The 56,870-nt window shown below is 68.4% G+C and carries 52 protein-coding genes (2 of these 52 running past the window's edge); 37 read left to right on the top strand and 15 right to left on the bottom strand.

Features of this window, described 5'->3' with window-relative positions; all coding sequences use genetic code 11:
• The 4 genes from NVU01S_RS20840 to NVU01S_RS20825 form a co-directional block, all read left to right on the top strand.
• Positions 1-478: the 3' portion of an aminoglycoside phosphotransferase family protein gene (locus tag NVU01S_RS20840; protein WP_043669050.1), read on the top strand. Its footprint begins 407 nt before the window's first position; 478 of the gene's 885 nt are visible here — the last part of the coding sequence; its start codon lies off the left edge, out of view; the stop codon is at positions 476-478.
• Between the two features lie 245 nt (positions 479-723).
• A complete protein-coding gene (locus NVU01S_RS20835) occupies positions 724-2,265 on the top strand; it encodes a M28 family metallopeptidase (protein WP_043668776.1) in 1,542 nt (513 codons plus the stop codon).
• Positions 2,266-2,384: 119 nt separating this feature from the next.
• Positions 2,385-2,816 (top strand): helix-turn-helix domain-containing protein, encoded by a 432-nt coding sequence (locus NVU01S_RS20830; protein ID WP_043668779.1) that lies wholly within the window; start codon positions 2,385-2,387, stop codon positions 2,814-2,816.
• A 28-nt stretch (positions 2,817-2,844) separates the two neighbouring features.
• Positions 2,845-3,684 carry an alpha/beta fold hydrolase gene (locus tag NVU01S_RS20825; protein WP_043668782.1) on the top strand — a complete coding sequence of 280 codons (840 nt, stop codon included), beginning with the start codon at positions 2,845-2,847 and terminating at the stop codon, positions 3,682-3,684.
• A 262-nt stretch (positions 3,685-3,946) separates the two neighbouring features.
• On the opposite strand, the gene NVU01S_RS20820 is transcribed toward NVU01S_RS20825, so the two are convergent.
• The 3 genes from NVU01S_RS20820 to NVU01S_RS20810 all read right to left on the bottom strand — a co-directional run bounded on the left by NVU01S_RS20820 (position 3,947) and on the right by NVU01S_RS20810 (position 6,607).
• A complete protein-coding gene (locus NVU01S_RS20820; RefSeq protein ID WP_043668785.1) occupies positions 3,947-5,482 on the bottom strand; it encodes an FAD-dependent monooxygenase in 1,536 nt (511 codons plus the stop codon).
• A gap of 48 nt (positions 5,483-5,530) precedes the next feature.
• Positions 5,531-6,142: a TetR/AcrR family transcriptional regulator gene (locus NVU01S_RS20815; RefSeq protein ID WP_043668788.1), complete on the bottom strand. Its 612-nt coding sequence runs from the start codon at positions 6,140-6,142 to the stop codon at positions 5,531-5,533.
• Positions 6,143-6,265: 123 nt separating this feature from the next.
• A complete protein-coding gene (locus NVU01S_RS20810) occupies positions 6,266-6,607 on the bottom strand; it encodes a DUF1844 domain-containing protein (protein ID WP_042255946.1) in 342 nt (113 codons plus the stop codon).
• Positions 6,608-6,985: 378 nt separating this feature from the next.
• Between NVU01S_RS20810 and infC the strand changes: the two genes are divergently transcribed.
• The 4 genes from infC to NVU01S_RS20790 all read left to right on the top strand — a co-directional run bounded on the left by infC (position 6,986) and on the right by NVU01S_RS20790 (position 9,260).
• A complete protein-coding gene (gene infC / locus NVU01S_RS20805) occupies positions 6,986-7,684 on the top strand; it encodes a translation initiation factor IF-3 (protein WP_082031989.1) in 699 nt (232 codons plus the stop codon).
• Between the two features lie 59 nt (positions 7,685-7,743).
• Positions 7,744-7,938 carry a 50S ribosomal protein L35 gene (rpmI, locus tag NVU01S_RS20800; protein WP_014983431.1) on the top strand — a complete coding sequence of 65 codons (195 nt, stop codon included), beginning with the start codon at positions 7,744-7,746 and terminating at the stop codon, positions 7,936-7,938.
• 106 nt (positions 7,939-8,044) lie between these two features.
• Positions 8,045-8,425 carry a 50S ribosomal protein L20 gene (rplT, locus tag NVU01S_RS20795; RefSeq protein WP_014983432.1) on the top strand — a complete coding sequence of 127 codons (381 nt, stop codon included), beginning with the start codon at positions 8,045-8,047 and terminating at the stop codon, positions 8,423-8,425.
• A 37-nt stretch (positions 8,426-8,462) separates the two neighbouring features.
• Positions 8,463-9,260, top strand: a complete 798-nt coding sequence (locus NVU01S_RS20790; RefSeq protein WP_043668792.1) for a TrmH family RNA methyltransferase — start codon at positions 8,463-8,465, stop codon at positions 9,258-9,260.
• 5 nt (positions 9,261-9,265) lie between these two features.
• Here the strand turns inward: NVU01S_RS20790 and NVU01S_RS20785 are convergent, their stop codons facing one another.
• Positions 9,266-10,624, bottom strand: a complete 1,359-nt coding sequence (locus NVU01S_RS20785; protein ID WP_052280482.1) for a hypothetical protein — start codon at positions 10,622-10,624, stop codon at positions 9,266-9,268.
• 41 nt (positions 10,625-10,665) lie between these two features.
• Here NVU01S_RS20785 and NVU01S_RS43465 point away from each other — a divergent pair, with 41 nt between their 5' ends.
• The 3 genes from NVU01S_RS43465 to NVU01S_RS20775 all read left to right on the top strand — a co-directional run bounded on the left by NVU01S_RS43465 (position 10,666) and on the right by NVU01S_RS20775 (position 12,926).
• Entirely contained in the window at positions 10,666-10,824 is a 159-nt protein-coding gene (locus NVU01S_RS43465) for a hypothetical protein (protein ID WP_156161528.1), read from the top strand.
• Positions 10,825-11,293: 469 nt separating this feature from the next.
• Entirely contained in the window at positions 11,294-11,788 is a 495-nt protein-coding gene (locus NVU01S_RS20780) for a hypothetical protein (RefSeq protein ID WP_043668800.1), read from the top strand.
• Positions 11,775-12,926, top strand: a complete 1,152-nt coding sequence (locus NVU01S_RS20775; protein ID WP_052280483.1) for a hypothetical protein — start codon at positions 11,775-11,777, stop codon at positions 12,924-12,926. Before NVU01S_RS20780 ends, NVU01S_RS20775 begins: the two co-directional genes overlap by 14 nt.
• 6 nt (positions 12,927-12,932) lie before the next feature.
• Here the strand turns inward: NVU01S_RS20775 and NVU01S_RS20770 are convergent, their stop codons facing one another.
• Positions 12,933-13,511 (bottom strand): TetR/AcrR family transcriptional regulator, encoded by a 579-nt coding sequence (locus NVU01S_RS20770; protein WP_043668803.1) that lies wholly within the window; start codon positions 13,509-13,511, stop codon positions 12,933-12,935.
• 102 nt (positions 13,512-13,613) lie between these two features.
• Here NVU01S_RS20770 and NVU01S_RS20765 point away from each other — a divergent pair, with 102 nt between their 5' ends.
• The 3 genes from NVU01S_RS20765 to pheT all read left to right on the top strand — a co-directional run bounded on the left by NVU01S_RS20765 (position 13,614) and on the right by pheT (position 18,918).
• On the top strand, positions 13,614-15,065 hold the full coding sequence (locus tag NVU01S_RS20765) for an MFS transporter (RefSeq protein WP_043668805.1): 1,452 nt from the start codon (positions 13,614-13,616) through the stop codon (positions 15,063-15,065).
• Positions 15,066-15,302: 237 nt separating this feature from the next.
• Positions 15,303-16,364: a phenylalanine--tRNA ligase subunit alpha gene (pheS, locus tag NVU01S_RS20760; RefSeq protein WP_043668808.1), complete on the top strand. Its 1,062-nt coding sequence runs from the start codon at positions 15,303-15,305 to the stop codon at positions 16,362-16,364.
• 49 nt (positions 16,365-16,413) lie between these two features.
• The gene (pheT, locus tag NVU01S_RS20755; protein WP_043668811.1) at positions 16,414-18,918 is read left to right on the top strand and encodes a phenylalanine--tRNA ligase subunit beta; all 2,505 of its coding nucleotides are present in this window, start codon (positions 16,414-16,416) and stop codon (positions 18,916-18,918) included.
• Positions 18,919-18,975: 57 nt separating this feature from the next.
• On the opposite strand, the gene NVU01S_RS20750 is transcribed toward pheT, so the two are convergent.
• Positions 18,976-19,365, bottom strand: coding sequence for a hypothetical protein (locus tag NVU01S_RS20750; protein ID WP_156161529.1), 390 nt, complete (start codon positions 19,363-19,365; stop codon positions 18,976-18,978).
• A gap of 155 nt (positions 19,366-19,520) precedes the next feature.
• On the opposite strand from NVU01S_RS20750, the gene NVU01S_RS20745 reads away from it, so the two are divergent.
• From NVU01S_RS20745 to ppc, 11 genes are all read left to right on the top strand, one after another.
• Positions 19,521-20,288 carry an alpha/beta hydrolase gene (locus tag NVU01S_RS20745; protein ID WP_043668817.1) on the top strand — a complete coding sequence of 256 codons (768 nt, stop codon included), beginning with the start codon at positions 19,521-19,523 and terminating at the stop codon, positions 20,286-20,288.
• Between the two features lie 52 nt (positions 20,289-20,340).
• Positions 20,341-20,850: a hypothetical protein gene (locus NVU01S_RS44470; RefSeq protein WP_082031990.1), complete on the top strand. Its 510-nt coding sequence runs from the start codon at positions 20,341-20,343 to the stop codon at positions 20,848-20,850.
• 54 nt (positions 20,851-20,904) lie between these two features.
• Positions 20,905-21,927, top strand: a complete 1,023-nt coding sequence (locus tag NVU01S_RS20735; protein WP_043668820.1) for a hypothetical protein — start codon at positions 20,905-20,907, stop codon at positions 21,925-21,927.
• Between the two features lie 516 nt (positions 21,928-22,443).
• The gene (locus NVU01S_RS20730; RefSeq protein WP_052280484.1) at positions 22,444-25,134 is read left to right on the top strand and encodes a sensor histidine kinase; all 2,691 of its coding nucleotides are present in this window, start codon (positions 22,444-22,446) and stop codon (positions 25,132-25,134) included.
• Entirely contained in the window at positions 25,131-25,559 is a 429-nt protein-coding gene (locus NVU01S_RS20725) for a roadblock/LC7 domain-containing protein (RefSeq protein WP_014983446.1), read from the top strand. The genes NVU01S_RS20730 and NVU01S_RS20725 overlap by 4 nt, the downstream gene beginning before the upstream one ends.
• A 35-nt stretch (positions 25,560-25,594) precedes the next feature.
• Entirely contained in the window at positions 25,595-25,999 is a 405-nt protein-coding gene (locus NVU01S_RS20720) for a DUF742 domain-containing protein (RefSeq protein WP_014983447.1), read from the top strand.
• Between the two features lie 108 nt (positions 26,000-26,107).
• The gene (locus NVU01S_RS20715) at positions 26,108-26,671 is read left to right on the top strand and encodes a GTP-binding protein (protein ID WP_014983448.1); all 564 of its coding nucleotides are present in this window, start codon (positions 26,108-26,110) and stop codon (positions 26,669-26,671) included.
• A gap of 270 nt (positions 26,672-26,941) precedes the next feature.
• On the top strand, positions 26,942-27,478 hold the full coding sequence (locus NVU01S_RS20710; RefSeq protein WP_209444786.1) for a sugar O-acetyltransferase: 537 nt from the start codon (positions 26,942-26,944) through the stop codon (positions 27,476-27,478).
• A 37-nt stretch (positions 27,479-27,515) separates the two neighbouring features.
• Positions 27,516-28,649, top strand: coding sequence for an AAA family ATPase (locus NVU01S_RS20705; protein ID WP_043668826.1), 1,134 nt, complete (start codon positions 27,516-27,518; stop codon positions 28,647-28,649).
• Between the two features lie 255 nt (positions 28,650-28,904).
• The gene (locus NVU01S_RS20700; protein WP_043668830.1) at positions 28,905-29,327 is read left to right on the top strand and encodes a VOC family protein; all 423 of its coding nucleotides are present in this window, start codon (positions 28,905-28,907) and stop codon (positions 29,325-29,327) included.
• Between the two features lie 134 nt (positions 29,328-29,461).
• Positions 29,462-32,233 carry a phosphoenolpyruvate carboxylase gene (gene ppc, locus NVU01S_RS20695; RefSeq protein ID WP_052280486.1) on the top strand — a complete coding sequence of 924 codons (2,772 nt, stop codon included), beginning with the start codon at positions 29,462-29,464 and terminating at the stop codon, positions 32,231-32,233.
• 114 nt (positions 32,234-32,347) lie between these two features.
• Here the strand turns inward: ppc and NVU01S_RS20690 are convergent, their stop codons facing one another.
• Positions 32,348-33,247 (bottom strand): LysR family transcriptional regulator, encoded by a 900-nt coding sequence (locus NVU01S_RS20690; protein ID WP_043668833.1) that lies wholly within the window; start codon positions 33,245-33,247, stop codon positions 32,348-32,350.
• Between the two features lie 71 nt (positions 33,248-33,318).
• Between NVU01S_RS20690 and NVU01S_RS20685 the strand changes: the two genes are divergently transcribed.
• The 6 genes from NVU01S_RS20685 (at position 33,319) to NVU01S_RS45245 (ending at position 43,966) form a co-directional block, all read left to right on the top strand.
• Entirely contained in the window at positions 33,319-35,100 is a 1,782-nt protein-coding gene (locus tag NVU01S_RS20685; protein WP_043668836.1) for a gamma-glutamyltransferase family protein, read from the top strand.
• A gap of 160 nt (positions 35,101-35,260) precedes the next feature.
• Entirely contained in the window at positions 35,261-36,895 is a 1,635-nt protein-coding gene (locus tag NVU01S_RS20680) for an ABC transporter substrate-binding protein (RefSeq protein WP_043668839.1), read from the top strand.
• Positions 36,896-37,082: 187 nt separating this feature from the next.
• The gene (locus NVU01S_RS20675; protein WP_043668842.1) at positions 37,083-38,714 is read left to right on the top strand and encodes an ABC transporter substrate-binding protein; all 1,632 of its coding nucleotides are present in this window, start codon (positions 37,083-37,085) and stop codon (positions 38,712-38,714) included.
• A gap of 6 nt (positions 38,715-38,720) precedes the next feature.
• Positions 38,721-39,677 carry an ABC transporter permease gene (locus NVU01S_RS20670; RefSeq protein ID WP_043668845.1) on the top strand — a complete coding sequence of 319 codons (957 nt, stop codon included), beginning with the start codon at positions 38,721-38,723 and terminating at the stop codon, positions 39,675-39,677.
• Positions 39,674-40,585, top strand: a complete 912-nt coding sequence (locus NVU01S_RS20665) for an ABC transporter permease (protein WP_043668848.1) — start codon at positions 39,674-39,676, stop codon at positions 40,583-40,585. The genes NVU01S_RS20670 and NVU01S_RS20665 overlap by 4 nt, the downstream gene beginning before the upstream one ends.
• Before the next feature lie 12 nt (positions 40,586-40,597).
• Positions 40,598-43,966 (top strand): dipeptide ABC transporter ATP-binding protein, encoded by a 3,369-nt coding sequence (locus NVU01S_RS45245; RefSeq protein ID WP_156161530.1) that lies wholly within the window; start codon positions 40,598-40,600, stop codon positions 43,964-43,966.
• A 154-nt stretch (positions 43,967-44,120) separates the two neighbouring features.
• Here NVU01S_RS45245 and NVU01S_RS20655 read toward each other — a convergent pair whose 3' ends face one another.
• The 3 genes from NVU01S_RS20655 to NVU01S_RS20645 are packed head-to-tail and all read right to left on the bottom strand — an operon-like array spanning position 44,121 to position 46,378.
• Complete coding sequence (locus tag NVU01S_RS20655) at positions 44,121-44,528, bottom strand: RidA family protein (protein ID WP_043668851.1); 408 nt, start codon at positions 44,526-44,528, stop codon at positions 44,121-44,123.
• A 7-nt stretch (positions 44,529-44,535) separates the two neighbouring features.
• Entirely contained in the window at positions 44,536-45,306 is a 771-nt protein-coding gene (locus NVU01S_RS20650) for an IclR family transcriptional regulator (protein WP_043668853.1), read from the bottom strand.
• Between the two features lie 28 nt (positions 45,307-45,334).
• Positions 45,335-46,378, bottom strand: coding sequence for a sugar kinase (locus NVU01S_RS20645; protein WP_244467209.1), 1,044 nt, complete (start codon positions 46,376-46,378; stop codon positions 45,335-45,337).
• Between the two features lie 115 nt (positions 46,379-46,493).
• Between NVU01S_RS20645 and NVU01S_RS20640 the strand changes: the two genes are divergently transcribed.
• The 4 genes from NVU01S_RS20640 to NVU01S_RS20625 are packed head-to-tail and all read left to right on the top strand — an operon-like array spanning position 46,494 to position 51,553.
• Positions 46,494-47,819, top strand: a complete 1,326-nt coding sequence (locus NVU01S_RS20640; protein WP_043668860.1) for a type III PLP-dependent enzyme domain-containing protein — start codon at positions 46,494-46,496, stop codon at positions 47,817-47,819.
• Positions 47,820-47,832: 13 nt separating this feature from the next.
• Entirely contained in the window at positions 47,833-49,446 is a 1,614-nt protein-coding gene (locus NVU01S_RS20635) for an N-acyl-D-amino-acid deacylase family protein (protein ID WP_043668863.1), read from the top strand.
• Positions 49,446-50,075, top strand: coding sequence for a bifunctional 4-hydroxy-2-oxoglutarate aldolase/2-dehydro-3-deoxy-phosphogluconate aldolase (locus NVU01S_RS20630; RefSeq protein WP_043668866.1), 630 nt, complete (start codon positions 49,446-49,448; stop codon positions 50,073-50,075). The genes NVU01S_RS20635 and NVU01S_RS20630 overlap by 1 nt, the downstream gene beginning before the upstream one ends.
• Positions 50,076-50,086: 11 nt before the next feature.
• Complete coding sequence (locus NVU01S_RS20625; RefSeq protein ID WP_043668869.1) at positions 50,087-51,553, top strand: GntP family permease; 1,467 nt, start codon at positions 50,087-50,089, stop codon at positions 51,551-51,553.
• On the opposite strand, the gene NVU01S_RS20620 is transcribed toward NVU01S_RS20625, so the two are convergent.
• Positions 51,546-52,097, bottom strand: a complete 552-nt coding sequence (locus NVU01S_RS20620) for a TetR/AcrR family transcriptional regulator (RefSeq protein WP_043668872.1) — start codon at positions 52,095-52,097, stop codon at positions 51,546-51,548. The genes NVU01S_RS20625 and NVU01S_RS20620 overlap by 8 nt on opposite strands.
• Positions 52,098-52,197: 100 nt before the next feature.
• Here NVU01S_RS20620 and NVU01S_RS20615 point away from each other — a divergent pair, with 100 nt between their 5' ends.
• The gene (locus tag NVU01S_RS20615) at positions 52,198-53,298 is read left to right on the top strand and encodes an FAD-dependent monooxygenase (RefSeq protein ID WP_043668875.1); all 1,101 of its coding nucleotides are present in this window, start codon (positions 52,198-52,200) and stop codon (positions 53,296-53,298) included.
• 5 nt (positions 53,299-53,303) lie between these two features.
• On the opposite strand, the gene NVU01S_RS20610 is transcribed toward NVU01S_RS20615, so the two are convergent.
• A complete protein-coding gene (locus NVU01S_RS20610; protein WP_043668878.1) occupies positions 53,304-54,269 on the bottom strand; it encodes a helix-turn-helix transcriptional regulator in 966 nt (321 codons plus the stop codon).
• Between the two features lie 37 nt (positions 54,270-54,306).
• Positions 54,307-55,278 (bottom strand): helix-turn-helix transcriptional regulator, encoded by a 972-nt coding sequence (locus NVU01S_RS20605; protein ID WP_043668881.1) that lies wholly within the window; start codon positions 55,276-55,278, stop codon positions 54,307-54,309.
• 63 nt (positions 55,279-55,341) lie between these two features.
• Here NVU01S_RS20605 and NVU01S_RS20600 point away from each other — a divergent pair, with 63 nt between their 5' ends.
• Complete coding sequence (locus NVU01S_RS20600) at positions 55,342-55,833, top strand: pyridoxamine 5'-phosphate oxidase family protein (RefSeq protein ID WP_043668884.1); 492 nt, start codon at positions 55,342-55,344, stop codon at positions 55,831-55,833.
• Between the two features lie 7 nt (positions 55,834-55,840).
• On the opposite strand, the gene NVU01S_RS20595 is transcribed toward NVU01S_RS20600, so the two are convergent.
• Positions 55,841-56,527, bottom strand: coding sequence for a Clp protease N-terminal domain-containing protein (locus tag NVU01S_RS20595; RefSeq protein WP_063048149.1), 687 nt, complete (start codon positions 56,525-56,527; stop codon positions 55,841-55,843).
• A 239-nt stretch (positions 56,528-56,766) separates the two neighbouring features.
• A protein-coding gene (locus NVU01S_RS20590; protein WP_043668887.1) for an isocitrate lyase/PEP mutase family protein crosses the window boundary here: on the bottom strand, positions 56,767-56,870 show its 3' portion. It continues 670 nt past the right edge of the window; 104 of the gene's 774 nt are visible here — the last part of the coding sequence; its start codon lies beyond the right edge, outside the window; the stop codon is at positions 56,767-56,769.

Here is a 56,870-nt window from a genome sequence, read left to right as displayed (position 1 = left end):
CATCGACACCCGCGGCCGTACCTTCACCGGGCGCGGTCGCGGCGGCGAGCTGCACACACACGACGCCTGGATGCAGACCTGTTTCGAGCGCAGCACCCACCTGCTCGACGTGCCCGCCCTGCGCCGCCTCTGGGCGCAGATGCGCGAATTACCGCGCGGCACAACACCAGACGTGATGAACCACTGCGACCTCATCCCGGGCAACGTGCTCGTCGCCGACGGCCGCCTCACCGGCGTCATCGACGTCGGCGGCCTCGCTCCCGCCGACCCGGCCCTCGACCTGGTCAGCGCCTGGCACCTGCTCGAACCCACCCCCCGTCGAATCCTGCACGCCCACCTCGAATCCGACGACCTCGAATGGCACCGCGGCCGCGCCTGGGCCTTCCAGCAAGCCATGGGCCTCGTCTGGTACTACGCCACCACCAACCCCACCATGAGCCACCTCGGCCGCCGCACCCTCAGCCGCATCCTCGCCTGAACGGCGAGAACGAAATCCGCACCCGCTCTCGGGATCCGCACCCGAATCGGGGCGGTAGAACGAGTGCAAATCCCTGAAACGAGTGCGGATTTCGGGGCGTCGTGCGCAGCGGGCGAGGTAGGTATTTCTAACACAGCACAGCTGGGGAAAAGGGTTCCCCAGTTCGCAACTGGGGTTTCCGGTAGCGCGACATATCGCCCTAACCTCCGACCACCGGGATTCATCCGTCCCTTGGAGGAACCGACATGCCCCGTATCTTCAACCGCGCCAATACCGGTCGAGTTCTCGCGACCGCTACCGCGCTGCCGCTCGCTCTGTCACTGGTGTTGATGGGATCGGCGAACGCCGATCCCGCGCCGCCCGAACGACAACTGGCCAATTCGGTCCAGGCGCCCAACATCAAACGCCACTTGACGGAGTTCCAGAAGATCGCCGATGCCAACGGCGGTACCCGCGCCGCGGGCACTCCCGGCTTCGACGCTTCCCGCGATTATGTCGTCAAGAAACTGCGCGGTGCGGGCTACCAGGTGACGGTGCAGAAGTTCGACTTCCCGTTCTTCCAAGAGAAATCGACCGCGGTGCTGAACCAGGTCTCCCCGGATGCCAAGACCTACAAACCGACTCCGCCCGGCGGCAGTGCGCTCGGCGATTTCGTCACGCTGACCTATTCGGGTTCGGGTGACGTGAACGCGAAGGTGCAAGCCGTCGACCTGACGCTGCCGCCGACGCCGGAACCGAGCTCGACCTCCGGGTGTGAGGCCGCGGACTTCGCGAACTTCACCGCGGGCAATGTCGCGCTGCTGCAACGCGGCACCTGCCCGTTCGCCGACAAGGCCCGTAACGCGCAGACCGCGGGCGCGGCCGGTGTGATCATCTTCAACGAGGGCCAGCCCGGCCGCACCGACGCCTTCGCGGGCACCCTGGGCGGGCCCGGCTTCACCATCCCGGTGGTCGGCGCGAGCTTCGCCGTCGGCGAGGATCTCGCCTCGCCCGCCGACACGGTGGTGCGGCTCAAGACCGACACCGAGAGCAAGGTCCGTTCGACCTCGAACGTGCTGGCCGAGAGCAAGCAGGGCAAGGCGGACAAGGTCGTAATGGCTGGGGCGCACCTGGATTCGGTGCTGGCCGGCCCGGGCATCAACGACAACGGTTCCGGCAGTGCGGGCATCCTCGAGGTCGCGTTGCAGATGGCCAAGTTCCCGCCGAAGAACAAGGTCCGCTTCGCCTGGTGGGGCGCGGAGGAACTCGGGCTGCTCGGCTCGGAGCACTATGTCGCGAACCTGTCGGAGGCCGATCGCGCCAAGATCGCGCTCTACCTCAACTTCGACATGATCGGCTCGCCGAACTTCGCCTACAAGATCTACGACGGTAGCGAGGGCACGCCGGGCTCGGCCGAGATCGAGAAGACCTTCGAGCGTTACTTCGACATGCTGCGATTGCCGCACGTGCCGACCCCGTTCGACGGCCGCTCCGATTACGGCCCGTTCATCGCGGTCGGGATCGCGGCGGGTGGCCTGTTCACCGGTGCGGAGGGCGTCAAGACGCCGGAAGAGCAGAAGATGTTCGGCGGCGAAGCGGGCAAGCCCTATGACGCCTGCTACCACGGTGCCTGCGACACCACGAAGAACATCAACGACAAGGCGCTGGCCGTGAACACCGGCGGCATCGCCTACTCGATCGCCACCTACGCGTTCAGTGACAACCCGCTCGGCGGCGGCACCGCCACGAAGGCGGGCACGCAGCAGCGCGGGAAGGACAACGCCTACCACGGCGGACTCATCAAGTAGCGGCTCGCTGACCAGGCCCCGGTGGTTCCCTACCACCGGGGCCTGTTGCTGTCCCGGCTCCCTATCACTCCCTAAACTTCCCTATTGCGCACAAATGAAGGGTTGTTTAGGGTAGTTCTGTGTCCGATACCTTCTATTCCGTCGAACAGGTCGCCGAGCGCCTGGGCCTGCATGTGCGCACCATCCGCAACTATGTGCGCGACGGGCGGCTCACCGCGGTCCGGATCGGTAAGCAATACCGGATCTCGGCGGCGGACCTGGAGGCGTTCACCGGCCGTCCGGTGCCCGCGCCGTTGCGGGAAACCGTTGGGCGGCAACGACACAGCGAGGTGTCGAGCATCGTCGAGGTGGACGCGGTCGATCCCGCGACGGCCGATCGGCTCACCTCGCTCGTCATGGGTGCGGCCGCGAATCGCGGGCCGGGCGACCAGCGGTTACGGGTCGAGACGGTCTACGACGCGGAACGGGCGCGGATGAAGGTCATCGTCCTCGGCGGGCTGGCCGATACAGCACGACTGCTCGACTACATGGCAGCGGTGCTCGACGCATGACGACGCATCGCACGACAGAGGTGGGGAAATGACCACGATCTACAAGACCGAGCGCGGCGCGGCCGCGATCCAGCAGCGTTATCGGGAAGCGTTGACGGCCTGGCCGGTTCCGGCCGAACAACTGCGGATTCCGACCCGCGAGGGGGAGACCTTCGTCGTGGTGTCCGGTCCGCCGGACGCGCCGCCGCTGGTACTGCTGCACGGTTCGGGCGCGAACGCGACCATGTGGCTCGGTGATATCGCCACGTGGGCAACGGATTTCCGGGTCTATGCGGTCGACATCATCGGCGAGCCCGGCGGTAGTGCGCCGGCGCGGCCGCCGCTCGGCTCCGAGGCGTACGCGCTGTGGCTCGATGATGTGCTCGAAGCCGTTGGCGTCGAACAGTTCTCGCTGGTGGCGTCGTCACTCGGCGGGTGGTTCGCGCTGGATTACGTGACCCGCAGGCCGGGGCGGGTGACCAAGCTGGCGCTGTTGTGCCCCAGCGGGATCGGCAAGCAGACGATGGGCTGGTTGCCGAAAGCGTTGTTCCTGCGCATGTTCGGCAGCTGGGGTGTACGCCGGACGGCACGCCTCGTGACAGGGTTGCACACGCCGGAGACCGACGCCGCCCTCGACCACGTGGTGTTCACCTTCGCCACCTTCAACCCGCGCACCGAACGGCTGCCGATCTTCTCCGACGACCAACTACGCACCCTCACCATGCCCCTCCTGGTGCTCGTCGGCGCCCGCGACGTGATGCTCGACTCCACGGCCACCGCCGACCGTATCCGCCGCTGCGCCCCCCACGCCACCGTCCACATCCTCCCCGAAACCGGCCACGCCATCCTCGACCAAACCACCACCGTCGCCGACTTCCTGACCGCCTGACCCCGAGCCCCGCGCACGTTTCGTCACCGCGCGCGCGGATTCGTCAACGAATCCGCGCGCGCCGCGCGAACTGGTGCGCGTCGCGCGAACTGGTGCGCGTCGCGCGAACTGGTGCGCGTCGCGCGAACTGGTGCGCGCCGCGTCGACTTCCCGCGCGTTCGACGGATGGGTGGCGGGGCTGCGGCATGGAGCGGTTGCCATGTGCGCGAGCGCGACCGGTGTGCGGCGGGTCGGTGGAGTGTGCCGCACACCGCGTGCGTTCTCAGGGGTTCGGGGTGCCGAACCAGCGGGTCAGCGCGGTGTGGAGGTGGGCCGCATCGGAGTGCGTCGCCGTGTCCGTGGCCCAGGCGACGTACCCGTCCGGGCGGATCAGGAGTGCGGCGGCGGAAACGTCGGGACCGGCGGCGGGGACGAGGTCGACGCGGTCGCGCCACGGCGCCGCTACCTCGTCGAAGAATCCATGCCCGCCGAGAGTGAGCAGGATCGGTCGGGCTTTGCGTAGTAACTCGGCTACTCGGACTGTGCCCGTTGCGGTTTCGACGGCGAACTCCGGGACAAGATATCCGGCGAGTGGATGGTCGTCGCCGGTGTCGTAACGGATGTCCGCACCGGCCATCAAGCGTGCAATGTGGGCGGCGTTATCCGGCAGCGCGAGCAACTCGCCGAACAGTTCGCGCAGCGCGCTCACCTCCGGTCCCGGTGCGAACAGTGCGGATTGGGCGAGCGAACTCATCATGACGCGGAGCCCGGCGGGGTGCCGCTCGGTGTGGTAGGTGTCGAGCAATCCCGCTGGGGCCCAGCCGTTTACCTGTGCGGCCAGCTTCCAGCCGAGGTTGGCGGCGTCCTGCATGCCGAGATTCAGTCCGGGTCCACCCATCGCCGAATGCACGTGTGCGGCGTCGCCGACCAGGAAGACGTTCCCCTCCCGGTATCGCTCGGCTTGCCGGGTGTTCTGATTGTCGATGCGCCGCAAGGCGTTCGGGCCGGGGGAGCGCGGCGCTTCGATGGGCACGTCGACGCCGAGGATTCGCCGCAGGCTCGCGCGTAGCTCCGCGATGGACATCGGGGTGTCCGCGGCGGCCGACTCGCCGCCGCTCTCTTTCGTCGCCAACATGGTCCGGCCCGGCTCCAGTTCGGCGTAGATCACGCCGCCGTTCTCGAACCTGTTGTGCCCGAATTCGATGCGCCCGAATCCGGGAATGTCGAGTGCGCCGTCGGCGGTGCGCAGCTCATCGGGCAGCCAGACGTGCGCCAGCCGCGCGATGTCGTCGGTGTTGGTGCTGCCCGGAAACCCGATGCCGAGCTGTTTGCGGACGAAGCTCTTGCCGCCGTCGGCGCCGACCAGGTAGGTGGTGTCGAGGTGGTAGTCGCCTGCGGGCCCGTTCACCGTGATCCCGACACCGCCGTCGTAAGGTGTCAGCTCGGTGAGCCGGTGTCCCCAGCGCAGGTCGACGCCGAGCCCGAGCACCCACTTCTCCAGCTGCCGAGCGACTTTCGGCTGCGAGATGATCTTGCCGTACAGGACCTTGTCCGGCATGTCGGCGAACGACAGGGGTAGCCCGCTGAACATGTACCCGAGCGCCGGCTGCGGCGCCGCGCCGGATTCGTCGTACAGTCCGCGCATGTCCAGCAGCCGAACCACTTGGCCGACAAGGCCGTTGGCCTTCGGTTCGGCGCTCGGTCCGGGCAGCTGGTCGAGCAGGACCGGACGGATGCCGGCGAGGGCGAGCTCGCCCGCCAGCAGCAGACCGTTCGGCCCGGCGCCGGAAATGACTACGTCGTAAGAGTTTTCGGGCATGACGAATAGACCCCTCTTCGTGGATGGAACGCTGCGGTGGTGTGCCGGTCAGTGACCGGAAGGTTCGGGTAGTCCGGCGGCCACGTCGTCGAAGCCGCGCCGGAGCAGGGTGGTGATGACCACGGGCGGATCGGCGTGCACATACGCCACGGCGGCGGACCGCATGACGGCGATGAGGACGCCGGTCACCAGGTGCGGATACATATCGCGGGCGGGATCGGTGCCGGTGCGCCGCGCGATGGCCGCGACCCACTCGTCGACGAGCTCCTTGCTGATCGCCACATGCGTCTGCGACAGTTCGACCATCGTGCGGACCGCCGCCAGCTGGGCCTTGGTCGGCGGCGTATCGCGAATGCCTTCGGCGACGAACGGTGCGACGATGGCCTCGGTGATCGCGGTCCAGAGCGGCTCGTCGGCGGGACGGTCGCGAAACTCGGTGAGACTGCGCCGGATTCGGTCGACATTGCGGTAGGCCAAAGCCTCGTGTTTGCCGGCGAAGTAGTTGTTGAAGGTGCGGATCGACACCCCCGCCCGGGAGGCGATGTCTTCCCGCGTCACGTTGTCCAGGCCGTGCTCGAACGCCAGATGCAGTGCGGCGTCGCTCAATGCGCGACGGGTGTCGAGCTTCTTGCGTTCGCGCAGACTCAGTTCCTCGGCCATGGCACGAGTCTACGGCAAAAACTTGCCCAGTGGGCAAAATTGCCCGACGGGAAAATGTTTCTGTCAGGTGTGCACCGCGGGCGCTGAACTACTCAGCGCCGCACGGCTGTTCGTCGAATCGGCTCAGTAGACCGGTCCCGTGTACTTCTCGCCCGGCCCCTTGCCCGGCTCGTCCGGGTGCGCCGACGCCTCCCGGAACGCGCGCTGCAGAGACTGCAAACCGTCCCGGATCGGTCCCGCGTGCGGGCCGAGGTACTCCACCGACGCGGTGACCAGTCCGGCCAGCGCGGTGATCACCCGGCGTGCTTCGTCCAGATCGCGCCGCGCGCTGTTGTCCGGATCCTCGTCCGCGAGCCCGAGCTTCTCCGCCGCCGAACTCATCAGCATCACGGCGGCCCGGCTGATCACCTCCACCGCGGGGATGTCGGCCAGTTCGCGCACGGCGTCGTCGAGCTCATCAGTCATACTGGTGACCCTAGTAGGGCGGTTCGGCTGCTCGATGCGCGCGGCCATCGGCCGAGCTCGGCGCCCGGTCGGGGACCCGATTCGGCGATAGCCGAACGGAATGTTAGACTTTCCGCTGACGACCGCCCCAGGTTGTGTCTTCTACCAAGATTTCGAGCCAGGGGCTGATAAGTGGAGCCCGACTCCCACCGTTGCCGACGAGCGATCGTCAGGTCAAACGGTCCGGTCACCCGCCTCTCGGAGGCGGGTTTCTTGTGCGGGGGTTCTCTCTGGAGAGCCGCGCGTGCGAGACCGAACGCGTGCTTTCGCGTGCGGTCGACCGGTCGACTCGGGCCCCGTTGCGGAATACCGCACCGGGGCTTTCGTGTTGAAAAGGGGTTGCAGTTATTGCGTGCGGTCGTCTTGACGACACCGCTTGACCTAGGAGGCCCCATCAGCACTGAGACCCGCATCAACGATCGCATCCGTGTTCCCGAGGTCCGGCTCATCGGACCCAGCGGCGAGCAGGTTGGGATCGTGCGTGTTGAAGATGCACTACGCGTCGCCATGGAGGCAGATCTCGATCTCGTCGAGGTCGCTCCGGATGCACGTCCGCCGGTCTGCAAGATCATGGACTACGGCAAGTTCAAGTACGAGACGGCGCAGAAGGCGCGTGAGTCTCGGAAGAACCAGGTGCAGACCGTGATCAAGGAGCAGAAGCTCCGCCCGAAGATCGACGACCACGACTATGCGACTAAGAGGGGCCACGTGATGCGCTTCCTCGAGGCCGGGTCGAAGGTCAAGGTGACCATCATGTTCCGTGGTCGCGAGCAGTCCAGGCCCGAACTGGGTTACCGGCTGTTGCAGCGGCTCGCCGCGGACGTGGCGGACCTGGGGTTCGTCGAGACCTCGGCCAAGCAGGACGGTCGCAACATGACTATGGTCCTCGCCCCGCACAAGGGTGCGAAGACGCGGGTGAAAGCCCAGCAGGAGTCCTCGGCTCCGCGACCGCAGCAGCCCGCTGCGCAGCAGAGCGCCGAGCCCGCAGACAGCGCGCCCGGCGCGGCTCCGGCCGAGCAGGCCGCCCCGCCGCAGTAAGACCGATAAGAGCCGGCGGTCCGCAAGGACCGCCGGGACGAGACAGATTAGAGGAATCCATGCCGAAGATGAAGAGCCACAGCGGTGCCTCGAAGCGATTCAAGGTGTCCGGTAAGGGCAAGCTGCTGCGCCAGCAGGCCAACCGCCGCCACCTCCTGGAGCACAAGTCGACCCGCCGGACTCGTCGTCTGGATGGCACGGAGGCCGTCGCGTCCGTCGACGTCCCGCGCGTGAAGAGGCTGCTCGGTCTCTGAGAGACCTGATCCGTAGCAGCAGACCGCGTTCCGGATTCCGGACGCCGACCCACCGACCAACCCCCGGGTGCCCCGCATGCGCCCCCTAGATCGACAGGACTGACCCATGGCACGCGTCAAAAGGGCCGTCAACGCTCAGAAGAAGCGTCGTTCCATCCTCGAGGCCTCCAAGGGCTACCGCGGCCAGCGTTCGCGGCTGTACCGCAAGGCCAAGGAACAGCAGCTGCACTCGCTCACCTACGCCTACCGGGACCGCCGGGCGCGCAAGGGTGACTTCCGCAAGCTGTGGATCGCCCGCATCAACGCCGCGGCGCGCTTGAACGACATCACCTACAACCGTTTCATCCAGGGCCTGAAGGCCGCGGGTGTCGAGGTGGATCGCAAGATCCTCGCCGAGCTCGCCGTCTCCGACGCCGAGGCGTTCGCCGGTCTCGTCGCCGTCGCCAAGGCCGCTCTGCCGCAGGACGTCAACGCGCCGGCTGCATAAGCCGACGTTGACCAGCGGACACCTTTCGGAACGACCCGTGGACGCGCTCTCCGAGCGCAATCCGCGGGTCGTTTCCGCTGTCAAACTGCATCGCGGCGCGCAGCGGCGCAAGACCGGGCTGTTCCTGGCCGAGGGCGCCAATTCCGTTGCCGCGGCGCTGGATACCGGGCGGGTGCGGGAACTGTTCTATTCCGCGGGCGCCGCGGCCAGGGAACACGAGCTGGTTGCCGGCGCCGCCGCGACGGGCGTGCGCACCACGCTGGTCAGCGACCGCGCGGCCGCGCAACTCGGCGAAACCGTCACCGCCCCGGGGCTGGTCGCGGTCTGCGGGCTGCTCGACGTGCCGCTGGCCGAGGTGCTCGGCACCGCGCCGCGGATGCTCGCCGTGCCGGTCGAGATGGCCGAACCGGGCAACGCGGGCACGCTGATCCGGGTCGCCGATTCGGTGGGCGCGGACGGCGTTGTGCTGGCCGGTGATTCGGTCGACCCGCACAACGGCAAGTGTGTGCGCGCCAGCGCGGGCAGCCTGTTCCATGTGCCGATCGCCCGGCACCGCGATATCGGCGAGACGCTGGATTCCCTTGCCGGAGCGGGTATCACGATCCTGGCGACCGCCGCGAACGGTGAGGTCGACCTGGACGACGCCGACGAGCTGTTCACCCGCCCGGTGGCCTGGCTGTTCGGCAACGAGGCGCACGGTCTCGAGCCCGCGGTCGCCGGCCGCGCCGACCATCGCCTGCGCATTCCCATCCGTGGCCGCGCGGAGAGCCTGAACCTGGCCACCGCCGCCGCCATCTGCCTCTACGCCAATTCCCGCGTCCGCTACGCGCAGTAGCGCGCTCAGCGGTGGTAGGGCTGTTCCTGGACCCAACTGAAGCCGCGTTCCAGCAGCGGGAAGGACTTCGGGTCGAGGCGGGTGAGCCAGGTGTGGATGCGGTGGCCCGCATAGTCGTCGGCGTCGATGACCATGCGGCCGGGGCTCGGCCACCAGTAGCTGAGGCGCACGTGCACCGGCGTTTCTTCGAAGGTGCCCACTGTGATCCGATGGCGTAGATCGATGAAGTGGCGCTTCGGGTCGATGGTGCCGCCGTACACCTCGAACGAATCGTCCATGTGCTGAATGGTGACCACCACCGGGTCGGACACGTGGAACGGGCGGTCGACAACGACTCGGCGCCACCGCAATTCGTCGGTCAGCAGGGGATCGCGGGCGTAACCCTCCGAGGAGAAGCCGTCCACCTGGTAGATGCCGTACAGCTCCGGCACCGGATTCGCCCACTGCCGCCAGTTCTGCACACCGGTCACCGTGAGCAGCAGCAGGCCCACCGCCAGCTGTGCCACCAGGGCGATGCGATTGGCTCTTGCGGTGCCGAACAACGGAATTCGCCGGATCGCGGGCGCGGCGCGCTCGGAGAACAGCACCACGAACAAGCGGCGCGCATGGGGTGCGAGCAGGAACAGGCTCAGCAGCAGGAGCTGTGCCGACACCGATTTCAGGCGAATGTCGTAGGTCAGGTTCAGCAGCAGCACCTGCGTCATATCCACCGCGCACAGCAGCGCGCCGGCCGCGGTGGCGCGCGGCACCACCAGCAACACGCCGGCCAGCAATTCCGCGACACCCAGGGCGATTTCGTACGGTTGCGACACGCTGACCTGCGCCCACAGCACGCCCGACGGACTGAAATTGCCGTACGGCTCCACCAGTCGGTTCAGCACGAACGGCATCTGCGTCGGAATCGCCTTCGCCATCCCGAAATAGAACATCGTGAGCGCGAGCACGAATCGCAGATACAGCTGGACCCAGGCGAACAGCCGGTCGTAGCGGAGTCGGCGCCGATCCAGCACCGACCACACCGCCGTGACCACCGCCGCGAGGACGACCAGGAGAAACAATGCGGTCCACTGGAACGCGCTGTCGCTGCCCACCTGGGTACTGACCACCCGCAGACCGAGCACATGCGTGGCCGTCCACTCGATCGGCGGGCGAGCCAGATGCAGGATATTCAGCACCGAGCCCCATCCCGCATCGATCCCCAAGCCCGCCAACAGAATCGGCATCAGCCCGACCAGTCCCGCCAGCCCGAACAAGCCGAAATAGGCGACACCGAACCGAAACCCGAGACGCGTCGCCAACCGCCACTGTTCTGGCTCGGCCTCCGCCGCAGTCCGCGCCGCCGCGTCCGCTGTAGCGAGTGGCACGGCGTCTGCTGTAGTGGGTGCTGCCGCGTCTGCTGTAGTGGGTGCCACGGCGTCTGCTGAAGTGCGTGCTGCTGCGGCGGGCGGCACGCACTCTGCTGCACCGGGTGCCGCCGGGTTTCCTGGTGCGGCTGTTATGGCGGCTGCCGGAGTGGGTGCCGCCGGGTTTCCTGGTGCGGCTGTTATGGCGGCTGCCCGAGTAGGTGCCGCCACGTCTGCTGTAGTGGCTGGCACGGCTTTTGCTATAGCGACTGCCGCCGCCTCTGCTGAAGTGGGTGCGGCGGCCTCCGCCGCACCGAGTGCCGCCGCCTCCGCCGCACCGAGTGCTGCCGCGTGTGCTGGGGTGGGTGCCGCCGCGTCCACTGGAGTGGGTGCCACTGCCTCTGTTGCACCGAGCGCCACTGCTTCTGTTGCACCGAGCGGGACGGTCTCTGCTGTTGCAGCGGTCTCCGCGCCCCTCGACTCGGCCGGGCCGCGCACCTCCGTGTCCGTCACTGGACCGCCTCCTTCGAGCACGCGGTGACGGTAGATCCGCGGACTTAAGGCGAACCGGTTAGTTCGCTTAACAGGCGGCAGTCGGGCCGTCCAGCGCGCGGGGCCTGCGGTGCGGATTCGGAACGCGCAGGTGGCGATCGCTGCCGCGGACCCGCGGGATCTGGTGAACTAGTCCAGGTGACCGACTTCGACGACTTCGCCCGGCTCTTCTCCGGCAGTATTCGGGCGCAGCTGGATTGGCATGCGCTCGCGGAGCTGAACGTGCCGGTGACTCAGCAGGTGACAGTTGGTTGGGCCGCGCTCGGCGAGCTGCGCACCGTGTGGCACGTCGACGCGGACGGTCGCCCGGCCGACTGGTTCGATCCGGGCGCGACCGCGCTGACGGTGCGTGAGGCTGCCGCACTGCATGATTCGTGGCCGCGGGCCCGGCAGGAGCGGGTCGCGGCGTTCCGTGCGCAGCTCGAGGCGTCGACCGAGCCGTTCGTGCTGCTGCTGCCGACATATCGGGTCGCGGACGAGTTGCTTCTTCTAGACTCGTCTCATCGAGTGCTGGCGGGGTATCTGGCCCGGGCCGAGGTCCGGGCGTTGATCATGACACTCGTCGCGCCGCTGTCACCCGAGTTACTTCCCGATCTAGGCAGTTTGGTGGTTCGCGGACATGGCAGCAGCTGAGCCTCCGGACAATCCCGCGGCGAGCATCGAGCTGGAGACGGCGCTGGTCGAGGTCTTCGCGGATCGGATCAAGTTCGAGCACGACATCATCGGTCATCGGATGTCCTGGCTGATGACGCTCAACGGGTTCCTGATCGGCGGCGCCGCCATTCTTTCGGCGAACCGAGACCGATTCGCGGGCCCCGCGGTGCTCACCGGGGCACTCATCATCATCTGCATCGCGGGGGCGCTGAGCAACGCGTCCTGCCTGTTCTCCAACTGGTGGGCGGGCAAGGCGATGCGGGACGCCGCCGACGCGCTCGCCGACTCCTGGTCCGACGAAGGCCGCCGCCGGGTCGGTCCGCTGATGCGGCTCTACGGCCGGGATCCGCGCGCTTTCCGCGGCGCGGAACGTCCGTTGCCGAGTGAGTGGCTGCACCCGTGGTTTCTGTTGCCCACGCTGTTCTGGCTGTTGTATTGCATCGCAGGGCTTTTCGCGACGACGGTGAGTGGCGACAAGTCCGGTCCATGGCAGGCGAACGCGCTGCCGCTCGCGGTCACCGTCGTGCTGTTCGTCCCGCTGACGCTGCTGGACATTCCGCGACATCGCAAGCGTCGCAACGAATGCGCGATCATCGAGCAGCTCGAACGCGCGCACGGCGTGCCGATCGAGCGCGCGGCGCAGCGCCGCCGTTACCGCGCGGAGCGTAAAGCGGTGCGGAAATGGGTTCGGCTCCACCAACGCAGCGGCAGTCCCGTCGAGGTGCAGCGTCCGTGGATGTTCGGCGTCATCCCGCTCGATACGCACAGCAAGTACCTGGCTGTGTTGCAGGTCGAGCAGCAGCTGCCGGACCCCGAACCTCCTGCGCCCGAACAAGTTCCCACGCCGCCGCCCGCGCCCGAACAAGTCCCCGCGCAACCTGGTGAGGCGGAGCGAGTGCCCGCGCCGCCCGCTGCAGCCGAGCAAGTGCCCGCGCAACCTGCTGCGCCCGAACAAGTTTCCGCGCAACCTGCTGCGGCGGAGCGAGTTCCCGCAAAAACTGCTGCGGCGGAGCGAGTTCCCGTGCCGCCCACTGCCGCCGAGCGAGCATCCGCCGCGCAACCAGCTGCCCCGGCCGAGCGCGCGGTCGGCGTCGACCCCGCCGGAACTGTCGGATAACCGTTTTCAGTCGACCGCGCCGGTGCAGTCGTTCAGCAACTCCACCGCCCACGGTTCTACGACGGCGCCGGGACCGACCACCTGCATGCCGCTCAGCACGGTGAGCAGCATCCCGGTCGCCATGAATTCCCGCACCTCGGTGACGTTCGCGCCGGTGAGTTCGCGCACCAGCTCGTAGATGCCGCCGAACCGGGCTCGCACCTCGCCGCCGATGGCAGGCTCCGCACTGGCCGTGAACCCGTGCAGGAAAAGCTGGAGCAGTTCCCGATCGGCCAGGAAAACCGCGAACCCGTGGCCGAGGGCGTGCAGCGCCTCGGCCGGATCGGCCTCGGGGTCGGCCGCCGCGCGGGCCTCGCGGAACACCTCCTCGATCCGATCGCAGACCCGGTGCAGCGCGCTGATGAACAGCTGCTGCTTGCTGCCGAAGAGCCGGATCACGTAGGGCTGGGAAACGCCTGCCCGCCTGGCGATTTCGTCGGTTTTGGTGGCTGCGTAGCCACCTTCGGCGAAGGCGGAGACGGCCGCGCGCAGCACCTGCTCGCCGCGTTCCGTGGCGGTCATCCGGACCCTGGTCGAACTCGCCATCGCGCTCGAACTCCGTTCTCTCGCCCCCGGTATTGACATGTTATCAGCCGATGCATACTCTCCAACTCTGTAGTTATCAGTCAATTACAACAAGGGCTGGACATGACCGAAATCCTGGAACCACTCGCGGCCGCGTCCGCACCGCCCGGCACCGCCGCGGCCTCGGAGAAGATGCCCGTGACCAGCGGCCGCGGCGTTGCCGCGGTCATCGCGGCGGTCGGCATCCCGATGTTCATGGTCACGCTGGACAACCTCGTGGTCACCAACGCGCTGCCGGTGATCCGCACCGAACTCGGCGCCTCGCTGACCGACCTGCAATGGTTCGTCAACGCCTACACACTCGCGTTCGCCTCGCTGCTGCTCACCGCCTCGGCCATCGGCGACCGGCTGGGGCGGCGCCGGGTCTTCCTGGCCGGTATCGCGCTGTTCACCGTCGCGTCCGCGCTGTGTGCGCTGGCCACCGAACCGTGGATGCTGATCGCCGCCAGGGCGATTCAAGGATTCGGCGCGGCCGGCGTGATGCCGCTGTCGCTGACACTGCTCACGGCGGCGGTGCCGGAGCGCCTGCGTAATGCGGCCATCGGCATCTGGGGCGGGATTACCGGACTCGGTGTCGCGCTCGGCCCGCTGGTCGGCGGCGCCGTGGTGGAGGGGCTGTCGTGGCAGTGGATCTTCTGGCTCAACGTACCGATCGGTCTGCTCGTGCTGCCGTTCGCGGCCCGCGTACTCGGGGAGTCGTTCGGTGGCGCCAGGCGGTTGGATCCGGTCGGGTTGCTGCTCTCGGCGGGTGGTGTGCTCGCGATCGTCTGGGGCGTGATCCACGGCGCCGACGACGGCTGGACCTCGGCCACGGTGCTCGGCGGGCTGATCGGCGGCGCGGTGCTGCTCGTCGCACTGGTCGCGTGGGAGCTGCGCACGCCCGAACCGATGATCCCGCTGCACCTGTTCCGCTCGCGTGCCTACGGGCTGAGCAACGCGACGAGTTTCGCCTTCTCCGCGGGCGTCTTCGGCTCGATCTTCCTGCTCGTCCAGTACTTCCAGGTGGTGCAGGGCTACAGTCCGCTGGAATCGGGTATTCGCACCATGCCCTGGACGATGGCGCCGATGGTGGTCGCGCCGCTCGCGGGTCTGATCGTCGACCGGGTCGGTGCGCGTACCCTGCTGACCGCCGGTCAGGTGTTCTTGGCGGCGTCGCTGGTGTGGCTGGCCGCGATCTCCAGCGTCGATGTCGCGTACCCGGCCTTCATCGCGCCCTTCCTGCTCGGCGGGATCGGGATGGGCCTGACCTTCGCGCCGAGCGCGACAGTGGTGATGGCCAGCGCGGGCCCCGACGACCGGGCGATCGCCTCGGGAACCAACAGCACGCTGCGCGAAGTCGGCATCGCCATCGGCATCGCGGTGCTCGCGTCCGTCTTCGCTTCGCACGGTTCATATCTCAGCCCGCAGGCCTACGTCGACGGACTCACCCCCGCGGTCTGGGTGGGCGCGGCCATCGTGGCCGCGGGCGCGCTCTGCTCCGCCCTTCTGCCCGCCCGCATCACCCCTGTGCGCTGAGCGCCGGATCCCCGCGAGCCGCATCCCCCGTGTGCGCCGCCACACGGCGGGATGCGGCTCGTCCGGGTTCGCCCCGCGCCGCCGGGTGCTCCGGACCAGGAAGAACGGGGTTCGCGGCGGTAGCGGGGAATCCGCGTGAATCGGAACAGGCGCATCCCATAGGATTCCACCAGCAGCAATGTGGGTAGGGAATGAGCCGTACTCGCGAACCGATCCCCAGGGGAGAGTCGAACCATCGTGGCCGACGACAACGACGCAGTCGAGCAGAACGCGACGCTGACCGAGGAGGCATTGGCCGCTGCGGCGGCGGCCGCCGAGAAGGCGTTCGCCGCTGCCGCCGACCTGGATGCGCTCGCGGTCGCGAAAACCGAGCATCTCGGCGGCAAGGCGCCGCTGGCGCTGGCACAACGCGCACTGGGCAGCATTCCGAAAGCCGAGAAGGCCGACGCGGGCAAGCGCGTCAACGTGGCCCGGGCCCGCATCTCCGAGGCGTTCGAAGCGCGCCGCACGGTCCTGCTCGCCGAGCGGGACGCCGCGGTGCTGGTGGCCGAGGCGATCGACGTGACGCTGCCCGCCACCCGGCAGCCGGTCGGCGCGCGGCACCCGATCACCGTCATTTCCGAGCAGATCGCGGACGTGTTCGTCGCGATGGGCTGGGAGATCGCCGAGGGGCCCGAGGTGGAGACCGAGCACTTCAACTTCGACGCGCTCAACTTCCTGCCCGACCACCCGGCCCGCACCATGCAGGACACCTTCCACATCGCCCCCGAGGGGTCGCGCCAGGTGCTGCGCACGCACACCTCGCCGGTCCAGGTGCGCTCGCTGCTGGCCCGTGAGCTGCCGATCTATGTGGTGTGCCCCGGCCGTACCTTCCGCACCGACGAACTCGACGCCACGCACACCCCGGTCTTCTCCCAGGTGGAGGGGCTGGCGGTGGACAAGGGCCTGACCATGGCGCACCTGCGCGGCACCCTGGACGCGTTCGCCCGGGCGCTGTTCGGCCCGGACACCCGAACCCGGATGCGGCCCAACTACTTTCCGTTCACCGAGCCCTCCGCCGAGGTCGACGTCTGGTTCCCGGACAAGAAGGGCGGCGCCGGCTGGGTCGAGTGGGGCGGCTGCGGCATGGTGAACCCGAAGGTGCTGATCGCCAGTGGGATCGATCCCGAGGTGTACAGCGGGTTCGCGTTCGGCATGGGCCTGGAGCGGACGTTGCAGTTCCGCAACGGCATTCCGGACATGCGCGACATCGTCGAGGGCGACGTGCGCTTCACGCTGCCGTTCGGCGTGCGGTCCTGAGCCCCCACCGTCTTTTCCGGCCCCTTCGATCGAGAGAGCGAAACCTCAAGTGCGAGTAGCGCAGTCCTGGCTGACCGACATCATCCAGCGCACCGTCCCCGACTGGTCGGTGACGCCGGAGGAACTCGACGCGGGCTTCGTCCGGGTCGGGCTGGAGGTCGAGGAGCTCGACAAGCTCCGGCCCGTCACCGGCGACATCGACAAGCCGCTGGTCGTCGGCCGCGTCGCCGAGATCACCGAACTCACCGAGTTCAAGAAGCCGATCCGGTTCTGCAAGGTCGATGTCGGCAACCCTGATCTGCAGGAGATCGTCTGCGGCGCAACCAATTTCGCCGTCGGTGACCTGGTCGTCGTGGTGCTGCCGGGTGGTGTGCTGCCCGGCGGGTTCGCGATCTCCTCGCGCAAGACCTACGGGCACGTGTCCAACGGCATGATCTGCTCGGTCGCCGAACTCGGTATCGGCAAGGATCACGCGGGCATCCTGGTGCTCGAGCCGGGTACCGCCGAGCCGGGCACCGACGCGAATGTGCTGCTGGGCCTGGACGATACGGTGATCGAACTCAACATCACCCCCGACCGCGGCTACTGCTTCTCCGTGCGCGGCCTGGCCAGGGAACTGGCCTGCGGCTTCGATCTCGACTACGCCGACCCGGCCGTGCGCACGCTGCCCGACGACGAGGCGGACGCCTGGCCGGTCCGGCTCGAACCCGAGTCGAAGTGCACCCGCTTCGCGGTCCGTCGGGTCACCGGCATCGACCCGAAGGCGGTGAGCCCCTGGTGGTTACAGCGCAGGCTGCTGCTCGCGGGCGTGCGCCCGATCTCGCCCGCGGTCGACGTCACCAACTACGTGATGCTGGAACTCGGTCAGCCGCTGCACGCCTTCGACGGCGGAAAGCTGAACGGCGGCTTGGTGGTTCGGGCCGCGAACACGGGGGAGACACTGCGCACCCTCGACGAGGTGGAGCGCACCCTGGACGCCGAGGACGTGGTGATCGCCGACGATTCCGGCGTCGTCTCGCTGGCCGGCGTGATGGGCGGGGCGAGCACCGAGGTCGGCGCCGAGACCACCGATATCGTGCTGGAAGCCGCCACCTGGAATCCGCTGCTGGTCTACCGGACCTCGCGCCGGCACAAGCTGTCCTCCGAGGCGGGCAAGCGCTACGAGCGGGTGGTCGACCCGGAGATCAACGTCGCCGCGCTCGATCGCGCCGCCACGCTGCTCGCCGAAATCGCCGGGGGCACCGTCGAATCCGCGCTCACCGACGTGCGCGTCCCGGTGCCTGCCGCTGCGCCGATCCGGATGGACATCGATCTGGCCGACCGCGTCGCCGGGGTGGTCTACCCGACCGGCACCTCCGCGCGTCGGCTCGCCCAGATCGGCTGCACGGTCGAGGTCGGTGTGGACGAGTCCACCGGGCACGGCCAGCTGGTCGTCACCCCGCCGAGCTGGCGGCCCGACCTGGCGCAGCCCGCCGACCTGGTGGAGGAGGTGCTGCGGTTGGAGGGGCTCGAGCAGATCCCGTCGGTGCTGCCCACCGCGCCCGCCGGGCGTGGTTTCACCGCCACGCAGCGCCGCCGCCGCGCGGTGAGCCGGGCGCTGGCCTTCGCGGGCGCGGTCGAGGTGCCCGCGCCGGTGTTCCTGGCCGCCGGTGTGTTCGACACCTGGGGACTCGACGCCGACGATCCGCGCCGGGCGACCACCCGGGTGCTGAATCCGCTCGATGTCGAGCGGTCCGAGCTGGCCACCACGCTGCTGCCCGGCCTGCTGGAAGTGGCCGCCCGCAACATCTCTCGTGGCGCGCGCGACCTCGCCATCTACGGCATCGCCCAGGTGGTGCTGCCCGGCGACAACGTGCGTCCGGTCGAGGCGCTGCCGGTCGATCGCCGCCCCAGCGACGACCAGATCGCCGAACTGATCGACTCGTTGCCCGCGCAACCGGTGCATGTCGCCGCCGTGCTCACCGGTCGCCGCGAGCCGCGCGGGCCGTGGGGGCCGGGCCGGCCGGCCGAGGCCGCCGACGCGTTCGCGCTCGCCGATGCGGTGGCCGACGCGGCGGGCGTCACGATCGAGCGCCGCACCGCCGCACACCTGCCGTGGCATCCGGGTCGCTGTGCCGAGTTGGTGGTGGACGGTGTGGTCGTCGGCCATGCGGGTGAACTGCACCCGGCGGTGCTGGAACGTTCCGGTCTGCCGCCGCGCACCTGTGCCGTCGAGCTGGACCTCGACGCCCTGCCCCTGCGCGAGCAGCGCCCGGCGCCGACGATCTCGCCGTTCCCCGCGGTGCTGCAGGACGTGTCGGTGAGCGTCGAGAAGGCCACCCCGGCCGCCTCGGTGGAGTCCGCGCTGCGCAGCGGCGGCGGCGAACTGCTCGAAGACATCGCGCTGTTCGACGTCTACGAGGGCGCTCAGGCGGGCGAGGGACGCAAGTCGCTCACCTACGCCCTGCGTTTCCGTGCCACCGACCGCACGCTCACCGAGGACGAGGCGAGCGCCGCCCGGGACGCCGCGGTCGCCGCCGCGGCGGACGCGGTGGGCGCGGTGCTGCGCGGCTGATCCGACAACGACGACAGGCCCGCAAGCACACGCTTGCGGGCCTGTCGTGTGTCGGCGTCAGATGCCGCAGGCCTGGTCCAGCCCGGACATGGCGTCGTGGAAGGCCTGATCCTGCAGCACGGTGCCCAGCTCCGTGTCCGAGGCCGTGGCCACCCGGCGCATCTGCGCGACGGCAGGGTCGATCGCGGTCTTCACCGGGCCGTCGTCGGCGAGATCGCGCGTGCTCTCCAACTTGGTCGCGGCGGTGGAGAATACGCTGCGCACCTCGTCCGCAGCTCCGGCGTCCTTGCTCTTGGCCCCGTTGATCCCGCTGTTCAGCTCGGTCGCCATCTCGCGCACCGACGTGCACGTCTGGGTGTCGTCGACCGCACCCGCCGATCCGGCCGCGGCGGTAAAGCCAGCGAGCGAGGTGACGAGCGTAGCTACCACGAGAACAGTTCTCCGCATTGACCTTTTCCCTTCCTCGATGAGCAAAACCTCCCTCGGGTTACCCGATCCTCGCCCGGCAAACCAAGATCCCCGGCCGCGAGCGCATCGGCGCAGGTCCGGGCGACGGGCGGCCCGGGTGGCACACGGCCGGTCGCGAGCGGTAAGAACTAGGCATGCGACATCCGGCCAGTTCGATCCTGAATGCGTTGGCATATCTGCCGGAGCGGCAGATCCTGCAGACACCGGCGATCCTCGGCATGGACTACACCGATCTCTCGATCGACACCGCGGACGGAGAGACGCTGCACGGATGGTGGCTGCCCGCGCCGAATTCGGTGGGGCACATCCTGTTCGCGCACGGGAACGGGGGCAACGTGGGGGATCGGGTGGCGCTGTTCGCGCTGCTCGTCGAGGCGGGGTTCGACGTGCTCACGTTCGACTATCGCGGATACGGCCGCAGCACCGGCCGGCCGACCGAGCACGGCACCTACCAGGACGCCCGCGCCGCGCGCCGGGTGCTGCTCGAACAGCCGGGGGTGGATCCGAATCGCGTACTCTACCTGGGTAAATCCCTGGGCGGCGGGGTGATGCTCGAGCTCGCGGCGGCGTATCCGCCCGCCGGGCTCATGGTGATGTCGACCTTCTCCGGTATGCGCGACGCCGCCCGCTCGATCTATCCGTTCCTACCGCGCCCGCTGATTCCCGACGCGTATCCGAGCGAACGACGCATTCGCACGCTGCGCGTTCCGGTGCTGATCATGCACGGCGACCAGGACGAACTCCTGCCGCTGCGGCACGCCGAACGCCTCTATGCCGCGGCCCGCGAGCCCAAGCAGCTGAAGGTTTTCCCGGGCGCGGGACACAACGACCTGATTCTGGTGGGCGGCCGCGTGTGGTTCGAACTGGTCCGCGATTGGGCACGGGCGGTCGTGCGCCCGTAGCGCGCGGCGCGAACCCGACCGCTCGGCATCCGGTGCTGCGTAGCCTGGCGATATGACTGAGAACAGCGAGATCCTGGCCCGGCTGACGGCGTTGCCCGACCGGGAACTGATCGGAGTGCTGCTGGTCGCGACCGCGGAACGCGCCGGCTTCGAGATGGTGCACGCGGCGCTGCTCGGGCTCGTCGGCGCGGGCGATTCGCCGCCCCTGCCCGGTGTGACTCCTGCCACGCCCACGCTGCCGACGCATGACGTGCCCACCATCCGCGACGTATCCGGCCAGGTCGCGGGCACTTCTCCGGTACCCGCGGTACCGGTACCGCCGACCGGTACCCCCGCACCGACTGAGACGGGTGGATATTCCCCCTCCGGTGTCCCTACTTGGGGGTCAGTTCGCGATAAAGTCGAGCAGCGCTTCGGCACCGCGCAGGGGATGGGCGAGCTCGATCAGCAGACCCCGGCGGGCCGCAGCGCCGACGAACAATGGGACGCGCGCGAGAAAGCCGCGCGTGAGCGCCTGGACCAGATTCGGAAGTCGTTGCGCGGCAACGATACCGAAACATAAGGGCCGTAATCTGGCCGGGCGCACCGTACTACGACTGTGATGGGTGGAACCCGGATGAGCGAGCCGCGTAAAATTTCGGAACGGCTACTCGATGCCCAGGTGGAATTCGTGCTCGCCGAGGTGAGTGGCGACCGTTTCGCCGAGGTGGTGGCCCGCGACGTCGAATCGGTGCTGGGTGTCGCAGACACCTTGATCTTCCGCGATATCGTCGAGGTCGAGCAGGCCAAGGCGACCGTCGCCACCATCATCGATCTGATCGGTGGCAGCCCGGTGATCGCCGACATGGTCGGTGTCTTCGCCGATTCGATCTACGACCACATCGCGAACAACAACGACTACACCCTGGGGCAGGTCGTCGACCGCGAGCCGGTCGAGGCGCTGCTGGAGAAGATCTTCGGGATGCACCAGGCGCAGGAGCGCATCCTGGATCGGCTCACCGAATCGCCGCTGGTCGCCACCGTCGCGTCGAAGTTCGTCGACAAGCTGATCTCGGATTTCATGGAGGCCAACCGGCAGATCGCGGGCAAGATTCCCGGCGTCTCCTCGCTGATCTCGATGGGGCAGTCGGCGGCAAAGACCGCCAAGAAGGCGACCGAGAGCACGTTCATCGGCGATATGGCGGGTAAGGGTGCGGTGTTCGCGCTCAAGCGCACCAACAACGCGATCCGCGAAATGCTGCGCGACGCGCCCGTGCACGACGCCGCGATGGAGTTCTGGGACCTGCACGCCGACGAGCCGGTGAGCGGGCTGCGCGATTACCTGAGCCAGAAAGATCTCAACGAGCTGGTCCTCATCTGCTACGAAATCGCCGTCACCACAAGGGAAAAGGAATACTTCGGGCTGCTCGTGGACGAGTGCGTCGAGGTGTTCTTCACCAAGTACGGCGACTACACCCTCGCCGCCATGCTGCCCGAACTCGGCCTTTCCGGCGCGGACATCGCCACCGAGATCCTGCGCTATGGTCCCGCGGTCATCGAGGGCGCGAAACGAAACGGCGTGCTGGCCAAGTTGATTCGCGAGCGGCTCGAGCCGTTCTTCCGGTCCGACGAGGTGCTCGCCATCCTCGGCGAAGCATAACGAAGTATATGGTTTGTAAGCTGAACTGAAACTCCGACAGTAACTAGCTGAACAGTTGCTGTCAGTTGGCGGATCGCTTTCCCGGACCGCGGACAGGTGCGTCGGCACGATCGAATCAGCCCGTTCCTCAAGGGCTTCGAGCGATCGTGCCGACCTGTTTTCGGGCTCGACGGTGCGATGTTCGCCGCAGGTGCGGCCGAATGTCCTGACCAGCACCGTATGTCGGCCGGGTCGCTTCGGGGTGGCCACAAACTGGCCAGTTGGTAGCCCTCGGGTGCGCTGCGGTTGAAAAGTATGAACAAAGCCCGGGTCGGCGCGTCCTCGAGTTGACGCGGCACCGGGCATATGGGATTTTGCTCGGAGACTTTCCGTGCGCTCGTCGTGGAGCTGTCACGGCTGGCTTTTCGGAGGAGTAGCAGGTTGGTGCGTCTACGTCTACGGCAACAAAAGCCCGGGGACACACCGGATTTCCAACCTGCGGTTGCCTCTGGCGAGAATCCGTCGGCGAACAGCAGAATGTCGGGAATCGTCCGGCCGCGCACGATCGGCGGTCAGCTGTCCCGAATTCTCGCGCTGTCGCTGATATTGGTGCTCGCGTTGCTCGGTGTCACCGTGTACGGCCAGATTTCGGACTACCGCGAAGCCAACGACACGGTGAAGTCCGTCGAGTTGGCGCTGAGCGTCCAAGACCTGACCAATCAGATCCAGCGTGAGCTCGGGCTCAGCAACGGTCTGCTCGGCGGCGAGAACCGGCTGCAGCAGCCGCTGCTCGACCAGCGGGGCAAGGTCGACGCCACGCTCAGCCAGCTGACCGAGGCCGCCTCGGGCGACGCCCCCGGCGCCGATCAGGTGCGTGCCGCGCTCGGTCAGCTGAACCTGCTGGCGAACACCCGCGTGCAGATCGACACGCGCCGGGTCAGCAGGCAGGTGGTGTTCCAGTTCTATACCGACGCCGTCGCCGCGCTGAACCGCCTGGCCCTCGGCCTGGACCAGGCGCGTGACCCGCAGATCCAGCGCGGTCTGCAGGCGCTGTACGCGCTGGGTGAGGCCAAAGCCGAACTCGACAAGGAGCGCGGCTTCCTCAACGGCGTCTTCGTCGCCGGCCGGTTCAACGGCGGGGAATACGTGCAGTTCATGGAGATTCGGTCCAGCAAGTTGAACGGCTTGGCCACCTTCTCCCGCTACGCGACCAAGGGCCAGCAGGCCAAGCTGGACGCCGCGCTGCTGAGCGACAACGCGACCAAGGCCGAACAGGCCGAGAACATCGCGATCGCCTCCAGCGACGGACCGCTGGTCCGTGAGGTCGACCCGATGGCCTGGTGGACCCAGATGTCCGGGGCGCTCGAAGATCAGGGCAATGTGCAGCAGGCGGTGGGCGCGGACGTGCAGGCCCGCGCCGACGACCTGCGCGGAGCCGCGTTGCTCAACCTGATCGGCTTCCTCGTCGGCGCGGCCATCGCGATCGTCGCGATGATCGTGCTGGTGATCACCTCGGTGCGCGCCATCGTGCGCCCGCTCGCCGCGCTGGCCGGTGAGGCCGACGACGTGGCCTCGCGCCGCCTGCCCCAGGTCATCGACGCGTGGTCGCACACCGAGGAGGGTCGTCCGGAAGCGCCTGCCGCAGTACAGGTTCCGGCCGGCTCCAGTATCGAGATCGCGGCCGTGGCCGGCGCCCTCGACCGGGTGCAGACCACCGCCTTCGAGCTCGCCTCGCAGCAGGCACTGGTGCGCCGCAACACCACCGAGTCGATGGCCAACCTGGCCCGGCGCAACCAGAACCTGGTGCGCCGCCAGCTCGCCCTGATCAGCGAGTTCGAGCGCGAGGAACTCGATCCGAAGGGTCTGTCCAACCTGTTCGAGCTCGACCACCTGGCCACCCGCATGCGCCGCAACGCCGAAAGCCTGCTGGTGCTCGTCGGCGAGGCCAGCCCGCGCCGGTGGGCGCAGCCGATCGCGCTGAGCGACGTCATCCGCGCCGGTCTGTCCGAGGTCGACGACTACCGCCGCGTGGTGCTGCGCCGGGTGGACGATGTGCTCATCGCCGGGTCGGTGGTGAGCGAGCTGGCGCATATGCTCGCCGAGCTGATCGAGAACGGGCTCGCCTTCTCCCCACCGGATCTCGAGGTCGAGATCTACGGCCGCCGGGTGCCGCAGGGTTACCTGCTGGCCGTCGTCGACCACGGTATCGGCATGCCCGCCGACCAGCTGGCCCAGTCCAATGCGAGGCTGCGCGGCGAGCAGGACTTCATCGTCGCGCCGACCAGGTACCTGGGCCACTACGTGGTCGGCCGGCTGGCGGAACGGCTCGGCATCGCGGTCGAGCTCAACGTCTCACCGGTCAGCGGTATCGTCGCGCGACTCGCCCTGCCCCTGGAAATCCTTGCGCAGGAACAAGATCAGCGCGCGGGGGTGCGTGGCAAGATCTCCGGCACCGGCGTCGAACCGTCCTGGGGTTCGGACGCGGAGCTGCACGCAGCGCCCACCCCGGAGCTCGATCCCTTGCACAACGGCCCTGCGCTGCAGGGTAATTCGGCCCCGAACTCGCGGACGCCGAGCCTGCCCGGCCCGGCGCACGCCCTGCCGAACGTCTCGTCCGCCCCGCAGCAGAACGGCGCGGGTCGCCCGCCGAGTGAGCATCGGTATCAGGCGGACTCGACGCACTACAGTGACGAACTGCCCACCGAGCGGACCGGGCGGCACGAGGCCGTGCGCTACGACACGAGCACCAACATGCCCGCCGTGCCGTCCGGGCCGACCTCCGCGTACTCCCATTTCGTTTCTCCGCAACCGGAATTCGCGCCGGAGACGGCCACCGATACCGGAACCATGTGGCGGATCTTCGAATCCGGGGACGCGCCGGTGGAGGCCCCGGTAACATCTGTTGCGCCACCGACCGGGCCGGTTCCGCGCACCACGCGCAACGGACTTGTCAAGCGCAACAAGAAGTCTCGCTCCGCAGGCACGGCACCGGGAACCGAGCCGCGGCGGGATGCGGGCGGCACCCCGCCGCGCCAGGATCATGCGCCGGTCACCGAGCGCTCGCCCGAGGAGACCCGAAACATGTTGTCGTCGTTCCGGGCCGGTCACGAGCGTGGCGCCCCGCCCGCGCCGTCGACGACGCGGCCGTATGTCGGTGCGCGCGACCATGACACCCGCGCCGAGGATCCGGCGCCGACCGCCCCGTCCATCGCAGAGGAGAACCGGTGACCACCCATTTACCGAGCGCCGACCCGCACACATTCAACTGGATGCTCGCCAACTTCGTTCGGGAGACCGACGGTGTGCGCGACACCGTGGCGGTGTCCTCGGATGGTCTGCTCATCGCGATGTCCGACGGTCTGGACCGCACCTCGGCGGACCGGCTCGCCGCCATGGTGTCCGGCCTGGCCAGCCTCGCCAAAAGCGCTTCGCGCAGTTATTCGTTCGACGGGCTCAAACTGATCATGATCGAGATGAAGCGCGGGTTCCTGCTCGTCTCGGCCATGGGTGACGGCAGCTGCCTCGGCGTCATCGCCGACGGCAACTGCGATATCGGTCTGGTCGGCTACGAAATGGCTGTGCTTGCCGAACGCGCCGGGTCGCTCCTTGATCCGGCGTTGATTTCCGAGTTGCGAGAGACGTTACGAAGATGAGAGATCCTGACCGGCCGCGGTTGCCGGACCCGCGGATGATCCCGATGAACCGAATGTTCGGGTGGTTCGATCCGGATCGACCCGGCCAGCCTGCTCCGGCTGAAGAAGTTGTCGACAGTGATGAACAGTTCGTGCGTCCCTTTGTCGTCACGGCGGGGCGCACGACGCCGTTGGTAGACGGTCTGCGGATCGAAACACTGGTGCAGGCACCGCCTTCGGCGCTGTCGGCCCCCTTGCAATTCGAGCAGCGCACCGTCGTGCAGCTGTGCCAGCAGCCGCATTCCATCGCAGAGATCGGTACCGCGCTGCGTGTTCCGGTCGGTGTCGCGAAGGTCGTCGTGAGCGACCTCGCCGCCGCGGGCTACGTCACCGTGCGCGAGTCCGATCAACTGTCCACCGCTGCCATCGAGAGGATCAGAGATCTTGTACGGGCACTCTGACATGAGCGCACGCAGTAAGCGAATCATGTGCCAGTGCGCAGAGCGCATGACGGAACCGAGCGTCAGCGAGGTGCAGTCATGAGCTCCCCGCCGCCGTCGGGTCCGACCATGCCGTCGTCGGTGAAAATCGTGATCAGCGGTGGATTCGGCGTCGGAAAAACAACATTCATCGGGGCGATCTCCGAGATCGAGCCGCTGGTCACCGAGGCCGCGATGACGGAGGTCTCGGTCGGCGTGGACGATCCGGGCCGGCGCGCCGACAAGACCCAGACCACGGTCGCGCTCGACTTCGGGCGAATCACGTTGGACCGCTCCCTGATTCTCTACCTGTTCGGCACTCCGGGGCAGGATCGCTTCGTCTTCCTGTGGGACGACCTGGTCGACGGCGCGCTCGGCGCGGTCATCGTGGTCGACACCGGACGGGTCGACGACTGCTACCCGGTGCTGGACTACTTCGAGGAGAAGCAGACCCCGTTCGTGGTGGTGGTCAACCGTTTCGACAACGGCACCCACTTCGACCTCGCCGAGGTGCGCGAGGCGCTCGAACTCGAGGACTGGATCCCGGTGCTGGAATGCGATGCGCGCGACCGCGAGTCGGTCAAAGAGGTGCTGGTCGCCCTGCTGGAACAGGTCCTGTTCCACCGCCTGTCCGTCCAGGGCATGCCCGCCTGATCCCCGTGCCCGAACGGGACCGACCGGCGGATCCACCGGTGCGGTCCCGTTCGTCGTCAGGGCGCCAACAGCACCCCCCACCGTCCAGTTGTCCGTCGCTTGGTCCGCATCGCTCGTACCCCTCCGGGCCGCACGCACCGCTTCCGTGTTCACGCACGCCTCGAGGCAGGCCACACCGGGTGCGGGAACTCGGAACTGGTGCGGGAACCGCTACCGGTCCGGTGCGGACCGTTCGCTACGGTGGGGCGGGTGGGTGTGGAGAAGGAGCGGATGCTCCGCGGGGAGTTGTACCGGGACAGTGATCCCGAGCTGGTCGCCGAGCGGCGGCGCGCGCAAGGGTTGTGTGACGAGTTCAATCGCACCGGCGCCGAGGAGACCGCCGAACGCGAGGCGTTGCTGCGCGAACTGCTCGGCGCGCTGGGGGAGGGGTCGTGGATCATGCCCCGGTTCCAGTGCGACTACGGGTATCTCATCGAGATCGGGGCGAACAGCTTCCTGAATTACGATGCGATCCTGCTGGATTGCGCGCCGATCAGCATCGGTGACGATGTGTCGATCGGGCCGCGGTGCCAGTTGCTGACCGCGTTGCATCCGCTGGCGGATCACGAATTGCGCAGGCAGCGTTGGGAATCGGCGGCGCCGATCCGGATCGGGAACAACGTGTGGTGCGGCGGCGGGGTGATCGTGTGTCCGGGCGTCACGGTGGGCGACGAGACGGTGGTCGGCGCGGGCAGCGTGGTCACCAGGGACCTGCCGTCGCGGGTGTTCGCCGCCGGTAACCCGGCCCGGGTGATCCGGGAGTTGTAGGCCGGTCCGTGTCGTAGCGCATCGTTAGCCTGGGGGCATGTTGCAGACCTTGGCTATCGAGAACTACCGGTCGCTGCGGCAGGTGATCATGCCGCTGGGGCGACTGAACGTGGTGACGGGGGCCAACGGCAGCGGCAAGTCGAGCCTGTACCGCACGTTGCGGCTGCTGGCGGACTTCTCCAGGAACGGGGCGATCGCCGCGCTGGCCAAAGAGGGCGGGGTGGCCTCGACGCTGTGGGCCGGGCAGGGCGGGGACAGCACGAGTGAACCGGACACGGCCGGGGTGCGGGTCGGCTTCGCGGGCGCGGACTTCGGCTACGCGGCCGAACTGGGCACGCCGGTGCCGGACGGCACCTCGATGTTCGACCTGGACCCGGAGATCAAGGCGGAGGCGGTGTGGGCGGGGCCGGTACTGCGGCCGTCGACCCTGTTGGCGCAGCGCGGCGGTCCGGTGGTGCAACTACGCGACGACGACGGCGGGTGGGCGATGGTGCCGCATACCCTGCAGCCGTTCGACAGCATGCTCAGCGAGCTGGCGGATCCGCAGCGCGCGCCGGATCTGCTGGTGCTGCGCGAGCGGATCCGGTCCTGGCGCTTCTACGACCACCTGCGCACCGACGCGGACGCGCCGGCCCGCGCGCCACAGGTCGGCACCAGGACCACCGTGCTCGGCCACGACGGCGCCGACCTCGCGGCGGCACTGCAGACCATCCGCGAGATCGGCGACGCCGACGGGTTGGCGACGGCCGTGGACCGCGCGTTCCCCGGTAGCAGGATCGAGATCAGCGACCGGGACGGCCGCTTCGAGCTGGCGCTGCACCAGCGCGGACTGATCCGTCCGCTGGGCGGCGCCGAACTGTCCGACGGCACCCTGCGTTATCTGCTCTTGGTCGCGGCGCTGCTGAGCCCACGCCCACCGGAACTGCTGGTGCTGAACGAGCCCGAGACCAGCCTGCATCCCGAATTGCTCGGCCCACTGGCCGAACTCGTCGCCACGGTCGCCGAGCAGACGCAGGTGGTGGTGGTCACGCATGCGCAGCCGCTGGTACGGGCCTTGGCGCGCGGCACCGCCGATGCGCACACCGTGGAGCTGGTCAAAGAGCACGGCGCGACCACCATCGCGGGCCAAGGCCGCCTGGATCAGCCGCCTTGGTATTGGCCGAAGCGGTAGCGGCCTACTCGGTACCCGCCAGGGCCGGTCCGCCGCTGACGAACAGTCCGATGGCGACGACGACCACACCGATGACGACGGCAACGGCGAACTTACGCATCACAGGCCTCCTGGGCTGCACGGGTCATTACAGCTGCTTATTCGGTTCCGCGGGCCGTCCGGATCGGTGGTGGTCGGCGACACCATGCGCTTCGATGAATTCGGCAGGGCCCCGCCGTCAGTACTTTCGACCCACCTATCGAGGAGAACACGCACATGAGCAACGGCAAAGATCTCGCACTCACCCACGTCGCGCTGCTGGTCGGCGACCAGGACAAGGCGCTGGAGTTCTATCGCGACGTGGTCGGACTCGAGCTGCGCCAGGATCTGCCGTTCCCCGGCGGCCGCTGGCTCACCGTCGGCCCCGCCGGACAACCGGGCCTGGAATTCCTGCTCGAGGTGCCGTCGATGAATCCCGATCCGGCCGCCCGCGACGCGATGCAGGCCCGGCTCGCCAACGGTGCGGCGGGCATGTTGATCTTCACCACCGAGGCGGTCGACGAGACGTTCGCCCGGCTGCGGGACGCGGGCGTCGAGGTCACCCAGGACCCGATCACCCAGCCGTACGGGATGCGGGACTGCGGTTTCCGCGACCCGTGGGGCAACCACCTGCGGTTCTCTCAGATTTTGGCCGGATAGCGGCGAAACTCGTTGGTCCCCTTGCTGTCTCAGGGGATCACCGGCCGGACCCGACCGCGGGCCGAGGGTGTCGGAGGAGCGGGTGTGGGATCCGTCGCATACCACCGGCGCGCCTGCGGCAATACTGTTCGATCATGGGCGAATCGACGAGCGAGGCGCAGCAGGACGCGATCCGGCCGCTGCGCGACGACATCCGGTTTCTCGGCGGTGTCCTCGGTGACACCATCCGTGATCACGAGGGCCCCGAGGTGTTCGACCTGATCGAGCGGGTGCGGATCGAGGCGTTCCGGGTGCGGCGCGCCGAGGTCGACCGCAGCGCGGTGGCGGAGATGCTGGACGGCGTCGACATCGCGGTCGCGCTCCCGCTGATCCGCGCGTTCAGCTATTTCGTGCTGCTGGCCAATCTGGCCGAGGACATCCAGCGCGATCGTCGTCGCACCGCGCACGAGGCGGCCGGTGAACCGCCGCAGGATTCGTCGCTGGCCGCCACCTATCGCAAGCTCGACGCCGCGGCGCTCGACGGTGCCGAGGTGGCCGATCTGCTGGCCGACGCGCTGGTGTCACCGGTGATCACCGCGCACCCCACCGAGACCCGTCGCCGCACCGTCTTCGACGCGCAGACCAGGATCACCGAGCTGATGCGGTTGCGGCAGCGCTACACCGAAACCGAGCGGCAGCGCGCCGATTTCGAACAGCAGATCCGCCGTCAGGTGCTCAGCCTGTGGCGCACCGCGCTGATCCGGTTGGCCCGCTTGCGGATTCAGGACGAGATCTCGGTGGGCCTGCGCTACTACGACATCACCCTGTTCGACGTGATCCCCGCGATCAACGCCGAGGTGCGGGCGGCGCTGCGGTCCCGCTGGCCCGGGGTGGAACTGCTGCCGCGCCCGATCCTGCGGCCGGGCTCGTGGATCGGCGGCGACCGGGACGGAAACCCGTACGTCACCGCCGATGTGGTGCGCCAGGCCGGGCAGCAGGCCGCCACGGTGGCGTTCTCGCGCTATCTGCGCGACCTGGTCGAATTGGAAAAGGTGCTGGCGCTCTCGGTGCGGTTGGTGCCGGTGACGCCGGCGGTCGCCGCCTTGGCCGAGGCGGGTTATCCGGAACCGGCCACCCATGCCGACGAGCCGTATCGTCGTGCGCTGCACCGTATCCGGGGGCGGCTGACCGCCACCGCGGTGCGTGCGCTCGGGGAGGTGCCACCGGACGGGCTCGACGTCGGCGCCGAGCCGTATCGCACCCCGCAGGACGTGCTGGACGATCTCGATGCCGTCGACGCCTCGTTGCGCGCGAGCGGTGACGACCTGCTCGCCGATCACCGGCTGGCCGCGCTGCGGCACGCGATCGAGACCTTCGGGTTCCACCTGCAAGGGCTGGACATGCGGCAGAACTCGGAGATCCACGAGCAGGTGGTGGCCGAGCTGCTGGCCTGGGCCGGGGTACACGCCGACTACCCGAGCCTGTCCGAACCCGAGCGGGTGGAGCTGCTGGCCGCGGAGCTGCGGACCAGGCGCCCGCTGCTGGGCCCGCACGCCAGGCTCAGCGAGCTGGCCCGCAAGGAAATCGATATCGTCTGTGCCGCACGGGATGTGGTGAGCACCTTCGGTGCCGAGGCGGTGCCCAACTACATCATCAGCATGTGCACCTCGGTCAGCGACATGCTGGAGGCGGCGCTGCTGCTGAAGGAAGGCGGACTGCTCGATCCGGGCGAGCCGGACGGGCCGCCGAGCTGTTCGGTGGGCATCGTCCCGCTGTTCGAGACGATCGAGGACCTCGCCGCCGGGGCGGCGACACTGTCCGCGGCGCTGGATGTTCCGGTGTACCGGGACCTGGTCGCCGCGCGCGGGATGCGCCAGGAGGTGATGCTCGGCTACTCCGATTCCAACAAGGACGGCGGATATCTGGCCGCCAACTGGGCGCTGTACCGGGCCGAACTCGAGCTGGTGGACGTGGCGCGCAAGTTCGGTATCCGGTTGCGGCTCTTCCACGGTCGCGGTGGCACGGTGGGCCGCGGCGGCGGGCGCAGCTACGACGCCATCCTGGCCCAGCCCGCGGGCGCGGTGCGCGGTGCGCTGCGGCTGACCGAGCAGGGTGAGGTGATCGCGGCCAAGTACGCCGAACCCGGTGCGGCGCACCGCAACCTGGAGTCGCTGATCGCGGGCACGCTGGAATCGACGCTGCTCGACGTGGAAGGCCTCGGCCCGGACGCGGAGCCCTCCTACGAACTCATGGACGAACTCGCCGAACGCGCCCGGGCCGCCTACGCCCGGCTGGTGCACGACACCCCGGGATTCGTCGAATACTTCCGCCAGTCCACCCCCGTGGCCGAGGTCGGCGATCTGAACATCGGCAGCAGGCCCGCCTCGCGCAAGCCGACGAACTCGGTCGCGGATCTGCGCGCCATCCCGTGGGTGATGTCCTGGAGCCAGGCCAGGGTGATGTTGCCCGGCTGGTACGGCACCGGCACGGCGCTGGAGGAATGGATCGGCGACGACCCGCAGCGCCTCGCGACGCTCACCGACCTGTACGAGCGCTGGCCATTCTTCCGCACCGTGCTGTCGAATCTGGCGCAGGTGCTGGCCAAGAGTGATCTCGACATCGCGGCCAGCTACGCCGAGTTGGTCGACGACGTCGCGTTGCGCGAGCAGATCTTCGGAATGATCAAGGACGAGCACGCCCGCACCATCCGCATGCACGCCGCGGTCACCGGCAACGACCATCTGCTCGCGGACAACCCGTCGCTGGCCGAATCGATCCACAACCGCTTCCCGTACCTGGAGCCGCTGAACCAGATGCAGGTCCAGCTGCTGCGCAGGCTCCGCGGCGGCGACGACTCCGAGTTGGTGAAGCGCGGCATCCTGCTGACCATGAACGGCCTCGCCACCGCGCTGCGCAACTCGGGTTAGGAGAGAGAGGCGGTTCGCGCACCACTTCCGTGTTCGCGCACCCGCTGTGGCCTGTCGTAGCGGGTGCGCGAACACGGAAGTGGTGCGTGGTCAGGAGGGCCGCGACGGGACGGCCTAGGCGGGGGTTCGTACCGCCGCGGCTTGGGTGAGGGTGGTTTCGACGAAGGCCTGGGCGGCGGCGGTTAGTGGCCCGCTGCGATAGACCAGCCACTGTGGCAGCTGTTCGGGCGGGGAGAAACGGTAGACCGCGGCGCCGGCTCGGCAGGCCAGGTCGTGCCAGCCGTCGGGCATGAGGCCGGCGCCGATGCCGCGCAGCACCATCGGCAGTACCACGCTGCGGTCGCTCACCTCGGCGGCGATGCGCAGATCGCCGACGGTCGCGGCCAGCCGGTCGAAGCGGGCGCGGACCGCGGTGGCCGGCGGCGGCAGTACGAAACTCATGCCGCGCAGATCTTTCGGCGCTACCGTGCCGTCCGTGCCGATCTCGGTACCCGGCGGCGCGACGAGCAGGAACTGTTCGTCGCGCAGGTGATGGGCCACCAGACCCTGTCCGGCGGGTCGCTCCGCGCTGCCGCACACACCCGCCTCGCAGCGTCCGCGCAACACCATGGCGACCACCTCGGCGGCGGACAGCGCGGACCAGGTCCCGACCGTCACGCCGGGGTGATGCTCGCGCAGCGCGGCTATGGTGCCGATCACCGGCTCCAAAGTCGAGGATGAGGTGGCTGCCACATCCACCCGCCCGACGACACCAGCGCCGACGGCCTGGGCGGCGGCGCGCAATGCGTCCAGATCGCGCAGCACCTGTCGCGCGCGGTCGACCATCAGCTGGCCCGCGTTGCTCAACACGGCATTGCGGCCGACCCGGTGGAACAGCGGCACTTCCAGCTCGCGCTCGAGCTTGCCGATGGCCCGCGACAGCGACGGCTGGGCTACCCGTAGCGCCCGCGCGGCGTGCGTGAATCCACCGTGCTCGACGATCGCGACGAAGTACTCGAGCTGCTGGCGTTCCATAACCATAGGCTATCGGTTTGGTGCAATAGATGTCTTGGACGTAACCAAGATCGTCGGGTGATACTCATCAGGTGTTCACCACGCGACCGACCCTGCAGGGCACCTTCGGGATGGTGTCGTCCACCCACTGGCTCGCCTCCGCCGCCGCCATGGCGGTGCTCGAGGACGACGGCAACGCTTTCGACGCGGCGGTCGCCGCGGGTTTCGTGTTGCATGTGGTCGAGCCGCATCTGAACGGCCCGGCCGGTGAGGTGCCGATCATCCTCGCGCCCGCCGGTCTGCCGCCGCGGGTGCTCTGCGGTCAGGGTCCGGCGCCCGCCGCCGCGACGATCGCGCGCTACAACGCCCTCGGTCTCGATCTGGTGCCCGGCACCGGCCCGCTGGCCGCCGCCGTGCCCGGCGCGTTCGACGCCTGGATGCTGCTGCTGCGCGACCACGGCACCAAGCGGCTGGCCGAGGTGCTGTCGTTCGCGATCTGGAACGCCGAGCGCGGCCACCCGGCGGTAGAGCGGGTCGGCGAGACCGTCTCGACGGTCGCCGAACTGTTCGAGAACGAGTGGACCACCTCCGCCGAGCTCTACCTGCGTGACGGAAAGCCGCCCGCCGCGGGCGCGTTGCTGCGCAACCCGGTGCTGGCCGCCACCTGGCGCCGCTTGATCGCCGAAGCCGAGGCGGCGAGCAGCGACCGGGAAGGCCAGATCGAGGCCGCGCGCAAGATCTGGCGCGAGGGATTCATCGCGGAGGCGTTGGTCGCGGCCAGCGACCGCCCGACCATGGACACCTCGGGCGAGCGGCACGTCGGCACCCTGACCGGTGACGACCTCGCGAACTTCACTGCGTCGTACGAGAATCCGGTGACCTACACCTGGAATGGCTGGACCGTGGCCAAGCCGGGACTGTGGAGCCAGGGCCCGGTGTTCCTGCAGCAGTTGGCATTGCTGCCGAACCGGCTCGAATACGGCACGCCGGAGTACTACCACACTCTCATCGAAGGCTCGAAACTGGCGATGGCCGATCGAGAGGCGTGGTACGGGGACAGCGCACAGGTGTCGATGTCGACACTGCTTTCTCCTTGGTATAACGCACAACGCAGTGCGCTGATCGGGCCGCAGGCCTCCTTCGAGCTGCGTCCCGGCAGCCCGGACGGCCTGCGGCCCCGACTCAGTGGCTATGTCCAGACGAATTCCGTTGGCGCGACCGAGGTTCCGCTCGGTGCGGGCGAACCGACGGTGGCCACCACCGGCGCCACCAAGGGCGACACCTGTCAGGTCGACATCGTCGATCGCTGGGGCAACATGATCGCGGCGACCCCGAGCGGTGGCTGGTTGCAGTCCAATCCCGTTGTGCCCGAACTGGGTTTCCCGCTCGGCACCCGACTACAGATGTCCTGGCTGGAGCCGGGACTACCCAATTCGCTGCAGCCGGGCCGTCGTCCGCGCACCACGCTCAGCCCCTCGATGGCGTTGCGCGACGGGGAAGCCGTGATGGCGTTCGGCACGCCGGGCGGCGATCAGCAGGATCAGTGGAGCGTGCATTTCTTCCTGTCGGTCGTGCTGCGTGAGCGCGTGCGCGGCGGGCTGGATCTGCAGGGCGCGATCGACGCGCCGAACTGGCATCAGGAAAGCTTCCCCGGCTCGTTCTATCCACGCGCGATGAGCCCGGGCGCGGTGTTCGTCGAGTCGCGGATGGACCCGGAGGTGATCGCCGACCTGGAACGACGCGGTCACCAGGTCAATGTGGGGCCGCCGTGGTCGGAGGGCCGGTTGTGCGCGGTGGCCCGTGATCCCGAGGCCGGGGTCCTTTCCGCGGGCGCCAATCCGCGCGGCATGCAGGGCTACGCCGCGGGCCGATAACTCAACACGTCATGAAAATAGCGGTCCGGCACAGCTGGACCGCTATTTTTCGTGCCATTCTTTCGCCCGCGTGGTTTCCTGCCGCTACCGCCGGGAGAACAATGTACGAAAAGGAATGGTGGGTGCGAAAAATTCGGCGTATTGAAGTATCTTGTAGCGCATGCTCGCTCGCTTCACACGGATGATCGTGCTCGGCGTCACCGCCGCCGCGCTCGCTTCCTGCGCACCGGTACAGCATCCCGCTGGAACCGCAACGCATACAGACGATTTCGGCACGCCCGTGGGTACGCAGCAGGTCCGCGACGGCGGCGCCCTGGTGATGGGCCTGTCCAACGAACCCGACAAGCTCGACCCGACCACCTCCAGTTCCCTCTACACCCGCTATGTCATGAGCTCGATCTGCGAGAAGCTCTACGACAACGACTCGGCAGGCAAGCTGGTGCCGCAGCTGGCGACCGCGCTGCCGACCATCTCCGAGGACGGCCTCACCGTCACCATCCCGGTGCGCACCGGCATCCAATTCGCCGACGGCACACCGTTCGACGCCGCCGCCGTGCAGACCAGCCTGCAGCGGCACCAGTCGATGAAAACCTCACAGCGAGCCAGCGAAATGGGGCCGATCGCGGGCATCGAGGTGGCCGACCCGGCGCATGTGGTGGTCAAGTTCAAGAAGCCGTTCGCGCCGTTCACCGCGGCGCTGGCCGACCGCGCGGGCATGATCATGTCGCCCGCCGCGCTGGCCAAGGACGAGGGCAAGAACTTCGCCGATCACCCGGTCTGCGTCGGGCCGTTCAAGTTCGTCAAGCGGGTGCCGCAGACCTCCATCGAGGTGGTCCGCGACCCGCTGTACTACGACGCGAAGAAGGTGCGCCTGGACAAGGTCACCTACCGGATCATCACCGACGCCAATATCCGTGCGGCGAACCTGCGTTCGGGCGATATCCAGGTCGCCGACACGATCTCGCCGCAGGACGTGGACGCACTGGCCAAGGACCCGGACCTGCGGCTGCTGCAATCGGGTTCGCTCGGTTTCTACGGCGCCTACATCAATATCGGCAATGTCGACGGCGTGGGCAAGCCGACCAAGCAGATCGATACCCCGATCGCGAAGGATCCGCGGATCCGCCAGGCGTTCTCGCTGGCCACCGACCGGAAGACGCTGGTGGACACCGTCTTCAACAACTGGTTCGAACCGGCCTGCTCGGGCATCGTGCCGGGCAGCACCTACGCGACCGAGGCCGGGATCGCCTGCCCCGCCTACGATCCGGAGCGTGCCAAGCAGCTGTTGACCGAGGCGGGCGTGCAGCTGCCGTACACGGTGACGATGCAGGTCACCAACACCCCGGATCAGCTGCGCTACGCGCAGGCCTGGCAGGCCAGCCTGGCCGAGGGCGGATTCGATCTGAAGATCGTGCCCACCGAATACGCGACCCTGCTCGACGTGCAGAAGCGCGGGACCTACGAGATCCTGTACCTGGGCTGGTCGGGCCGGCTCGACCCGGACGCGAACATCACGAAATTCCTCACCACCGGCTCGAACGGCAATTACGCCGGATACAGCAATCCCGAGCTGGACGAGTTGTTCGGAAAGGCCGCGCGCAGCACCGATCCCGCGCAGCGCGCCGAGCTGTACGGCAAGACGACCGCGCTGATCCAGCAGGACAACCCGTACGTCTACACCTACCGCATCCGCGTGCTGACGGTGCATTCGAAGCAGGTGACCGGCATCGAGGCGTACCAGGACGGCGTGGTGCGGCTCGGCAAGGCCGCCTTCGTCGCGGGCGGGAAAAGCTGAACAGTCGAATCGGGGGACGCTAGCTTCACCTGTTTCAGGAAATAGCGGTCCGGCAAACGCCGGATCGCTGTTTTCCGTACCATTCTTTTCGGCTCGGCCGATTTCCACCGATGACCATAATGAGAACAATGTACAAAAAGGAATAGAGGGTGAGAAAAGTGCAACAAGGTGAAGTATCTTGTAGCGCATGCTCGCTCGCTTCACACGGATGGCGATCCTCGGCGTGGTAGCCGTCGCGCTCGCATCCTGTGCATCGCCGCAACCCGTCACCCCGATCGTCACGCACGTCGACGACTACGGCACGCCGGTCGGCTCGCAGCCGGTCCGCGAGGGTGGCGACCTCATCATGGGTCTGTCGAACGATCCGGACAAGCTCGATCCGACCACGTCCAGCTCGCTCTACATGCGCTACGTGATGAGCACGATCTGCGAGAAGCTCTACGACAACGATTCCTCCGGAAATCTGGTGCCGCAGTTGGCGACCGCGCTGCCGACCATCTCCCCGGACGGCTTGTCGGTGACCATTCCGGTGCGCACCGGCATCGAATTCGCCGACGGCACACCGTTCAACGCCGCCGCGGTGAAGACCAGCCTGGAGCGTCATCTCACGATGCCGGGTTCGCAGCGCACCGGTGAGATGGGCCCGATCAGCGAGATCGACACCGAGGATTCCTCGCACGTGGTGATCCGGTATCACCAGCCGTTCGCGCCGATCACCGCGGCGCTCGCCGACCGCGCGGGCATGATCATGTCGCCCGCCGCGTTGAAGGAGGCGGGCAACAACTTCGGTGACAACCCGGTGTGCGTCGGGCCGTTCAAGTTCGTCAAGCGGGTGCCGCAGACCTCCATCGCCGTGGCCCGCGATCCGCTGTACTACGACGCGAAGAACGTGCACTTCGACAGCATCACCTACCGGATCATGCCCGATGCCAAGATGCGCGCGCAGAGCCTGCGCGCCGGTGACATCCAGGTCGCCGACACGATGTCCCCGGACGACATCGACGCTTTGTCGAAAATGCCGCAGCTGCGGGTGCTGCAATCGGGATCGTTCGGTTTCCAAGGGCTCTATATCAACATCGGCAATGTCGACGGCGCGGGTAAGCCGGTCAAGCAGATCAACACCCCGATCGCGCGTGATGCCAAGGTGCGGCAGGCGCTTTCGCTGAGCATCAACCGGGAAGCCCTGGTCGACAAGGCTTTCCACAACTGGTACGAGCCCGCGTGTACGCCGATCGCGCCGCGCACCTCCTACGCCACCAAGGCGAGCACGGTGTGCCCGACCTTCGATCCGCAGCGCTCGCGGGAGCTGCTCGCCGAAGCGGGCGTGCCGATTCCGTACCCGGTGACGATGCAGGTGATGAACGTCGCCGATCAGCTCGAGTACGCCCAGGAGATGCGCGCGGTCGTCGCGGAGGGCGGCTTCGACCTCAAGCTCGTACCTGCCGAATACTCCAGCATGCTGGACGCCCAGAAGAAGGGCACCTACGAGATCCTCTATCTCGGCTGGTCGGGCCGACTCGACCCGGACGGCAACACCTCTCGCTTCCTGACCACCGGCTCGACCGGTAACTACAGCGGATTCAACTCCTCGACCCTGGACGATCTGCTCGGCTGGGCCGCGCACAGCACCAGCGCCGCGCAACGCGGCGCGCTGTACGAGCAGGCGGTACGGCTCATCCAGCGGGAGAACCCCTATATCTACACCTACCGTCTGCGTAACCTCACCGTGCACTCGACCTGGGTGACCGGCATCGAGGTATACGCCGACGGCACGGTGCGGCTTGGCAAGGCCGCATACGTCGCTGATCGGAAGGGCTGAAAACCCATGCTGCAGTACGTGTTCCATCGGCTATGGCAGTCCGCCGTCACGCTGGTGCTCGCCTCGATGGTGGTCTTCGCCGGCGTGCGGGCGCTACCCGGCGACCCGGCCACCACGATGGCGGGCGAGGACGCGAATCCGGAGGCCATCGCCGCGGTTCGCGCCGAACTCGGCTTGGACAAATCGGTGTTCGTGCAATACATCGAGTTCGTGAAGCATTCGGCCACCGGTGATTTCGGGCGTTCGATTCGCACCGGCACCCCCGTGCGCGACATGATCGGCACCACCCTGCCGGTGACCTTCCAGCTGGCCGTCTACGCGATGCTCATCGCGGTGCTGGCCGGCGTGATCGGCGGCGTGATCGCCGCGGTGTACCGCGGCCGCTGGCCGGAATGGGCCGCCAACGGCTTCTCCCTGGTCGCGCTGTCGGTGCCCACCTTCTGGGTCGGCATCCTCGCCGTGCTGTACCTCTCGGTGCAGCTGAACTGGTTCCCGGCCTCGGGATACGTGTCCCCGCTGGAACATCCGCTGCGCGGCATCTACTTCTTGACCCTGCCCGCGCTGATCCTGGGCCTCGCGCACGCGGCGGTGGTGCAGCGCCAGACCCGCTCGTCCATGGTGGAGACCCTCACCGCCGACTTCGTGCGCACAGCGCGCGCCAAAGGCCTGGGCCGCGGCGCGGTGATCTTCCGCTTCGGCCTGCGCAACAGCCTGATCGTGGTGACCACCATCGTCGGCCTGCAACTCGGCGGGCTCATCGCGGGCGCGGTGGTCACCGAACGCATCTTCAGCCTGCCCGGCATGGGCAAGCTCACCCTCGACTCGGTGTTCACCCGCGACTACCCGGTGATCCAGGCGGTCGTGCTGGTCATCGCCGCCGCCTACATCGTGATCAATCTGCTGGTCGACGTGCTGTACACGGTGATCGACCCCCGCGTTCGAGTGTCCGGGAGGGCGCAATGACAGTCACCGAACCCCGCCCCACCGTCACCGACACCGGGCCCGCGCCCGCCGTGGCGACACCGCCGCTGACCGCGGTGCGCGGGCGCGTGCTGCGCCAGCTGTGGGGCAACCCGCTCGGCATGGTCGGCGCGGTGCTGCTGCTGATCGTGATCTTCGTCGGCGTGTTCGCGCCGCTGCTCGCCCCGTACTCGCCCGCCGAGGTGCACTTCTCGACCCCGTTCCAGCAACCCGGCACCGTCGGATTCGCTTTGGGCACCGACGATCTCGGCCGCGACATCCTCTCCCGCGTGCTCTACGGCACCCGCGCCTCGCTCGAGGTCGGCGTGCTCTCGGTGCTGTGCGCGGTGCTCATCGGCGTGCCGTTCGGCCTGCTCGCCGGGTACTGGCGCGGGTTCGACATGGTGCTCTCGCGCGTCTCCGACGTGCTGCTCGCGTTCCCGTTCGTCATCCTGGCGGTGGGGCTCACCGCCATCAACGGCGGCGGGCTCACCGACGCGGCGATCGCGCTCGGCATCGCGCAGGTGCCGGTGATGATGCGGGTGGTGCGCGCGGAAACATTGCGGCTCAAGGAAACCGATTTCGTGCTCGCCGCCCAGGCCATGCACGTCGGGCCGCTGCGCATCCTCGGCCAGCACATCCTGCCCAACTCGCTGGCGCCGATCATCGTGCAGGCCACGGTGATCATGCCGACCGCGGTGCTCGGTGAGGCGATCCTGTCGTTCCTCGGGCTCGGCATCAAACCGCCCGCGCCCAGCCTGGGCATCATGCTGTCGGACGCGCAGCAGTACCTGCTCCGCACGCCGTGGCCCGGCATCTTCCCCGGTGTGGCACTGGCGATCATCTGCTTGGGATTCAACCTCTTCGGCGACGCCCTGCGGGACGCGCTCGACCCGAAGACAAGGCGCTGAGGGAAAACGACTATGACACAACCACTACTCGAGGTCAGTGCGCTGCGCGTGGCCTTCGGGGACACGACCGCCGTGCACGGCGCGGACCTGGTCATCCAGCCGGGCGAGCGGGTCGCCGTGGTCGGCGCCTCCGGCTCGGGGAAATCGACACTGGCACACGCGATCATGGGCCTGCTGCCCGGCGCGGGCCGGGTCACCGGCGGCACCTTGCGGTGGCGCGGCGAGGACATCACGCACGCCGACGAGAAGCGACTACGCCAGCTGCGCGGGCGCGAGATCGGCCTCGTCCCGCAGGACCCCATGTCGAACCTGAACCCGGTGTCGCGGGTCGGCCGCCAGGTGTCGGAAACCCTGCTGGCACACCGGCTCTGCTCGCGCCGCGAGGCGAAGGGGCGGGCCATCGAACTGCTCGGCCAAGCCGGGCTGCCCGAACCCGCGCGCCGCGCCCGGCAGTACCCGCACGAGTTCTCCGGCGGTATGCGCCAGCGCGCGCTGATCGCGATCGGCCTGGCCTGCCGGCCGGATCTGCTCATCGCCGACGAGCCGACCTCGGCCCTGGACGTGACCGTGCAGCGGCAGATCCTGGACCACCTGGAGAAACTGACCCAGGAACTCGGTACCGCGCTGCTGCTGGTGACCCACGACCTCGGGCTGGCCGCCGAGCGGGCCGACCGGGTCATCGTGATGTCGGACGGACGGATCGTCGAGACCGGCCCGGCCCGGCAGGTGCTGACCGAACCGCAAGAGGAGTACACGCAGCGATTGGTCGCGGCCGCGCCCGCGCTGATCGGACCGCGGCGCGATGAGGGCGTCGCAGTCGGCAGCGTGGACACGGACGAGGCGGCCGAAGATCCGGCGGCCGCGCTCGCCGACGGGGAGACCGCCGCGCGCAGCGGTGCCGCCCCAACCGGCAAGTCCGCCAAGAGTTCTCCGATCCTGGAGGTCTCGCACATCAGCAAGGAGTACCGGATCCGCGGGCGCGGCGGGGTGCTCAAAGCGGTGGACGACGTGTCGTTCACGATCGAGCGCGGGCGCACCACGGCGATCGTCGGCGAATCGGGGTCGGGTAAGACCACGACCGCGCGGATGGTGCTCGGCCTGGTGCCGGTGACCGCGGGCACCGTGCGCTTGGACGGCGCCGAACTGGGCGGGCTGCGCGGCGCACAACTGCGTGCCGCGCGGCGTGCCATGCAGCCGGTGTTCCAAGATCCGTACGCCTCGCTCGACCCGATGTGGACCGTCGAGAAGCTGATCGCCGAGCCCCTGCGGGCCTTCGGGGTCGGCGATCGCACGTCCCGGCGGGCGCGGGTCGCCGAGCTGCTCGAGCAGGTCGCGCTGCCCGTGGCGGTGGCGCACCGCTATCCGAACGAGCTGTCCGGCGGGCAGCGCCAGCGCGTGGCCATCGCCCGCGCGCTGGCCGTCGGATCGCCGCTGGTGGTCTGCGACGAAGCCGTGTCCGCGCTGGACGTGCTCGTGCAGGATCAGATCTTGACCCTGCTGTCCGCGCTGCAGCAGCAGCTCGGCGTCAGCTACCTGTTCATCTCGCACGACCTCGCGGTCGTGCGGGCCATCGCGCACGACGTCCTCGTCATGCGCAACGGCAAGGTCGTCGAACAGGGCCCGGTCGAAAAGGTCCTCTCCACCCCGTCCGACCTCTACACCCGCCAGCTCCTCGACGCGATCCCCGGCGTCAGCCTGGTCGAGGACATCGACCTCGGCGAACTCCCCTCCCTCGAAGCCGCTGCCGCCGCCGTCGTCTCCGAAGAGGAGATGGACGTTGCCGCGTTGTCGGCGGAAGAGACTGTCGCCGAAGCGGATTCGGCACAGGATGCGGCGGTCGTCCAGGCGGCGAGTGACGCCGAGTCGGATTCGGTCGCGGTGGTGCCGGACGCGGATGCCGCCCCAGCGGACGAGCCCGTCGCCGAGGTGCAGCCCACCGAGGCATCGACCGCCGTGACCGAAAAGGTCGTCCCCGAGGTCGATTCGGCCAAAGCCGCCGCCCTCGCCAAACTCGAAAAAGCCTTCGCCGAGGACGTCCCGGTCGACACTGCCGCCGCCGAGCCGGAAGCCCCTGCCGCCGAACACGTGTCGGCTGATGGCACTGCCACCACCGAAGCGACCTCGGACATCGACCTCGCCCCGGCGGAGCCGGAGTCTGAAACGGGTCTCGAGCCTGCTGTCGAAGACGTTTCGGCGGCTGCGGCTTCCGCTGCCGAGTCGACGGAAACCGTAGCCGTCGCACCCGAAGCAGCTGTCACCGAACGTGTGTCGGCCAACGGCACCGCCGGGCCTGATGTGGCAGTGACTGCGTCGTCCACGGTTGGGGTGGAGAATGGTGCGAGCTCGGCCGAGTCGGCTGCGACTGCCGTCGTGGCTGAGCCCGCCGAAGAGGTTGCGACGGAAACTGGTTCGGCCACCGTGGCTGAGCCCGATGTGGCGGAGAACGGGGTCGGCGTCGCTGAGACCGGCACCGCCACCGATGCGGCTGAAGCTGCTGTCGCCGAGTCGGCTTCGGCGGCATCCACCGGAATTGCCACCGAGCACAACGCGGTGGACGCTGCGGAGGTGGGTGCTCCGGCCGAGTCCGTTTCGACGTCGGCCGCTGGTACCGACCCGCACGTCGCGGCGGAATCTGTCGCGGTGACCGGTAACGCGGCGACTGAGCCCGGTGCGGCTGTGGTCGCGGAATCGTTCGCGGAAGCCGATGGCGCTGAAAAGGCCACGGGGACGGATGTTTCCGGTACTTCTGAGGCAGCTGCCGTGGCCGGTGGTGCCGCTGCGGCGGCCGGTGGTGCGGCGGCGAAGAAGACCGCGGGTGGGCGTGCCCCACGCAAGGCCGCGGCGGCGAAGAAGACCACGGCGACGGGAACTGCACGGAAGGCGACCCCGGCCAAAAAGACTGCCGCAGCGAAGAAGACAGCGACGAAGTCGGCGACCGCGACAGGTGCCGCCACATCGGTGGCCGCAACCGGCGATTCCGCGGCACCCACCGTGTCCGAGTCCGCTGGAGCCGTGGCAGCGGCGGCGAAGTCGGCGGCAGCGTCCGAGTCGGCGGCGGCAACCAAGTCGGCCGGTGCGGCGAAGTCGACCGGTGCGGCCAAGAAGACTGCCGCAGCGAAGAAGACCACTGCGGCAAAGAAGTCCACGTCGGCAAGTGCGGCAAAGACAACCCCTGCCGCCAAGACCACCGGTGCGACCAAGTCCGCGGGTGCGGCCAAATCGACTGGTGCAGCGAAGAAGACCGCGGCAGCGAAAAAGACCGCCGCAGCAAAGAAGACCCCCGCCAAAAAGGCCGCGGCTCCCGCATCCCCAAAGCCGGCTTCCCCCGGCGACCCTAAGGAGGCTGCCTCCCCAGGCAGCGGGTCCCCCACGGAAGCCTGAGGGCCGGACCGGCCCGACCCGCCGCACGAGCGGGTCGGACCGGTCGGGTCGGCGACCGAGAATATCCGGGGCCGAGCGTGTTCCACAGCTCCACGGGCCGTGGGCCGGGTCCGGCTCGACCGGCGAGGGAGCTGGTCGAGCCGGACCGACGGACCTATTCGGTGACGATGGCGATGGCGTCGATCTCGACCAGCATTTCGGCGCGGGGGAGACCGGTGAAGACGGTGGTGCGGCTGGGGAGGACGTCGCCGGTGGTGTTGGCGGTGACGAATTCGCCGTAGGCCTCGTTCATCGCGGCGAAGTCGTCGCGGGTGGTCAGGTAGACGCGCAACATGACCACGTCATCGAACGTCGCACCGCTCGCGTCGATGATCGCTTTCACGTTCTGCAGCGTCCGGATCGTCTGTGCCGCAACGTCGCCGGGGAACAGATATTCGTTGCTGGCCGGGTCCACCGGACCCTGTCCAGAGACCTGCACGAACGGCCCCTTGCGCACGCCCTGGGAGAAGGTGTGTGCGGGTGCGGGCGCATCGGTGGTGCGGACGGCGATCTTGTCACTCATGGAACGGTCAGCCTTTCGTTGCGGTGGGGGTGCGGCTGGGTGCCCAGCCGAGTTCGGCGGAGATGGCGTCGGCGGCCGCGCGCACACGCGGCAGTTCGGCCAGTACCTGGTCGTGGTCGAGGAGCATGTCCGGCACCGACATCGAGACCGCGGCGACGACCGCCCCGGTACCGTTGCGCACGGGCACGCCGATGCAGTTGACGAAGCTCTCGTGTTCTTCGTGGTCTTCCGCATAGCCCAGGGCGGCAACCTTTTCCAGTTCGATCAGGTAGCGCTCGGGGGTGCGGATGGTGCGTTCGGTGAACGGGTGATAGTCGAGTTTCTCGGCGATCACCCGCCATTCGGCGCGGGGCAGCGACGAGATGAGCACCTTGCCGACGGCGGTGCAGTGCAGCGGCGCGGGCCTGCCGACCCGGGAGTACATCCGCACGCTCTGGGTGGCGTCGAGCTTGTCGATGTAGACGACCTCACCGGATTCGTAGGTGGCGAGGTGGATGGTCTGTCGGGTGTCGGCGTTCAACGCGCTCAGGTGCGGCCGCGCCAGGGTGCGCACGTCGCGCTGTTCCAAGGTGCGGTTGGCGAGTTCGAACAGCCGCGACCCCAGCACGTAGCGGTGCTGGCTGTCGTGGGTGACGAAGCGTTGCGCCTCCATCGTCTGGAGTAACCGCAGCACGGTCGACTTGTGCACGCCGAGCTGGGTGGCCAGCTGGTCCAGCGACCGCGAATCCTCGCCGAGCGCAACCAGAATGGTCAAGGCACGCGACAAACTCTGACTCATGACGGCGTCTCACAGACTCTAGGGTGGTTCACAGGACCACATTCTCGATGACGGTCTCGTTGTAATGCAGTTCGGCCCAACCTTTTTCGTCCAGGGCGGCGAGGCGTTCCAGGACCGAGGGGTGGGGCAGCTCGGCGCCGTCGCCGGTGCCGGTGAGTGCGGCGGCGGCGCACAGGTGCCCGAAGCGCAGCCGCTGGTCCAGCGGCCTGCCGTGCAGCAGGGCCGCGAGGTAGCCGCCCGCGAACGCGTCGCCCGCGCCGATCCGCTCGGTGACCTCGAGTTCGAGCGCGGGCACCTCGACACGCTCGGCCCCCGCGAATCCGGTGACGGTGTGCTCGTCGTTCTTGACGATGAGCTGGGCGGGCTCTGGGAACAGGACGCGCAGTGCGTCGGGATCGCCGGTGCCGAAGACGGCGGCGGCCTCGTCGGCGCCCAGGAACACCACGTCGCTGCCGCGGACGTGCCGCGCGAGCACCGCCGCGGCCTGATCGAGGCGCTGCGCCCACAGTGCGGGACGGAAGTTGAGGTCGAAACTCACCAGCCGGCCGTTGCGGGGGAGGGCGAGCAAAGCCTCGGTGAGCCCGGTCGTCGACTCGGACAGCGCCGTGGTGATCCCGGTGAAATGCACCAGACCGCAGTCGGCGAGCAGGCGGGCGGCGGCGGTCGCGTCGAGGTCGGCGGGCGACATCGCGCTGGCCGCGGAGCCGGTGCGGTAGTACAGCATGCGGCTGGCACGCTCGGCGAGGTCGGTCGCCCTACCGGAACCACTGCCGCGCTCCTTGACGTACACCGCGGTCGGCCGGGTCGGATCGGTGACGACCGCCGACACGTCGACGCCGCGCGCCGCGAGATGGGCGATCAGGTAGCGGCCGAAGCCGTCGCTGCCGATCCGCGACAGCCAGGCGGTGTCGACCCCCAGTTGCGGCAGCACGGTGGCCACGTTCGCTTCGGCGCCGCCCGCGGTCCGCTCGAAGGTGTCCGACTCTTCCAGCGGACCCGGCTGTGCCACGAGCACAGCGAGTCCCTCGCCGACGGTCACCGCTCGTGGGCGGGTCGACGTAGGCCACGTCACACCGATCTCCTTCCTGTGCTTGCGGCCAGAGGCCATCCCGTGCAGAATAACCACACGAAACACGATGCGCAACAAGCATTGCAGAATATGCAATAGCGAGAAGCTATGTAGATTGATGCGGGAATTCGCGGGAAGGAACGCCGTGGTGATCGACGACGACGTCGTAGCAGCACTCGAAGACCGGAGGCTCGGTCCCGAGCACAAAGGGCTGCCGCCCGCCGCCTGGGGGCGCACCGTGCGCGAATTCCTCGCCACCGCACCGACGCTCGCGCAACTCGAAACCCCGGTGCTGACCATCGATCGGTCGGCTGTCGAGTCGAACCTCGCCCTGATGGCCGACTGGGTGAGCGCGGCGGGCGTGCAACTCGCGCCGCACGGCAAGACGACGATGGCGCCGCAGCTGTGGGCGCAACAGCTCGCCGCGGGCTGCTGGGGCATCACCCTGGCGACCATCTGGCAGGTCCAGGTCGCCCGTTCCTTCGGCGTGCGCCGGATCCTGCTGGCCAACGCACTCGTCGATCCGGTCGGATTGCACTGGGTGGCCGAGGAATTGGCGAACGATCCGGCGTTCGAGTTCGTCTGCTGGGCGGACAGCGTCGAGACGGTCGCCCTGATGGACCGGCACCTGAGTACCGCGCCCGGCACCGCACGAGTTCGAGTGCTGGTCGAACTCGGTGGGCCGCACGGCCGTACGGGTGCGCGCACGGTCGAGCAGTCGCACGCCATCGCGGCCGCCATCGCCGACGCGCGGCGGCTGACGCTGGGCGGGGTCGGCGGCTACGAAGGCGCGCTCGCGCACGATCGCACTCCCGAAGCCGTGCACACCGTGCGGCACTACCTGGACGAGCTGGCCCGACTGCACCGCGAAATCGCCGCCGCCGGAGGCTATCCGGGCGAGGCGATCATCACCGCGGGCGGCAGCGCCTACCCCGACCTGGTGGTGGAGCGACTGGCCGGATCGGCCGACGAGCAAGGCGCACAGGGTGTGCCGACCACCGTCGTGCTGCGCTCCGGCGCGTACCTGATCCACGACGACGGCTTCTATGCGGGCATCTCGCCGCTGGCGGCGGAGCGTAGCGACAAGCCGCTGCGCTCGGCCATGCACGGCTGGGCGCGCACCATCTCCCGTCCGGAGTCGGGACTGGCTTTGCTGGACGCGGGCAAACGTGATCTGCCCTTCGATGAGGGTCTTCCGGTCCCGCAACGCGTTGCGGGACCGGAAGATACGCCGATCGACCCGGCGGCACGGACGTCGGCGCTCAACGACCAGCACCTGTTCCTGCGCCTGCCCGAGGGCGCGGACCTGCCGATCGGCACCGTCGTGCGGTTCGGGCTCTCGCACCCGTGCACCGCGTTCGACAAGTGGCGGCTCGTCCCGGTGATCGACGACGCGGATGCCGCGGCGCCGCGCGTGGTCGACTTCCTGCACACCTTCTTCTGACGAGCCGGACGCCATGACGGACATACTTTTTCGCGAGATCGACATCATCGACGGCACCGGCCTGCCGCGCTTCCGCGGCGACGTGCGCGTCGCCGACGGTCGCATCACCCAGATCACCGCCCCCGGCTCGTTCGCCGAGGCCGGCCGGGTCGTCGAGACCGGACCGGGTGCCGTGCTGTGTCCCGGCTTCATCGACATGCACGCGCACTCGGATCTGCATCTGCTCACCGAGCCAGGGCATTTCGCCAAGATCAGCCAGGGTGTGACCACCGAGGTGATCGGTCAGGACGGGCTGTCCTACGCCCCGATCGACGACGTCACCCTCGATGTGGTGCGCCGCCAGATCGCCGGGTGGAACGGCAATCCCGCGGATCTCGACTTCTCCTGGCGCACCGTGGCCGAGTACCTGGACCGCCTCGATCGCGGAATCACGCCCAACGCCGCCTATCTCGTGCCGCAGGGCACGCTGCGACTGCTGGTGGTCGGCGCGGAGCAACGTCGCGCGACCGCGGACGAGATCCGCCGCATGCAGGAGCTGCTCGCGCAAGGATTGCGGGACGGCGCGGTCGGCATGTCGAGCGGGCTCACCTACACACCCGGAATGTATGCCGACACCGGCGAATTGGCCGCTCTGTGTGAGGTGGTCGCGGAGTTCGGCGGCTTCTACGCACCGCACACCCGCTCCTACGGTGCGGGCGCGCTCGAGGCGTACGCGGAGATGATCGGCCTCGCCCGGCGCACCGGCTGCGCGTTGCACCTCACGCACGCCACGATGAACTTCCACGTGAACCGCGGGCGCGCACCGGAGTTCCTGGCGCTGATCGACGAAGCCAGGGCCGAAGGCTGCGACATCACCTTGGACACCTACCCCTATCTGCCCGGCGCGACAACGCTGTCGGCGCTGCTGCCGAGCTGGGCGATGTCCGGCGGTCCGGACGCGGCGCTGGCCCGGCTCGAGGATCCGGCGACCCGGGCGCGCATCGCCCAGGATGTCGACGTGCACGGGTCCGACGGCTGTCACGGCGTGACCGTCGAATGGGAGACCATCCAGATCAGCGGGGTCGGCAACGCGGACCTCGACGAGTACGTCGGCAAACGGATCGACGAGATCGCCGCCGAACGCGCGGTGGCCCCGGTCGAGATGTTCTTCGAACTGCTGCAACGCGATCAGCTCGCGACCGGCATTCTGCAGCATGTCGGGCACGAGGAGAACGTGCGCGCGATCATGGTGCATCCCGGGCACATGGGCGGCAGTGACGCGCTGCTCGCGCCCGCCCGGCCGCACCCGCGTGCCTGGGGCACCTTCCCGCGTTACCTCGGCCGGTATGTGCGCGAACTCGGCGTGCTGGAGCTGGAGGACTGCGTGCACCACCTGACCGGCCGGCCCGCGCAACGCCTGCGGCTGCGCGACCGCGGTCTCGTATCCACCGGGTACGCCGCGGATCTCGTCGTGTTCGATCCGGCCTCGGTGATCGATACGGCCACCTTCGACGAACCCAAACAGCAGGCGCGCGGCATCACGCACGTGCTCGTCAACGGGCGCTTCGCCATCGACGACGGCGCACCCACCGGCACGCTCGCCGGGCGGGCGCTGCGCATGGACGCCGCGCGAAAGGAGACAGTCTGATGACCTCGAGCACTACCGCCATGGCGGCCATCCGGGCCGACCGGGTACTGAGTGTGGTTCGCGCGCCGGAGATTCCCGATCCGGTGGCGCTGGCCGAAGCGCTGGCGTCGTCCGGCATCCGGGCGCTGGAACTCACGTTCACCACGCCGGGTGTGCTGGGCTATCTCGCGGCCGCTCGGTCCGCCGCGCACGCGGTACTCGGTATCGGGACCGTGCTCACCGGGGAACAGGCCAAGGCCGCGATCGACAGTGGTGCGCAGTTCCTGGTCACGCCGGGTCTGCGCATCGAGGTCGCCGAGGTGGCCGCGCAGCACGACATTCCGGTCGTGATGGGCGCTTTCACGCCGAGCGAGGTGCTCACCGCGCTCGATCTCGGCGCGGCCGCGGTGAAGATCTTCCCCGCGCGGGCTCTCGGGCCCGGCTACCTGAAGGACCTGCGTGGTCCGTTTCCAGATGTTGCGCTCATCCCGTCGGGTGGCGTCAACGCGGGCAACGCCGCCGAATTCCTGGCCGCGGGCGCAGTCGCCGTCACGGCAGGCACCGACGTCGTTGCCCCTTCCGATGTCGCGGCGGGCCGGTGGACCGAAATCGCCGACCGCGCGGCGTCGTTCGTTCGATCCATGAATTGAGAGGTCTACCCATGGGCGCCACCGTAGATTGGCTGCGCACCAGTACCCCGGGGCTGCTCGTGCTCTGCGGGCTCGCGATCGCAGTGCTGCTGTTCGCCATCATCAAGGTCAAGCTGGAGCCGTTCATCGCGCTGCTGCTCACCGGGCTCGGGTTGGCGCTGGCCGCCGGCCTGCCGGTGTCGAAGATCGTCGGCACGGCGATCAAAGCCGGTGATTCCCTGCTGGAGACCGGATTCGGCGGCATCCTCGGGCATATCGCCGTCATCATCGGGCTCGGCACGGTGCTCGGCGCGATCCTGGAACGCTCCGGCGGCGCCGACGTGCTCACCGGCAAGCTGCTGAACCTGTTCGGCGAGAAGGGCGCCCCGTTCGCGATGGGCCTGCTCGGGCTCATCTTCGGTATCCCGGTCTTCTTCGATATCGGCATCTTCGTGCTGGCGCCGCTGATCTATGTGGCGGCCAAACGCGGCGGGCGCTCGCTGGTGCTGTACGCAATGCCGATGCTGGCGGGTCTGTCGATGACGCACGCGTTCCTGCCGCCGCACCCGGGGCCGGTGGCGCTGGGCGGCCTGCTCGGAGTGAGCCTCGGCTGGCTGATCCTGATGGGATTCGTCTGCGGTATACCGGGTTTCGTCGCGGCGGGCATCGTCTGGGGTAGCTACATCGGCAAGCGCGTGCATGTCGAGGTGCCGGAGGAGTTCCTGGTCACCAAGGAGAAGGAAACCGCTCCCGATGAGGGGGAGCGGATTTCCGACGGCACCGGCGGCGGCACCGGCACGGCCACCAGGACCGTGACGGCCACGCCGCCGTCGGTGGGTCTGATCGGCGCGATCATCGCGATCCCGCTGGTGCTGATCCTCGGCGCCACCTTCGGTACCCAGCTGCTGGACAAGGACTCTCAGCTGTTGCAGGTGCTGACCTTCTTCGGCACGCCCGCCGTCGCGCTGCTGATCGCGGTGCTCATCGCGTTCTATGTGCTCGGCGTGCGCCGCGGCTCCACCGTGCAGGAGCTCAGCGAGCTCACCGCCGAATCGCTGCGACCGGTCGGCATGCTGCTGCTGGTGGTGGGTGCGGGCGCGTTCTTCGGAAAGGTCATCTCCGCCACCGGAATCGGCACCGCGCTGGCCGACACCATGTCCGCGGCCGGGCTGCCGGTGATCGTGCTCGCCTACATCATCAGCTGTGGTCTGCGCATCGCGCAGGGCTCGGCGACGGTCGCCATCGTCACCACCGGCGGTATCGTCGCGCCGTTGGTGACCGATCACGGCTACTCGCAGATGTCGATCGCGTTGATCGCCATGGCGATCGCCGCGGGCTCGATCATCCTCAGCCACGTCAACGACGGTGGTTTCTGGATCATCGCGAAGTTCTTCAACCTGACCGTCAAGCAGACGCTGCAGACCTGGACCGTCCTCGAAACGATCCTCTCGGTGGTGAGTTTCGCGGTTGCCGCGGTGCTGTTCGCCATCGTCAGCTGAGCAGCAGCCCGCGGACCAACCGGTCCACCGCCCGCTGGGCGTCGAACTCCGTTGCGGGGCCGGCCAACTGGTGCAGCACCACGCCGTCGAGACAGTCGACGAGCAGCTTCGCCACGTCCGGCCCCGCGTCGACGTTGCGGAGCATGGTGCGAATCCAGTCGGTCAGTCGTTCGTTTCCGCGCCGCACCGCGGCCTGCGCGGCCGGGGAGCCTTGTGCCTCCAGGAACAGGGCGTACCTGGCGAGGGTGCGGGTGCGGTCGGTCGTGATCGCATGCGTGACGAACAGCGCGAGGCTGTCGATGAGCTGGTCGAGGGTGCTCGGCGCCGGCACCCGGCTCAGCGCGTCCCAGTCGGCGTAGTCGCGCTCTTCCAGGCGTGCGGCCAGACCGGAGAGCAGGGCGTCGCGCGAGCGGAAATAGTTCGAGGTCGAGCCGGAGGGCATGCCGGCCGCCTCGTCGACCGCGCGGTGGGTGAGCGCGCGCGAACCCCGCGATCCCAGCAGTTCGATCGCGGCATCCAGAACGATTTCCCGCTTCGTAGGCACGCCGCGATACTACATCGGTAGTGAGTTCTACTACATATGTAGTCCATGGACTACATATGTAGTAACTTTGTCGTCAGCTGATAGCGGGAGGAGTCGGGCGATGGCAAAGGTGATCATTGTCGGCGGTGGTATCGGGGGACTGGCGACCGCGGTCGCGTTCACTCGGCAAGGGTGGGAGGTCGAGGTGCTCGAACGAGCCGCCGCGATCACCGAGGTCGGCGCGGGACTTTCGCTCTGGCCCAATGCCCTTCGTGCGCTCGATGCGCTGGGCCTGGGCGCGCAGGTGCGATCCCGGGCGGTCGAAGGGGGTTCGGCCGGGATCCGGGACAGCCGGGGAGCCTGGCTCTCGCGGGTGGACAGCGCGGCGATCCGGGCGCGCTACGGCAGCCCGATCATGCTGCATCGCGCCGACCTGCTCGATCTCCTGCGTGCCGAGCTACCCGAAAAAGTGCTGCGCACCGGCATTTCGGTCAGTGAGGCGCGTCCCGACGGCACCGTGATGCACGACGCGGGCACTTCGACGGGCGATCTGGTCGTCGGCGCGGACGGAATTCGCAGCGTGGTGCGGCGCGCGGTGTGTGGTGACGTCGCGCCACGCTACAGCGGCTACACCGCGTGGCGGGTGGTAGTGACGCCGGCTGAGCCGATCGCGGGGATGGCCGAAACCTGGGGGCGCGGTGAACGTTTCGGCTACGGGGCGCTGGCCGATGGCCGGGTCTACTGTTTCGCCACCGCCGATATGCCTGCGGGTGCACCGGGCGGCGGACTCGCCGAACTGCGCCGCCGATTCGGCGACTGGCACGCGCCGATTCCAGAACTGCTCGCGGCCGCAACGGAATCCGCTGTGCTGAAGCATGATCTCTACGACCTGCCCGCGCTGCCGACCTTTGTCGCGGGCCGCATCGCATTGCTCGGTGACGCCGCACACGCCATGACCCCCAACCTCGGTCAGGGCGCCTGCCAGGCGCTGGAGGACGCGGTGATCCTGGCCCGCGTCGCCGCCGCGGATACCGGCCTCGCCCGGTACGACCGTGAACGCAGGCCGCGCACCCAGATGATCGTCACACGCTCGCGCCGGGTCGGCACCGTCGCTCAACTGTCCTCGGCGCCTGCGGTATTCGCGCGCAACCTGCTGCTGCGGCTGACGCCCGCCGCGGTGCAGACGAAATCGTTTGCCCCCGTGCTCGATTGGACCTGCTGACCCGGCTAACCGGGAAAATCACGCAGTGCGTCGGTGCAGCGCGCGGCCTGGGTGCGCAACGCGGTGACCAGTTCCGGTGGGCCGCTGAGCAGTGTGAAGTCCAGATTGCTCGAGGTGATCATCCAGACCAGGTCGGCAGGGGTTTCGGCGCCGACGAGCAGGCGGCAGGACTCGGCGTCCACCGGTTCCAGCACGCCCATACCCGGCCAGATGTGATCCGCCGCGGCCGCCGCGGAGAGGTGCAGCAGGACGGTCGCCCGGCACGGCCAGGAGTTCGTGGACAACTGCCGCGAAAGATACTCGGCCACATCGCCTTCCGGCGGTTCACGCGGGGTGAAGCGGGGACCGGTCGGGATGCGCGGGGTGAGGCGGTCGGCGCGGAAGGTGCGCCAGTCGGCCCGATCGATGTCCCACGCCACCAGATACCAGCGGCGACTGAAATGCACCAGGCTGTGCGGTTCCACCTTGCGCAGGGTCGTCGTGCCGTCGTGCGCGCGGTAGTCGAAGCGGAGACCTTCGTGCCGCTGGCAGGCCTCCGCGACCGCCATCAAGGTCTCCGGCCGCACCGCCGCGCCGGGCGCCCCGACCCGTACGGTGGCCGCGCGCAAAGTGCGCACCCGATGCCGCAGTCGCGGCGGCAGCACCTGCTCCAGTTTGGTGAGCGCGCGCAGCGAAGACTCCTCGATGCCCGCCACTGTCCCGTCCGAGGCACTGCGCAGCCCCACCGCCACCGCGACGGCCTCCTCGTCGTCGAGCAGCAGCGGCGGCAGTGCCGCGCCCGCGCCGAGCCGATAGCCCCCGGTGCCTTGCGTCGCGTCCACCGGATAGCCGAGTTCCCGCAGCCGCTCGACATCGCGGCGCACCGTGCGCCCGGTGACGCCGAGCCGCTGCGCGAGTTCCGCCCCGGTCCAATCCCGGTGCGTCTGCAACAGGGCCAGCAGTTTCAGCAGCCGTGCCGACGTCTCCAACATTGCTTCACCCTGCCATCGACTTAGGAACGTTACGGTCCTAAGCCGGATGGTAGCGGGCGTGCATACGGGCGGCGGTCTCGGCCAGCCGCGCGCGCAGTTCGGGCGGTTCCAGCACCTCGATGAACTCGCCGAGCGGCAGGATGGCGTGCGCGAGAACGTCCCAGGCTTCCGAGGCCAGGGTCAGTTCGACCCAGCCCGCAGTATCGGGTTCGGTCGCCGACGCCAGCGCCTCCGCGACCGCCGCGGGCTCGTGCCACAGGCCCAGCAGGCGCAGGTGGGTCGCGGCCATCCGGCAGCGGGACCGGACCCGCAGCATCGATTGCGCGAAATCGTCCGCCGCTGCGGACCAATGCGCGGACAGATCGAAATCGTCCGGCCTGGTGAAGGTTTCGCCGTTCGGTTCGGCCGAGACGATCCGGCTGACCCGGTAGGAGCGGATCGCGGCGCCGTCGCGGGCGACGAGATACCAGGTGCCCGCCTTCATGACCAGGCCGAGCGGGTCCAGCAGGCGCTCGACCACCTTGTCCCTGCGGCCGTAGTGCAGGTGCAGGCGGCGGTCGTGCCAGAGCGCGTCGGCGACGGTGTTGAGGGTGGGTGTTTCGTCGGGTCGGCGGAACCAGCCCGGGGCGTCGAGGTGGATACGCTCGGCGATTCTGGTTGCGCGGCCGCGTAATTCGGGTGGCAGCGCGGCGAGAACCTTGAGCTGTGCGGTCGCGAGCACGGTACCGAGGCCGAGATCGGCTGCCGCGCCGGGTAATCCGGTGAGCAGCACGGCGTCGGCCTCGTCGGTGGTCAACCCGGTGAGCCGGGTTCGGTAGCCGTCCACCAGTTGCACGCCGCCCGCCCGGCCCGGCTCGCTGTATACCGGCACGCCCGCCGCGGACAGCGCCTCGATATCCCGGTAGACCGTGCGCACCGATACCTCGAGCTCCTCGGCGAGTGCACCGGCGGTCGATCGCCCCCTGGTCTGCAACAGCAGCAGCAGTTGCACCAATCGACTCGCGCGCATGGTTTCGAGACTAACCGGAAAAGTTGACAGAAGGTGGCAAGAATTGCCAGTACAGTCCAGCGCATGACCACTTGGAGTGATTTCGCCGAAGAAGCACCGCATATCGCCGAACTGTTCGTGCGCCGGCACACCGCGACCGGCAACCTGTGCATGCTGGGCACGCTCCGCTCGGACGGGTTCCCGCGGATCAGCCCGGTGGAACCGCGGTTCTTCGAGGGCAATCTGGTGATCTCGGGGATGCCGGGCACGACGAAATTCCTCGACCTGGCGCGTGATCCGCGCTTCTGCCTGCATACCGCCACGGTCGACACCCAGGTCAGCGACGGTGACGCCAAACTGTTCGGCACCGTCGTCGATCTACCCGACCCGCAGCTGCACGAGCGGTTCGCCCAGCACCTGTTCGACGAATCCGGGTTCGATATCCGCGGCCAGAAGTTCGACCACTTCTACATCGCCGACCTGAGCAGTGCCTCCACGGTGCAGGTGATCGACGATCACCTGGACATCACGATCTGGAAGCCGGGGCAGGGCGAGCGGGTGGTGCAGAAACACTAGAACCGCGTCATTCGCGGCGCGGCAGCCTGCCGAGCACTTCGTCGGCGAGCCGGCCGCGATCCACCTCGAGTGCATCGAAGGCCGGGCGCACCACGTCGTCGTCCAGTGCGAGCAGGCCGAGCAGCAGGTGTCCGAGATCGACTGTGCTGCTGCCGGATTGCTGGGCGTGCACCTTGGCGACCGCCAATGCCTTGATCGCCTGCGGTGCGAACTGCGGCGTCACCGAGGCGGCGGCCCGCGCCGCGGTGCCGGCTCGCAGCGCCGCGCGGAGGTTCTCGTGCGAAAGCTCCAGGGCCGCGATGGCGGTGCCGATGGGCGTTTCGGGATCGGCGGCGGCCGCGCTGGTCAAGGCCAGGAGCAGATGGCTCGGTCCGATATGGGCGTCGTCGAGCGCCTGCGCTTCACGCAGGCTGTTCTCCAGCACCTTCCTGGCCTGTTTGGTGAACGGAATGTAACCGGACACGTTGAGGTCGCCGGGGCCCGGTGGCAGTGCGATCCGGGCCAGCGCCGTCTTCGGTTCGATGCCGAGCTGCGCCAGAGCCTCGGCGGCACCGAGGGTCGGTTCGCGCTCACACAGGTCGAGGACGGCGAGCAGCATGTGCTCGGCGCCGATGTAGTCATGGTGCAGATCACGGGCGGCTTCCTGCGAGAACACCACCACTCGCCGAGCGTGATCGGAGAATTTCTCGAACATCGCGAGCCCCTTTCGGCCGTCGGCCGCTGGCTTCAATGGTAGACACCATGGGCCCTCCGACTGTCCGATATGCGCGGTTGACTACTCGGAGTCGAGCCGCTGGCGTAGATCGACGCGATGGCGGCCGGGCGCGGTTGTCGAGCACGGCGGTGCCGCGCCCGTCCGTCGACTCGATGGCTGCGATCGCGTGATGCGGGCAAGTGGATTGCGGTGCAGAGACTCTCGGCGTTCGGGCGATCTCACTGGGTGAGGGCTTGGATCCGATCGTAGGGCGGGGCCGCGGTGGGCAGGGGAGTGTCGGCGCGGACCGCTCGGGCGGCGTCGACGGCTGCGGCCAGTGCGG

It is taken from the genome of Nocardia vulneris (assembly GCF_001613425.1).
Lineage (GTDB): Bacteria > Actinomycetota > Actinomycetes > Mycobacteriales > Mycobacteriaceae > Nocardia > Nocardia vulneris.
This window is presented reverse-complemented; position numbering and strand designations above follow the sequence as displayed.

Excerpts from the sequence above, each read along its gene's own strand:
- NVU01S_RS20835 (WP_043668776.1), top strand. The coding sequence starts at position 724 with ATGCCCCGTATCTTCAACCGCGCCAATACCGGTCGAGTTCTCGCGACC.
- NVU01S_RS20825 (WP_043668782.1), top strand. The coding sequence starts at position 2,845 with ATGACCACGATCTACAAGACCGAGCGCGGCGCGGCCGCGATCCAGCAG.
- NVU01S_RS20820 (WP_043668785.1), bottom strand. The coding sequence starts at position 5,482 with ATGCCCGAAAACTCTTACGACGTAGTCATTTCCGGCGCCGGGCCGAAC.
- NVU01S_RS20815 (WP_043668788.1), bottom strand. The coding sequence starts at position 6,142 with ATGGCCGAGGAACTGAGTCTGCGCGAACGCAAGAAGCTCGACACCCGT.
- NVU01S_RS20810 (WP_042255946.1), bottom strand. The coding sequence starts at position 6,607 with ATGACTGATGAGCTCGACGACGCCGTGCGCGAACTGGCCGACATCCCC.
- rpmI (WP_014983431.1), top strand. The coding sequence starts at position 7,744 with ATGCCGAAGATGAAGAGCCACAGCGGTGCCTCGAAGCGATTCAAGGTG.
- rplT (WP_014983432.1), top strand. The coding sequence starts at position 8,045 with ATGGCACGCGTCAAAAGGGCCGTCAACGCTCAGAAGAAGCGTCGTTCC.
- NVU01S_RS20775 (WP_052280483.1), top strand. The coding sequence starts at position 11,775 with ATGGCAGCAGCTGAGCCTCCGGACAATCCCGCGGCGAGCATCGAGCTG.
- NVU01S_RS20770 (WP_043668803.1), bottom strand. The coding sequence starts at position 13,511 with ATGGCGAGTTCGACCAGGGTCCGGATGACCGCCACGGAACGCGGCGAG.
- NVU01S_RS20765 (WP_043668805.1), top strand. The coding sequence starts at position 13,614 with ATGACCGAAATCCTGGAACCACTCGCGGCCGCGTCCGCACCGCCCGGC.
- NVU01S_RS20750 (WP_156161529.1), bottom strand. The coding sequence starts at position 19,365 with ATGCGGAGAACTGTTCTCGTGGTAGCTACGCTCGTCACCTCGCTCGCT.
- NVU01S_RS20745 (WP_043668817.1), top strand. The coding sequence starts at position 19,521 with ATGCGACATCCGGCCAGTTCGATCCTGAATGCGTTGGCATATCTGCCG.
- NVU01S_RS44470 (WP_082031990.1), top strand. The coding sequence starts at position 20,341 with ATGACTGAGAACAGCGAGATCCTGGCCCGGCTGACGGCGTTGCCCGAC.
- NVU01S_RS20735 (WP_043668820.1), top strand. The coding sequence starts at position 20,905 with ATGAGCGAGCCGCGTAAAATTTCGGAACGGCTACTCGATGCCCAGGTG.
- NVU01S_RS20730 (WP_052280484.1), top strand. The coding sequence starts at position 22,444 with ATGTCGGGAATCGTCCGGCCGCGCACGATCGGCGGTCAGCTGTCCCGA.
- NVU01S_RS20720 (WP_014983447.1), top strand. The coding sequence starts at position 25,595 with ATGATCCCGATGAACCGAATGTTCGGGTGGTTCGATCCGGATCGACCC.
- NVU01S_RS20715 (WP_014983448.1), top strand. The coding sequence starts at position 26,108 with ATGCCGTCGTCGGTGAAAATCGTGATCAGCGGTGGATTCGGCGTCGGA.
- NVU01S_RS20710 (WP_209444786.1), top strand. The coding sequence starts at position 26,942 with ATGCTCCGCGGGGAGTTGTACCGGGACAGTGATCCCGAGCTGGTCGCC.
- NVU01S_RS20705 (WP_043668826.1), top strand. The coding sequence starts at position 27,516 with ATGTTGCAGACCTTGGCTATCGAGAACTACCGGTCGCTGCGGCAGGTG.
- NVU01S_RS20700 (WP_043668830.1), top strand. The coding sequence starts at position 28,905 with ATGAGCAACGGCAAAGATCTCGCACTCACCCACGTCGCGCTGCTGGTC.
- ppc (WP_052280486.1), top strand. The coding sequence starts at position 29,462 with ATGGGCGAATCGACGAGCGAGGCGCAGCAGGACGCGATCCGGCCGCTG.
- NVU01S_RS20690 (WP_043668833.1), bottom strand. The coding sequence starts at position 33,247 with ATGGAACGCCAGCAGCTCGAGTACTTCGTCGCGATCGTCGAGCACGGT.
- NVU01S_RS20680 (WP_043668839.1), top strand. The coding sequence starts at position 35,261 with ATGCTCGCTCGCTTCACACGGATGATCGTGCTCGGCGTCACCGCCGCC.
- NVU01S_RS20675 (WP_043668842.1), top strand. The coding sequence starts at position 37,083 with ATGCTCGCTCGCTTCACACGGATGGCGATCCTCGGCGTGGTAGCCGTC.
- NVU01S_RS20670 (WP_043668845.1), top strand. The coding sequence starts at position 38,721 with ATGCTGCAGTACGTGTTCCATCGGCTATGGCAGTCCGCCGTCACGCTG.
- NVU01S_RS20665 (WP_043668848.1), top strand. The coding sequence starts at position 39,674 with ATGACAGTCACCGAACCCCGCCCCACCGTCACCGACACCGGGCCCGCG.
- NVU01S_RS45245 (WP_156161530.1), top strand. The coding sequence starts at position 40,598 with ATGACACAACCACTACTCGAGGTCAGTGCGCTGCGCGTGGCCTTCGGG.
- NVU01S_RS20655 (WP_043668851.1), bottom strand. The coding sequence starts at position 44,528 with ATGAGTGACAAGATCGCCGTCCGCACCACCGATGCGCCCGCACCCGCA.
- NVU01S_RS20650 (WP_043668853.1), bottom strand. The coding sequence starts at position 45,306 with ATGAGTCAGAGTTTGTCGCGTGCCTTGACCATTCTGGTTGCGCTCGGC.
- NVU01S_RS20640 (WP_043668860.1), top strand. The coding sequence starts at position 46,494 with ATGCGGGAATTCGCGGGAAGGAACGCCGTGGTGATCGACGACGACGTC.
- NVU01S_RS20635 (WP_043668863.1), top strand. The coding sequence starts at position 47,833 with ATGACGGACATACTTTTTCGCGAGATCGACATCATCGACGGCACCGGC.
- NVU01S_RS20630 (WP_043668866.1), top strand. The coding sequence starts at position 49,446 with ATGACCTCGAGCACTACCGCCATGGCGGCCATCCGGGCCGACCGGGTA.
- NVU01S_RS20625 (WP_043668869.1), top strand. The coding sequence starts at position 50,087 with ATGGGCGCCACCGTAGATTGGCTGCGCACCAGTACCCCGGGGCTGCTC.
- NVU01S_RS20615 (WP_043668875.1), top strand. The coding sequence starts at position 52,198 with ATGGCAAAGGTGATCATTGTCGGCGGTGGTATCGGGGGACTGGCGACC.
- NVU01S_RS20610 (WP_043668878.1), bottom strand. The coding sequence starts at position 54,269 with ATGTTGGAGACGTCGGCACGGCTGCTGAAACTGCTGGCCCTGTTGCAG.
- NVU01S_RS20605 (WP_043668881.1), bottom strand. The coding sequence starts at position 55,278 with ATGCGCGCGAGTCGATTGGTGCAACTGCTGCTGCTGTTGCAGACCAGG.
- NVU01S_RS20600 (WP_043668884.1), top strand. The coding sequence starts at position 55,342 with ATGACCACTTGGAGTGATTTCGCCGAAGAAGCACCGCATATCGCCGAA.
- NVU01S_RS20595 (WP_063048149.1), bottom strand. The coding sequence starts at position 56,527 with ATGTTCGAGAAATTCTCCGATCACGCTCGGCGAGTGGTGGTGTTCTCG.